49 protein-coding genes and 4 riboswitches (2 of these 53 cut by a window edge) are annotated in these 57,095 nt (G+C 71.8%); of the genes, 30 read left to right on the top strand and 19 right to left on the bottom strand.

From position 1 onward, the window contains the following. The 4 genes from AB0M92_RS20240 to AB0M92_RS20225 form a co-directional block, all read left to right on the top strand. Window positions 1-51, top strand: partial view of a glycoside hydrolase family 9 protein gene (locus tag AB0M92_RS20240; protein WP_366103607.1) — the 3' portion only. The gene continues 1,857 nt to the left of window position 1, outside the view; the window shows 51 of its 1,908 coding nt (coding positions 1,858-1,908); its start codon lies beyond the left edge, outside the window; the stop codon is at window positions 49-51. A gap of 62 nt (window positions 52-113) precedes the next feature. Continuing rightward, the gene (locus AB0M92_RS20235; RefSeq protein ID WP_366103606.1) at window positions 114-1,472 is read left to right on the top strand and encodes a DUF5009 domain-containing protein; all 1,359 of its coding nucleotides are present in this window, start codon (window positions 114-116) and stop codon (window positions 1,470-1,472) included. A 142-nt stretch (window positions 1,473-1,614) separates the two neighbouring features. Next, entirely contained in the window at window positions 1,615-1,827 is a 213-nt protein-coding gene (locus AB0M92_RS20230; RefSeq protein ID WP_366103605.1) for a hypothetical protein, read from the top strand. Continuing rightward, window positions 1,824-3,959 carry a bifunctional polysaccharide deacetylase/glycosyltransferase family 2 protein gene (locus tag AB0M92_RS20225; RefSeq protein WP_366103604.1) on the top strand — a complete coding sequence of 712 codons (2,136 nt, stop codon included), beginning with the start codon at window positions 1,824-1,826 and terminating at the stop codon, window positions 3,957-3,959. Before AB0M92_RS20230 ends, AB0M92_RS20225 begins: the two co-directional genes overlap by 4 nt. A gap of 163 nt (window positions 3,960-4,122) precedes the next feature. Here the strand turns inward: AB0M92_RS20225 and AB0M92_RS20220 are convergent, their stop codons facing one another. The 5 genes from AB0M92_RS20220 to AB0M92_RS20200 are packed head-to-tail and all read right to left on the bottom strand — an operon-like array spanning window position 4,123 to window position 9,545. Continuing rightward, window positions 4,123-4,899 (bottom strand): enoyl-CoA hydratase, encoded by a 777-nt coding sequence (locus AB0M92_RS20220; RefSeq protein WP_366103603.1) that lies wholly within the window; start codon window positions 4,897-4,899, stop codon window positions 4,123-4,125. After that, window positions 4,896-5,816, bottom strand: a complete 921-nt coding sequence (gene mmsB / locus AB0M92_RS20215; protein ID WP_366103602.1) for a 3-hydroxyisobutyrate dehydrogenase — start codon at window positions 5,814-5,816, stop codon at window positions 4,896-4,898. The genes AB0M92_RS20220 and mmsB overlap by 4 nt, the downstream gene beginning before the upstream one ends. Further along, window positions 5,813-6,898, bottom strand: a complete 1,086-nt coding sequence (locus tag AB0M92_RS20210; protein WP_366103601.1) for an enoyl-CoA hydratase/isomerase family protein — start codon at window positions 6,896-6,898, stop codon at window positions 5,813-5,815. The genes mmsB and AB0M92_RS20210 overlap by 4 nt, the downstream gene beginning before the upstream one ends. Next, the gene (locus AB0M92_RS20205; protein WP_366103600.1) at window positions 6,895-8,049 is read right to left on the bottom strand and encodes an acyl-CoA dehydrogenase family protein; all 1,155 of its coding nucleotides are present in this window, start codon (window positions 8,047-8,049) and stop codon (window positions 6,895-6,897) included. The genes AB0M92_RS20210 and AB0M92_RS20205 overlap by 4 nt, the downstream gene beginning before the upstream one ends. After that, window positions 8,046-9,545, bottom strand: a complete 1,500-nt coding sequence (locus AB0M92_RS20200; protein ID WP_366103599.1) for a CoA-acylating methylmalonate-semialdehyde dehydrogenase — start codon at window positions 9,543-9,545, stop codon at window positions 8,046-8,048. The genes AB0M92_RS20205 and AB0M92_RS20200 overlap by 4 nt, the downstream gene beginning before the upstream one ends. Before the next feature lie 191 nt (window positions 9,546-9,736). Beyond that, window positions 9,737-9,922: riboswitch (cobalamin riboswitch) on the bottom strand. Between the two features lie 46 nt (window positions 9,923-9,968). Between AB0M92_RS20200 and AB0M92_RS20195 the strand changes: the two genes are divergently transcribed. Next, window positions 9,969-10,883, top strand: a complete 915-nt coding sequence (locus tag AB0M92_RS20195; protein WP_366103598.1) for a cobalamin-binding protein — start codon at window positions 9,969-9,971, stop codon at window positions 10,881-10,883. A gap of 44 nt (window positions 10,884-10,927) precedes the next feature. Here AB0M92_RS20195 and AB0M92_RS20190 read toward each other — a convergent pair whose 3' ends face one another. Continuing rightward, a complete protein-coding gene (locus tag AB0M92_RS20190) occupies window positions 10,928-12,331 on the bottom strand; it encodes a short-chain fatty acyl-CoA regulator family protein (protein WP_366103597.1) in 1,404 nt (467 codons plus the stop codon). 371 nt (window positions 12,332-12,702) lie between these two features. Between AB0M92_RS20190 and aceA the strand changes: the two genes are divergently transcribed. Genes aceA through AB0M92_RS20175 form a run of 3 tightly spaced genes read left to right on the top strand, consistent with a single transcriptional unit; the run spans window position 12,703 to window position 16,486 of the window. Continuing rightward, a complete protein-coding gene (aceA, locus tag AB0M92_RS20185) occupies window positions 12,703-13,989 on the top strand; it encodes an isocitrate lyase (protein ID WP_366103596.1) in 1,287 nt (428 codons plus the stop codon). Window positions 13,990-14,024: 35 nt separating this feature from the next. Then, complete coding sequence (aceB, locus tag AB0M92_RS20180; RefSeq protein WP_366103595.1) at window positions 14,025-15,617, top strand: malate synthase A; 1,593 nt, start codon at window positions 14,025-14,027, stop codon at window positions 15,615-15,617. Further along, window positions 15,614-16,486, top strand: a complete 873-nt coding sequence (locus AB0M92_RS20175; RefSeq protein WP_366103594.1) for a 3-hydroxybutyryl-CoA dehydrogenase — start codon at window positions 15,614-15,616, stop codon at window positions 16,484-16,486. Before aceB ends, AB0M92_RS20175 begins: the two co-directional genes overlap by 4 nt. A 260-nt stretch (window positions 16,487-16,746) precedes the next feature. Here AB0M92_RS20175 and prpB read toward each other — a convergent pair whose 3' ends face one another. Both prpB and AB0M92_RS20165 read right to left on the bottom strand, forming a co-directional pair. Further along, entirely contained in the window at window positions 16,747-17,652 is a 906-nt protein-coding gene (gene prpB, locus AB0M92_RS20170) for a methylisocitrate lyase (RefSeq protein ID WP_366103593.1), read from the bottom strand. Beyond that, window positions 17,652-17,966, bottom strand: a complete 315-nt coding sequence (locus AB0M92_RS20165) for a hypothetical protein (RefSeq protein ID WP_366103592.1) — start codon at window positions 17,964-17,966, stop codon at window positions 17,652-17,654. Before AB0M92_RS20165 ends, prpB begins: the two co-directional genes overlap by 1 nt. A gap of 276 nt (window positions 17,967-18,242) precedes the next feature. After that, a riboswitch (cobalamin riboswitch) is annotated at window positions 18,243-18,349 on the top strand. A 153-nt stretch (window positions 18,350-18,502) separates the two neighbouring features. On the opposite strand from AB0M92_RS20165, the gene AB0M92_RS20160 reads away from it, so the two are divergent. After that, window positions 18,503-19,006, top strand: coding sequence for a DUF4430 domain-containing protein (locus tag AB0M92_RS20160; RefSeq protein WP_366103591.1), 504 nt, complete (start codon window positions 18,503-18,505; stop codon window positions 19,004-19,006). Between the two features lie 60 nt (window positions 19,007-19,066). Here AB0M92_RS20160 and AB0M92_RS20155 read toward each other — a convergent pair whose 3' ends face one another. After that, window positions 19,067-20,479, bottom strand: a complete 1,413-nt coding sequence (locus AB0M92_RS20155) for a hypothetical protein (protein ID WP_366103590.1) — start codon at window positions 20,477-20,479, stop codon at window positions 19,067-19,069. A 131-nt stretch (window positions 20,480-20,610) separates the two neighbouring features. Then, window positions 20,611-20,683, bottom strand: a riboswitch (cobalamin riboswitch). A 98-nt stretch (window positions 20,684-20,781) separates the two neighbouring features. Further along, window positions 20,782-20,929, top strand: a riboswitch (cobalamin riboswitch). Window positions 20,930-21,092: 163 nt separating this feature from the next. Here AB0M92_RS20155 and AB0M92_RS20150 point away from each other — a divergent pair. Genes AB0M92_RS20150 through AB0M92_RS20130 form a run of 5 tightly spaced genes read left to right on the top strand, consistent with a single transcriptional unit; the run spans window position 21,093 to window position 28,372 of the window. Continuing rightward, entirely contained in the window at window positions 21,093-23,798 is a 2,706-nt protein-coding gene (locus tag AB0M92_RS20150) for a prenyltransferase/squalene oxidase repeat-containing protein (protein WP_366103633.1), read from the top strand. Then, window positions 23,795-24,712 carry a hypothetical protein gene (locus AB0M92_RS20145; RefSeq protein ID WP_366103589.1) on the top strand — a complete coding sequence of 306 codons (918 nt, stop codon included), beginning with the start codon at window positions 23,795-23,797 and terminating at the stop codon, window positions 24,710-24,712. The genes AB0M92_RS20150 and AB0M92_RS20145 overlap by 4 nt, the downstream gene beginning before the upstream one ends. A gap of 5 nt (window positions 24,713-24,717) precedes the next feature. After that, a complete protein-coding gene (locus AB0M92_RS20140; RefSeq protein WP_366103588.1) occupies window positions 24,718-25,905 on the top strand; it encodes an energy-coupling factor transporter transmembrane component T in 1,188 nt (395 codons plus the stop codon). After that, window positions 25,902-27,557 carry an ATP-binding cassette domain-containing protein gene (locus AB0M92_RS20135; protein WP_366103587.1) on the top strand — a complete coding sequence of 552 codons (1,656 nt, stop codon included), beginning with the start codon at window positions 25,902-25,904 and terminating at the stop codon, window positions 27,555-27,557. Before AB0M92_RS20140 ends, AB0M92_RS20135 begins: the two co-directional genes overlap by 4 nt. After that, on the top strand, window positions 27,557-28,372 hold the full coding sequence (locus tag AB0M92_RS20130; RefSeq protein WP_366103586.1) for an ECF transporter S component: 816 nt from the start codon (window positions 27,557-27,559) through the stop codon (window positions 28,370-28,372). The genes AB0M92_RS20135 and AB0M92_RS20130 overlap by 1 nt, the downstream gene beginning before the upstream one ends. 34 nt (window positions 28,373-28,406) lie before the next feature. Here AB0M92_RS20130 and AB0M92_RS20125 read toward each other — a convergent pair whose 3' ends face one another. Together AB0M92_RS20125 and AB0M92_RS20120 are read right to left on the bottom strand one after the other, a co-directional pair. Then, window positions 28,407-29,348, bottom strand: a complete 942-nt coding sequence (locus AB0M92_RS20125; protein WP_366103585.1) for a M48 family metalloprotease — start codon at window positions 29,346-29,348, stop codon at window positions 28,407-28,409. Next, window positions 29,345-29,713 carry a BlaI/MecI/CopY family transcriptional regulator gene (locus tag AB0M92_RS20120; RefSeq protein ID WP_366103584.1) on the bottom strand — a complete coding sequence of 123 codons (369 nt, stop codon included), beginning with the start codon at window positions 29,711-29,713 and terminating at the stop codon, window positions 29,345-29,347. The genes AB0M92_RS20125 and AB0M92_RS20120 overlap by 4 nt, the downstream gene beginning before the upstream one ends. 159 nt (window positions 29,714-29,872) lie before the next feature. Here AB0M92_RS20120 and AB0M92_RS20115 point away from each other — a divergent pair, with 159 nt between their 5' ends. Continuing rightward, window positions 29,873-30,025: a hypothetical protein gene (locus AB0M92_RS20115; protein WP_366103583.1), complete on the top strand. Its 153-nt coding sequence runs from the start codon at window positions 29,873-29,875 to the stop codon at window positions 30,023-30,025. A gap of 103 nt (window positions 30,026-30,128) precedes the next feature. On the opposite strand, the gene AB0M92_RS20110 is transcribed toward AB0M92_RS20115, so the two are convergent. Both AB0M92_RS20110 and AB0M92_RS20105 read right to left on the bottom strand, forming a co-directional pair. Then, a complete protein-coding gene (locus tag AB0M92_RS20110; protein WP_366103582.1) occupies window positions 30,129-30,734 on the bottom strand; it encodes a phosphatase PAP2 family protein in 606 nt (201 codons plus the stop codon). Next, on the bottom strand, window positions 30,731-31,396 hold the full coding sequence (locus tag AB0M92_RS20105) for a DedA family protein (RefSeq protein WP_366103581.1): 666 nt from the start codon (window positions 31,394-31,396) through the stop codon (window positions 30,731-30,733). Before AB0M92_RS20105 ends, AB0M92_RS20110 begins: the two co-directional genes overlap by 4 nt. Window positions 31,397-31,750: 354 nt before the next feature. Between AB0M92_RS20105 and AB0M92_RS20100 the strand changes: the two genes are divergently transcribed. Further along, entirely contained in the window at window positions 31,751-32,083 is a 333-nt protein-coding gene (locus tag AB0M92_RS20100) for a hypothetical protein (protein WP_366103580.1), read from the top strand. 25 nt (window positions 32,084-32,108) lie between these two features. On the opposite strand, the gene AB0M92_RS20095 is transcribed toward AB0M92_RS20100, so the two are convergent. From AB0M92_RS20095 to AB0M92_RS20080, 4 genes are all read right to left on the bottom strand, one after another. After that, window positions 32,109-33,203 carry a heparin lyase I family protein gene (locus AB0M92_RS20095; RefSeq protein ID WP_366103579.1) on the bottom strand — a complete coding sequence of 365 codons (1,095 nt, stop codon included), beginning with the start codon at window positions 33,201-33,203 and terminating at the stop codon, window positions 32,109-32,111. A gap of 257 nt (window positions 33,204-33,460) precedes the next feature. Next, on the bottom strand, window positions 33,461-34,417 hold the full coding sequence (locus AB0M92_RS20090) for a DUF916 domain-containing protein (protein WP_366103578.1): 957 nt from the start codon (window positions 34,415-34,417) through the stop codon (window positions 33,461-33,463). Between the two features lie 59 nt (window positions 34,418-34,476). Further along, a complete protein-coding gene (locus tag AB0M92_RS20085) occupies window positions 34,477-36,423 on the bottom strand; it encodes an RICIN domain-containing protein (protein ID WP_366103577.1) in 1,947 nt (648 codons plus the stop codon). Window positions 36,424-36,672: 249 nt separating this feature from the next. After that, a complete protein-coding gene (locus tag AB0M92_RS20080; RefSeq protein ID WP_366103576.1) occupies window positions 36,673-38,694 on the bottom strand; it encodes a glycoside hydrolase in 2,022 nt (673 codons plus the stop codon). 236 nt (window positions 38,695-38,930) lie between these two features. On the opposite strand from AB0M92_RS20080, the gene AB0M92_RS20075 reads away from it, so the two are divergent. Beyond that, window positions 38,931-39,932: a LacI family DNA-binding transcriptional regulator gene (locus tag AB0M92_RS20075; RefSeq protein WP_366103575.1), complete on the top strand. Its 1,002-nt coding sequence runs from the start codon at window positions 38,931-38,933 to the stop codon at window positions 39,930-39,932. 22 nt (window positions 39,933-39,954) lie between these two features. Here the strand turns inward: AB0M92_RS20075 and AB0M92_RS20070 are convergent, their stop codons facing one another. Further along, a complete protein-coding gene (locus AB0M92_RS20070) occupies window positions 39,955-41,205 on the bottom strand; it encodes an ROK family protein (RefSeq protein ID WP_366103574.1) in 1,251 nt (416 codons plus the stop codon). A gap of 133 nt (window positions 41,206-41,338) precedes the next feature. Here AB0M92_RS20070 and AB0M92_RS20065 point away from each other — a divergent pair, with 133 nt between their 5' ends. From AB0M92_RS20065 to dgoD, 5 genes are all read left to right on the top strand, one after another. Continuing rightward, on the top strand, window positions 41,339-42,301 hold the full coding sequence (locus AB0M92_RS20065) for an SMP-30/gluconolactonase/LRE family protein (RefSeq protein ID WP_366103573.1): 963 nt from the start codon (window positions 41,339-41,341) through the stop codon (window positions 42,299-42,301). Beyond that, window positions 42,298-42,927 (top strand): bifunctional 4-hydroxy-2-oxoglutarate aldolase/2-dehydro-3-deoxy-phosphogluconate aldolase, encoded by a 630-nt coding sequence (locus AB0M92_RS20060; protein ID WP_366103572.1) that lies wholly within the window; start codon window positions 42,298-42,300, stop codon window positions 42,925-42,927. Before AB0M92_RS20065 ends, AB0M92_RS20060 begins: the two co-directional genes overlap by 4 nt. Then, entirely contained in the window at window positions 42,924-43,868 is a 945-nt protein-coding gene (locus tag AB0M92_RS20055) for a sugar kinase (protein ID WP_366103571.1), read from the top strand. The genes AB0M92_RS20060 and AB0M92_RS20055 overlap by 4 nt, the downstream gene beginning before the upstream one ends. Before the next feature lie 77 nt (window positions 43,869-43,945). Continuing rightward, window positions 43,946-44,698, top strand: coding sequence for an SDR family NAD(P)-dependent oxidoreductase (locus tag AB0M92_RS20050; protein WP_366103570.1), 753 nt, complete (start codon window positions 43,946-43,948; stop codon window positions 44,696-44,698). Continuing rightward, the gene (dgoD, locus tag AB0M92_RS20045; protein WP_366103569.1) at window positions 44,695-45,840 is read left to right on the top strand and encodes a galactonate dehydratase; all 1,146 of its coding nucleotides are present in this window, start codon (window positions 44,695-44,697) and stop codon (window positions 45,838-45,840) included. Before AB0M92_RS20050 ends, dgoD begins: the two co-directional genes overlap by 4 nt. 58 nt (window positions 45,841-45,898) lie before the next feature. Here dgoD and AB0M92_RS20040 read toward each other — a convergent pair whose 3' ends face one another. Continuing rightward, window positions 45,899-46,810, bottom strand: coding sequence for a peptidoglycan-binding protein (locus tag AB0M92_RS20040; protein WP_366103568.1), 912 nt, complete (start codon window positions 46,808-46,810; stop codon window positions 45,899-45,901). A gap of 721 nt (window positions 46,811-47,531) precedes the next feature. Between AB0M92_RS20040 and AB0M92_RS20035 the strand changes: the two genes are divergently transcribed. The 8 genes from AB0M92_RS20035 to galK all read left to right on the top strand — a co-directional run. Continuing rightward, a complete protein-coding gene (locus AB0M92_RS20035; protein ID WP_366103567.1) occupies window positions 47,532-49,109 on the top strand; it encodes an RICIN domain-containing protein in 1,578 nt (525 codons plus the stop codon). Window positions 49,110-49,564: 455 nt separating this feature from the next. Beyond that, entirely contained in the window at window positions 49,565-50,614 is a 1,050-nt protein-coding gene (locus AB0M92_RS20030) for a substrate-binding domain-containing protein (RefSeq protein ID WP_366103566.1), read from the top strand. Between the two features lie 133 nt (window positions 50,615-50,747). Next, window positions 50,748-52,337 (top strand): sugar ABC transporter ATP-binding protein, encoded by a 1,590-nt coding sequence (locus AB0M92_RS20025; protein ID WP_366103565.1) that lies wholly within the window; start codon window positions 50,748-50,750, stop codon window positions 52,335-52,337. After that, a complete protein-coding gene (locus AB0M92_RS20020; protein ID WP_366103564.1) occupies window positions 52,334-53,365 on the top strand; it encodes an ABC transporter permease in 1,032 nt (343 codons plus the stop codon). The genes AB0M92_RS20025 and AB0M92_RS20020 overlap by 4 nt, the downstream gene beginning before the upstream one ends. Window positions 53,366-53,672: 307 nt before the next feature. Then, window positions 53,673-54,482: a DeoR/GlpR family DNA-binding transcription regulator gene (locus AB0M92_RS20015; protein WP_366103562.1), complete on the top strand. Its 810-nt coding sequence runs from the start codon at window positions 53,673-53,675 to the stop codon at window positions 54,480-54,482. Between the two features lie 595 nt (window positions 54,483-55,077). Then, window positions 55,078-56,127, top strand: a complete 1,050-nt coding sequence (gene galT, locus AB0M92_RS20010; protein WP_366103561.1) for a galactose-1-phosphate uridylyltransferase — start codon at window positions 55,078-55,080, stop codon at window positions 56,125-56,127. Continuing rightward, on the top strand, window positions 56,124-57,083 hold the full coding sequence (gene galE / locus AB0M92_RS20005; RefSeq protein ID WP_366103560.1) for a UDP-glucose 4-epimerase GalE: 960 nt from the start codon (window positions 56,124-56,126) through the stop codon (window positions 57,081-57,083). Before galT ends, galE begins: the two co-directional genes overlap by 4 nt. After that, window positions 57,080-57,095, top strand: partial view of a galactokinase gene (gene galK / locus AB0M92_RS20000; RefSeq protein WP_366103559.1) — the 5' end (the start) only. The gene runs 1,118 nt beyond the window's last position; the window shows 16 of its 1,134 coding nt (coding positions 1-16); the start codon lies at window positions 57,080-57,082; its stop codon lies off the right edge, out of view. Before galE ends, galK begins: the two co-directional genes overlap by 4 nt.

Below are 57,095 nucleotides of genomic sequence, written 5' to 3'. Positions count from 1 at the left end.
ACCGCGCTGCTGGCCTTCGCCCTCTCCGGCACCGGAACGGGGCACCGGTGACTGCGGCGGGTCCGGGGCCGGCAGCCGCTGCGATCACCACAGGCGCCGTCGCCGATGTTCCGATGGCGCGCCCCGGCACGGAACGGTCCCCGGTTTCGCCCGGCCGCCGGCGCCTGGACGGGCTGGACGCGTTCCGCGGCTGCCTGGTCGTCCTGCGCATCCTCGTCGGCAGCCAACTGGTCGAGATCGCGGCCCCGGTCATGGTGCACGCGCAGACCTTCGGTCTCACCGCCGCCGATCTGGTCTTCCCCGGCTTCCTGTTCATCATGGGCATGGCCATCCCGGTCTCCATGTCGGCCTTCCTCCGCCCACCACCCGCGCACGGCCCGGGCGGAGCGGACCGGCGCACCGCCGTCCTGCGGATCGTGCGCCGATCCGTACTGCTCTACGCGATCGGCATGTTCCTGAACGCGTACCCCTTCCTGCCCGAGATCCTGGAACACCTCAGGTTCGTCGGCGTGCTGCAACGCCTCGCCTTCGTCTACCTGGTGGTGGCACTGCTCTACGTCGCGTGCGCCTGGTCGCTGCTGCCGGGCGGCGGGCCGGCGGCTGCGGCCGCCGGGTCCCCCGATCCGGTCGGCGTGCGACTGCGCGGTGTTGTTCGCCGTCCGGCCAGGGTGTTCCTCCTCGGTGGGTTCCCGCTCCTGTGCGCCGGCTGCTGGATCGTGGCGACGTACGCCTTCCACAACCCGTGGCCCGAATGCGCCCACGTGCGCGGACTCGTGCCGTCCTGCTCGCTGGAGGCCTACCTCGACACCAGCGCGTGGGGTGTCCGGCACAACTTCGAAGGCCGTACGTTCGATCCCGAAGGCCTCATGTCGACCCTGGTGGCGGTGGTCAACTGCTGGGCGGGGCTCGTCGTCGGCATGGACATCGTCCGGAACAAGCCGCGGTACGGCGAGCCCGGGGGCGTCCGGAGGAGGGTGGCCCTGCTGCTCGCCACCGGCGCGGGGTGTGCGGGGGCCGGCCTCGCCGTGAGCCTGGTCATCCCGATCGGCAAGCCGCTCTGGACCCCCTCGTACGCCCTCGTGACGGTGGGCATCATGACCGCCGGCTTCGGCCTGGTCCTCCTGGCGTTCGACGGCGGGCTGTGGCCCGGGCCGGACGGCACCGTCCGTACCGGTGTGGGGCGCGCCCTGCGGCGGGCATGCGCGCCCGCGGGGGACACGCTGGTGGCCCTCGGCCGGAACCCGCTCTTCTTCTACGTCCTGTCCGAGCTGGTCATCACCACGCTGAACTACCTCCCGGTCCCGTCGCACGGCGCCGACGCATCCGTGTGGAGCGTGGGCTCCGAGGTCCTGGTGGCCTCCTGGCTGCCCGGGCCGGTCGCGAGCATGGTGTGGGCGCTGCTGTGGCTGCTGCTGTTCTACGTGCCGATCGGGCGGCTGCTCGTCTCGCGCGGCTGGTACATCCGGGTGTAATCCCGGACCGCATACGCGGGGTGCGCCTCGTCCGCCTCGCCGCTCGGCGAGCCGTTGACCTGCGCGGATCCGGCTCGCTCGTACGAGGGACAGCCCGCGCGGCAGCCTCGTGGTGGGCTCGTGATCTTCCTAGCATCCGGGGGTGACCAACACGCTCCTCGCCCCATCGCAGCTCACGACCGGCCCACCGGTCTTCGACGATCCCCGCGGCCGCCGCCGCCGGATCCTGACCGCCGCGGGCACCTTGGTGTGCGCGGTCTGCCTGCTCGCCCTCGCCGCGGCAGTCGGCGTCCTGTACGCAGACCCGCACGCGCCCGCACCGGCGGGTGCCGCGACCACTCGCTCGACACGGTGAGGAAGGTCGCGCCCCGTGGGCACTGGTGGGTCCTGACGAGCGTCCTCGCCGCCCTGCTGGTGGCCCTGTTCGTCGCGACGTCGGTCCTGCGCGGAGGCGGCGACGGGGGAGGCGCGCACGACGGCGGACCGGATGACCTCGTGCCGCCCGTCGTCACCGCGGGCGGACCCGTCCTCGACGCACGCACCGGCACTCCCGTCAGCCTCGGCATCCCCCGGCGGACGGTCGCCCTCACCTTCGACGACGGCCCGGACCCCGCCTGGACCCCGCAGATCCTCCGGATCCTGGCCGCCGAGAAGGTCCCGGCCACGTTCTTCGTGACCGGCGAACACGTGGCCCAGCACCCCGGACTGGTCCGCGCCCAGACCACCGCCGGGCACGAGGTGGGTCTGCACACGTTCACCCACGCCGACCTCTCCACCACCCCCGACAGGCGGATGCGCCTCGAACTCGCAGCCAGCCGCGCCGTCCTGGCCGGGGCCACCGGCAAGAGCACCGCCCTCCTGCGCCCGCCGTACTCGTCCATGCCGGACGCCGTCACCAACCGCGACTGGCGGGCCGTGCTCCGCACCGGTGAACTCGGGTACCTGAACGTCCTGTCCACGCACGACGGGCTCGACTGGCAGGCCCGCGCGCCCGAGGAGATCGTGCGTGGTGCCCTGCCCGTCGAAGAGGAGGGGGCGGTCGTCCTGCTGCATGACGGGGGCGGCGACCGGTCCCGTACCGTCGCGGCCCTGCGCGGGATCATCGATGAGTTCAAGGCCCGCGGCTATCGCTTCACCACGGTCTCCCGGGCGGTCGGCCTGCCACCCCAGCATTCCTCGGCGACCACCTTCGACCGCTGGTACGGTTCGGCGCTGATCGCCCTCGTCCAGACGGCCGTCGCCCTGCCTCCCGTCATGGGCCGGCTGCTCGGCGGGGTGGCCCTGCTCACCGCCGCCCGCCTCCTCCTGCTCGCCGCGGCCTCGGTCGTGCACCGGCGGCGCGCCGCCGCCCGGGACTCCACGTTGCCGGCATCGCTACCGCGCGTTTCGGCTGTCGTACCCGCACACAACGAGGAGGCGACCATCGCGGCCTGCGTGCGCGCCCTGCTGAACGGCGGCTGCCCCGACATCGACGTGGTCGTCGTCGACGACGGCTCCACCGACGGCACCGCGGCGGCGGCCCGGGGCGTGGCGGACCCACGGGTGCGGGTCGTGACCCAGCCGAACCGGGGCAAGCCCGCCGCGCTGAACACCGGTGTCGCGCACGCCGGGCACGACGTGATCCTCATGGTCGACGCGGACACCCTCATCGCCCCGGGTGCGGCGGCCCACCTCGCGGCCGCGTTCGCCGACCCCTCGGTCGGTGCGGTGGCGGGCAACACCAAGGTCGCCAACCGCACCGGCCTGCTCCCGCTCTGGCAGCACCTTGAGTACGTCATGAGCTTCGGCCTGGAGCGCCGCCTGTTCGACCTGATCGGGGCCAGCCCGACCGTCCCCGGCGCCATCGGCGCCTTCCGGCGCGAAGCCCTGGCCTCCTGCGGCGGCATCAGCGCCGACACCCTGGCCGAGGACACCGACATCGCGATGGCCCTGTGCCGGGGCGGCTGGCGCGTCGAATACCGTGGCGACGCCCATGCCCTCACCCATGTCCCCACCACCGTCCGCGACCTGTGGCACCAACGCCACCGCTGGGCCTACGGCACCCTCCAGTCCCTCTGGAAGCACCGTCACGCGGTGAAGGAGAGCGGCATCGCCGGCCGCCTGGGCCGGCGCACCCTTCCGTACCTCGTGCTGTTCCAGCTCGTGCTGCCGCTGGCCGCCCCGCTCATGGACGCGGTCGCCCTCTACGGACTGGTGACGGGGACGGCCACGGCCCCGGCCGTCGTCTGGGCGGCGTTCTGCCTCGCGCAGCTCGCTCTCGCCGCCCACGCCCTCCGGCGCGACGGCGAGAGCCTGCGCCACTTGTGGCTGGTACCCCTCCAACAGACCGCCTACCGGACCGCCCTGTGCCTGGTCACCTTCCATGCCCTCGCCACCGCAGCGATGGGAGCCGGCCCCCAATGGCGCAACCATCCGCACGTCCTGGCGGCGTCCCGGGCTCCGCAACTCCCGCCGGGGCCGCTGAAGGCGCGTGAAAAGGTGCGCTGACCTGTCTTCTGGCGGCGGCCGTCGGCCCACACCGCCGTCCGGCCCTTGGTGTCGCGCACCATGACACGGCCAGGCGCATCGCTTGCGACCTCGGCACCCTCGGTCCCGCCGCCCCGGTGTGAAGGGGCGGCGGGACCGAGGCGATCGGGGGAGAGGGCGGTGCTCAGCCGTGGGTGAAGTTCGGCGGGCGCTTGTCGACGAACGCGGACATGCCCTCCTTCTGGTCGGCGGTGGCGAACACGGCGTGGAAGAGACGGCGTTCGAAGCGGACGCCTTCGGCGAGGGTGGTTTCGAAGGCGCGGTCGACGGCTTCCTTGGCCATCATCGCGACCGGCTTGGACATCTCGGCGACCGTCGTGGCGACGGCGAGGGCCTCGGCGAGCAGTTCGTCGGCCGGCACGATCCGGGAAACGAGTCCGGCGCGTTCGGCCTCGGTCGCGTCCATGGTGCGTCCGGTGAGGCACAGCTCCATGGCCTTGGCCTTGCCGACGGCGCGGGTCAGGCGCTGGGAGCCGCCGATGCCCGGGATGACGCCGAGCTTGATCTCGGGCTGGCCGAACTTCGCGGTGTCGGCGGCGAGCAGGATGTCGCAGAGCATGGCCAGTTCGCAGCCGCCGCCGAGGGCGTATCCGGAGACCGCGGCGAGGGTGGGGGTGCGGACCCCGCCGAGCCGGTCCCAGGCGGTGAACCAGTCGGAGAGGTACATGTCCATGTAGCTCTGCGGGCGCATCTCCTTGATGTCGGCGCCGGCGGCGAAGGCCTTCGCGGAGCCGGTGAGGACGATGCAGCCGACGTCCGGGTCCCGGTCGAGCTCCTCGGTCGCCGCCACGACCTCGGTCATGACCTGGAGGTTGAGGGCGTTGAGTGCTTCGGGCCGGTCGAGGGTGAGGAGGGCCACCCGGCCCTTGCGTTCGAGCAGGATGGTCTCGTAGGCGGTCATGAGGTGCTTCCGTTCCGGGTCGATTCGGCAGGAGAGGGGCGGAGGGTCCGGACGATCGCCGAGAAGTCCAGCCCCGCGCCGTCGCCTTCGGCGAACGCCGCGTACATCTCGGCGGCCTTGAGGCCCAGAGGTGCCTCGATTCCGCCGGCGCGCAGGGCGTTGGCGGCGAGGCCGAGGTCCTTGGCCATCAGCGGGGCCGCGAAGCCGGGCCGGTAGTCCCGGTTGGCGGGGCTGGTCGGGACCGGTCCGGGGACCGGGCAGTTGACCGTCAGGGCCCAGCACTGGCCGGAAGCGGTGGAGGCGACGTCGTGGAGGGCCTGGTGGTCGAGCCCCAGGCTCTCGGCGAGGACGAACGCCTCGCTGACGCCGATCATGGAGACGGCGAGGATCATGTTGTTGCAGATCTTCGCCGCCTGTCCGGCGCCCGCGGCGCCGCAGCGCACGGCCTTCTTGCCCATGGCGTCGAGCAGCGGTTCGGCGGCGGCGAACTCTTCGGATCCGCCACCGGCCATGAAGGTGAGCGTGGCCGCTTCGGCGCCCACCACCCCGCCGGACACCGGGGCGTCCAGCGCGCGGTGGCCGGCGGCGGCGACGGCCTCGTGGGCGGTACGGGCGTCGGCCACGTCGATGGTGGAGCAGTCGATGAACAGTGTGCCGGGGCGGGCGGCGGCCAGCAGGCCCTGTTCGCGGTAGAGGGAGAGGACGTGGTGGCCGGCCGGGAGCATGGTGATGACCACGTCGGCCTCCGCGGCGGCCGCGGCCGCGGAGGCGGCGGGCGCCACCCCGGCCGCGGCGGCGGTGGCCAGTAGCTCGGGCACGAGGTCGAAGCCGAGGACGTGGTGGCCGGACTTGACGAGGTTGGCGGCCATCGGGGCGCCCATGTGGCCGAGGCCGATGAATGCGACGGTGGTGCTCACCAGACGACCTCCTGGGAAGAAGCGGGCGCGTCGAGCCGGAGCTCGTTCGCGTCGAGCGGGGCGAAGAACCGGTCCACGTCCGCAGCGGTGACGTCTTCCAGCGCGGCCGGCGACCAGTGCGGATCGCGGTCCTTGTCGATGACCTGGGCACGGATGCCCTCGACCAGGTCGGGGGAGGCGAGCGCCGCGCAGGAGACCCGGTACTCCTGCTCCAGCACCCGCTCCAGCGGCCCGAGGCGACGGGCGCGCCGGAGCGCGGCCAGGGTGACCTTGACGGCGGTGGGGGACTTGGACAGCAGGGTTTCGGCCGCCTCCTTCGCCGCGGGCACGCCCGACGCGAGCAGCCGCGCCACGATCTCCTCGGCGGTGTCGGCGGCGTAGCAGTGGTTGATCCACTCGCGCGCGGAGCCGAGAGCGCCCGGCGGCGGCTGTTCCACGTACCGCTCCAGCACGCAGTGCACGGAGGCGGTGGCCAGGTCCCGGGCGAGGGCCGGCAGCGCCGGGGCGGGGACGTGGTGGTCGGCGAGCCCGCACAGCAGCGCGTCGGTGGCGCCGACGGGCGCGCCCGTGAGCGCCAGGTGGGTGCCCAACTCGCCGGGGGCCAGGGCGAGGAGGTACGTGCCGCCGACGTCGGGGACGAAACCGATGCCGGTCTCGGGCATGGCCACCTTCGACCGCTCGGTGACGATGCGGACGCTCCCGTGCGCGCAGACGCCGACCCCGCCGCCCATCACGATGCCGTCCATGAGGGCCACGTACGGCTTGGGGTAGCGGGCGATCAGCGCGTTGAGCCGGTACTCGTCGCGCCAGAAGTCCGCCGAGGCGGTGCCGCCGGTGCGGGCGTCCTCGTGGATCGCGCGGATGTCCCCGCCCGCGCACAGGCCCCGCTCGCCGGCGCCCTCGATGACGACCAGCTCGACCGAAGGGTCGACCGCCCAGGTGGACAGGGCTTGCTCGATGCGCAGGACCATGGGATGGCTGAGGGCGTTCAGCGCCTTGGGGCGGTTGAGGGTGATGTACGCGGCGTGGCCCTCGGTGTGCAGCAGGACGTGGTCCTCGGCGGTGGGGTTCTCGTTGGTCATCGCAGGGTCTCCGCAAGTCCGCGCGCGACGATGACGCGCATGACTTCGTTGGTGCCTTCCAGGATCTGGTGGACCCGCAGGTCGCGGACGATCTTCTCGATGCCGTACTCGCTGAGGTAGCCGTAGCCGCCGTGCAGCTGGAGGGCGGCGTCGGCCACGGCGTAGCCGGTGTCGGTGGCGAACCGCTTGGCCATCGCGCACAGGCGCGGGGCCAGCGGATCCCCTGTGTCGAGGGCCTCGGCGGCTTGGCGCACCAGCGCGCGGGCTGCTGCCAGCTCGGTGGCCATGTCGGCCAAGCGGAACTGCAGCGCCTGGGCGTCCAGCAGCCTGGAGCCGAAGGCCTCTCGGTCGGCCAGGTGGGACAGCGAGCGGTCCAGGGCGCTCTGGGCGCCGCCGAGGGAGCAGGCGGCGATGCCGAGGCGGCCGCCGTTGAGGCCGGTCATGGCGATGCGGAAGCCGTCGCCCTCGGCGCCGAGCCGCCGGTCGGCGGGGATGCGGACGCCGTCCAGGATCACCTGGCGGGTGGGCTGGGCGTTCCAGCCCATCTTCCGTTCGTTGGGCCCGAAGGAGACCCCCGGATCCGCACGCTCGACGACGAACGCGGAGATGCCACCGGGTCCCGGCTCACCCGTCCGCGCCATGACCACGTAGCGGTCCGAAGCGCCGGCGCCCGAGACGAACTGCTTCACCCCGGTCAGCACGTAGTGGTCACCTTGCCGCTCCGCGCGGGTGCGCAAGGCGGCGGCGTCCGAGCCCGCGCCGGGTTCGGTCAGGCAGTAGCTGCCCAGGGACGCGGCGGAACACAGGCCCGGCAGCCAGCGGTCGCGCTGGGACCGGTCGCCGTAGCGGTCGATCATCCAGCCGACCATGTTGTGGATGGAGAGGTAGCCGGCGATGGAGGGGCAGCCGGTGGCGAGGGTCTCGAAGACGAGGACGCCGTCGGTTCGTGACAGGCCCGAACCGCCGTGCTCCTCACGGACGTAGACGCCGGCGAGGCCGAGGGCGGCGGCCCGTCGGATGACGTCGACGGGAAAGTGCTTGTCCTGGTCCCAGGCCACGGCGTGCGGGGCGAGCTGCTCCTGGGCGAAGTCGAGGGTGACCTCGGCGAGCGCGAGCTGGTCCTCGGTGAGGGTGGAGGTCACGGCGTTCACCCCATCGTCGGGATGGTGAAGCTCGCGCCTTCCTTGACCCCGGAGGGCCAGCGCGAGGTGACGGTCTTCGTACGGGTGTAGAAGCGGATGGAGTCGGGACCGTGCTGGTTGAGGTCCCCGAAGCCGGACCGCTTCCAGCCGCCGAAGGTGTGGTAGGCGACGGGCACCGGGATGGGGACGTTGACGCCGACCATGCCGGCGCCCACCCGGCGCGTGAACTCGCGCGCGGTGTCCCCGTCCCGGGTGAAGATGGCCACGCCGTTGCCGAACGGGTGCTCGCTGGGCAGGCGCAGGGCCTCCTCGAAGTCGGCGGCCCGTACGACGGTCAGCACCGGGCCGAAGATCTCCTCGCGGTAGACGCGCATCTGCGGGGAGACGCGGTCGAAGAGGGTGGCTCCGGCGAAGTAGCCGTTCGCATGGCCGGGGAGGGTGAAGGGGCGGCCGTCGACGACGAGTTCGGCACCCTCGTTGACGCCGATGTCCACGTAGCGGTTCACCCGGTCCAGGGCGTCGCGGCTGACCAGCGGCCCGAAGTCGGCGTCGGGGTCGTCCGACCGGCCGATCTTCAAGGTCGAGATCCGGGTCCTGAGGGCGGCCACGAGCCGGTCCGCGGTCTCCTCGCCGACGGGTACGGCGACGGAGATGGCCATGCAACGCTCGCCGGCCGAGCCGTAGCCTGCGCCGATCAGGGCGTCGACGGCCTGGTCGAGGTCGGCGTCGGGCATCACGATCATGTGGTTCTTGGCACCGCCGAAGCACTGGGCGCGCTTGCCGTGCGCGGCGGCGGTGGCGTAGATGTGCGCGGCGACCGGGGTGGAGCCGACGAACCCGAGGGCCTGGACCCGCGGGTCCTCCAGGAGGGTGTCGACGGCCTCCTTGCCGCCGTTGACCACGTTCAGTACGCCCGGCGGCAGACCGGCCTCCAGGAACAGCTCCGCGAGCCGCAGCGGCACGGACGGATCGCGCTCGGACGGCTTCAGGATGAACGCGTTGCCGCAGGCGAGAGCGGGCGCGGCCTGCCAGAGCGGGATCATCGCGGGGAAGTTGAACGGGGTGATGCCCGCGACCACGCCCAGCGGGGAGCGCAGCGAGTGCACGTCGATGCCGGTACCGGCGTTGTCGGTGAACTCGCCCTTGAGCAGGTGCGGGATCCCGGCGGCGAACTCGACCACCTCCAAGCCGCGTTGCAGGTCGCCGTGGGCGTCGGCGACCGTCTTGCCGTGCTCGGCCGACAGCATCCGGGCCAGGTCCTCCCGCTCGCCCTCGACGAGCCGGAGGAAACGCAGCAGGACGCGGGCCCGGCGCTGCGGGTTCCACTGGCCCCAATCCACCTGCGCCTCTTCGGCGTTGGCGATCGCCGCCTCGGTATCGGCGCGCCCGGCCAGCGGCACGCGCGCCTGGACGGTACCGGTGTTCGGGTCGTACACGTCGGCGAAGAGACCGGAGGTTCCGGTGCTGTGCTTTCCGCCGATGAAATGGGTGAGTTCACGGACCATGGATGCCTGCTCTCGTCAGGTTGGATCCGGGGATGGCACGGCAGATCGGCGGACGGCACCCCGATGGGGGCGCACCGCTGCGCAAAGCCGTGGGAACTACGAGCGCACGGAAGTGGTGTGCGTGCGCTCCGCCGGATCACCAGGGTCGTGGGTACAAACCGGTGCCATGCGTGTCTGCTCCATCCTCGTGGACAACACGGAACATCCGCGGCCGGTATCCTGACTCCCGGATCCCCGCGCGCCGCCCGCCTTCCCGACCAACCTCGTCAGTGGCGTGTGGATGGCAGCACACTCCCCGGTCACAGTGGCGGGACCGTGCCGGTTTTGCACCGGCTTCCCTGCACCGCGGACCTTGTGCCACGAACATATAGTTGGACGTCCTAGTAAGTCCAGACCCGCCAACGGCGCGCCTAGAGTCGGAGCATGCGCATCGTCTCCCTGCTCCCGGCGGCCACGGACATCGTGGCGGACCTCGGACTCGCCGCCGACCTGGTTGGACGCACCCACGAATGCGACTGGCCTCCCGCCGCGGTGGCCTCCGTACCCGTCGTCACCCGCGCGGAATTCGACGCGGACTCACTCACCAGCCGGGAGATCTCCCGGGCCGTCGGCGGGTCGGCGCACTCCGGCTCCTCGCTCTACACCCTGGACACCGAAGCCCTCGCCGCGCTCGCACCGGAGGTCCTGCTCACCCAGGACCTCTGCCAGGTCTGCGCCGTCTCCTACGAGAGCGTCACCCGGGCGGTGCGCGTCATGGACGCCGGACCCCGGGTCCTGAGCCTGGAACCGAAGACCCTCGGCGACGTGCTGGACTGCCTGGTCACCGTGGGCGACCTGCTGGGGGTACGCGAGCGGGCCGAGCGGCGCCGCGCCGAGCTGCGGAGCCGGCTCGCCGAGGTGCGGCGGCGAACGGAGGGCCGGCCGCGGCCCGGGGTGGTGGCCATCGAGTGGCTCGACCCGCTGTGGCCCGCCGGCCACTGGGTGCCCGAACAGATCGCCGCGGCGGGCGGCGATCCGCTGCTGGCCGAGCCGGGTGAGCACACCAAACCGATGACGTGGGAGGCGGTGCGGGAGGCGCGCCCGGACGTGGTCCTCGTCCTGCCCTGCGGCTTCCCGCCCGAGCGGACCCTGACGGAGCTCGGCCTGCTCACATCGCTGCCCGGCTGGGACGAGCTGCCCGCCGTACGGGCAGGAGCGGTGTGGGTCCTGGACGGGCCCGCGTACTTCAACCGGCCGGGCCCCCGCGTGGTCCGCGGCGCCGAGGTGCTCGCGCACGTGCTCCACGGAGTGCGTGCGGGGGACCCGGTGACCGCGGCGGAGGCGCGCCGGCTGGTCTGAGCCTGATGGTCAGCTCAGCTCAACTCAGCTCAGCTCAGCTCAACTCAGCTCCGGTCACGGGCCACCGGGTAGGGGATGAAGGTGCTGCTGTTCTCGTCGACCGCGAGCGGGCGGCCGAGGGGCGGAACCGCGCGCTGCGGGCAGTCGAGGCGCTCGCAGAGTCGGCAGCCCATGCCGATGGGTGTGGCCGCGGCGGCGTTGTCGAGGTCGAGGCCGTCGGAGTAGACGAGCCGGGGCGCGTGGCGGATCTCGCAGCCGAGGCCGATGGCGAAGGTCTTGCCGGGTTCGCCCCAGCCGCCGCGGTGGCGGGTGACGGCGCGGGCGGTCCACAGGTGGCGCTGCCCGTCGGGCATGGCGGCGATCTGTACGTGGATCCGGCCCGGCGCGGCGAAGGCCTCGTACACGTTCCACAGCGGACAGGTGCCGCCGGCACGGGAGAAGTGGAATCCGGTCGCGGACTGTCGCTTGGACATGTTCCCGGCGCGGTCGACGCGGACGAAGGAGAAGGGAACGCCGCGCAGCCTGGGGCGTTGCAGGGTGCTGAGGCGGTGGCAGACGGTCTCGTAGCCGATGCCGAAGTGATCGGTGAGCCGCTCGATGTCGTAGCGGAACTCCTCGGCGGCCCGGTGGAAGGCGCCGTACGGGAGGATCAGCGCGGCCGCGAAGTAGTTGGCGATACCGATCCGGGCCAGGCCGTGTGCCGGGGACCCCTGCGGGAAGTCCTCGGCGGCCAGCCGGTCCAGCTCGGCCCCGTACTCCAGCAGGGCGAGCTGGGTGGCCATCCGGAACGCCTGTTGGCCCGGCCGCAGTCGGCCGGACAGGTGCAGGACCCGCGCGCCCGCGTCGAAGTGGTGGAGCCGGTCGGAGTCCGCGGCGAGGCGGAGTCCGTGGTGCTCGGTGAGGCGGCTCGACAGCACCCGGACGACTTCCCCGGGGCGGATGCCGATCTCCCGGGAGAGCGCCTCGGCGGCGAGGTCGGTGTCGTGGAGGTAGTTCTGGCGGCGGTAGAAGAACTCGCGGATCTCCTCGTGCGGTGAGCGCGGCGCCGCCGGGCCGCCGTCCCGTCCGTCCGCCGTGTCCGCGAGCCGCTCCGCCAGGAGCTGGCTGCGCCGTCCCAGGTCCAGCAGGACGGCGGCCACCGCCGGCATCCGGGTGGCCAGTTCGGCCAGGTCGGACGGGGAGACCCGGGCCTCGGCGACCTCGTTCGCGAGGGCTTCGCGCAGATCGGCCACGAGTCGGCTGGTGTCCCGTTCGGAGAAGAACCCGGGGTCGACGCCGAAGGCCTCGGTCAGCCGCAGCAGGACCGGCACGGTGAGGGGGCGGGAGTCGTGCTCCATCTGGTTCAGGTAGCTGGGGGAGATGCCCAGGACCCGGGCCAGCTCGGCCTGGCTCATGCGGCGCTCCTCGCGCAACCGCCGCAGCCGCGCACCCGCGTACGTCTTGCTCACCCGAACTCCTCCGGCCTCGACCGGCTCCAGGTTACGCACGATCCTGCCGTTTCCGACCTTCGCAACCTTGGCAAAACGGCCGCAGAAGATTCGCAGAAGTTGGCATGCGTACCGCATTGATGGCACTGCGTGCCGCTGTCAGAGTCTGTCCTGCGGCCGCCGGACCCGGCAGTCGAGAGGGACGCTCCCGGCACGACTCGTGCCCTGACGTCGGAGATCCCGGCAGTCCACGCTCGGCTGACCTGCAACATTGCTGAGTTCCACCCAGGGGCCGGCGGCTGTGACCCCGGTATGCGGCACAGAGTGCCAACGACTCGTCGTGATGAACGAGCGCGTTGGCAGACCAAGCGATTCATGGAGACGGTGACGACATGGCAGACACGAACACGACGGCGGCCGCCGAACAGCTCAAGCAGAAGTGGGCCACGGACCCGCGGTGGGCGGGCATCGAGCGGACCTACTCGGCCGAGGACGTGGTCCGGCTCGCCGGCAGCGTCCGCGAGGAGCACACCCTCGCCCGGCGCGGCGCCGAGCGGCTGTGGCGGCAGCTGCACGAACTGGACTACGTCCACGCCCTCGGCGCGCTCACCGGCGGCCAGGCGGTTCAGCAGGTCCGGGCGGGCCTCCAGGCGATCTACCTGTCGGGCTGGCAGGTCGCCGCCGACGCCAACCAGGCCGGTCACACCTACCCGGACCAGTCCCTCTACCCGGTCAACTCCGTGCCGCAGGTGGTCCGTCGGATCAACAACGCACTGCTGCGCGCCGACCAGATCGCCACCGCCGAGGGCGGCTCGGACACGACCGACTGGCTGGCGCCGATCGTCGCCGACGCCGAGGCCGGCTTCGGCGGACCCCTCAACGCCTTCGAACTGACCAAGGCGATGATCGCGGCGGGCGCGGCGGGCATCCACTACGAGGACCAGCTGGCCTCCGAGAAGAAGTGCGGCCACCTCGGCGGCAAGGTCCTCGTGCCCACCTCACAGCACATCCGCACCCTGAACGCGGCGCGCCTGGCCGCCGACATCGCGGACACCCCGACGCTGGTCATCGCCCGTACGGACGCCCTCGCCGCCAACCTGCTGACCAGCGACGTCGACGAGCGCGACGCGGAGTTCTGCACGGGGGAGCGCACCGCCGAGGGCTTCTACCGGGTCCGCAACGGAATGGCTCCGGTCATCGCCCGCGGCCTGGCCTACGCCCCGTACGCCGACCTCATCTGGGTGGAGACCGGCACGCCCGACCTCGCGCAGGCCCGCGAGTTCGCCGAGGCGATCCACGCGCGGCACCCGGACCGGATGCTGGCCTACAACTGCTCGCCGTCCTTCAACTGGAAGGCCGCCCTGGACGACGACCGGATCGCCAAGTTCCAGCGCGAGCTGGGCGCCATGGGCTACCGCTTCCAGTTCATCACACTGGCCGGGTTCCACTCCCTCAACCACGGCATGTTCGACCTGGCCCGCGGCTACGCCGAGCACGGCATGACCGCGTACGTCGACCTCCAGGAGCGCGAGTTCGCCGCCCAGGCCCAGGGATTCACCGCCGTCAGGCACCAGCGCGAGGTCGGCACCGGCTACTTCGACCTCGTCTCCACCGCCGTCAACCCGGCCTCCTCCACCACCGCCCTGGCCGGCTCCACCGAAGAAGAGCAGTTCCACTGAACACGCCGGCCCGGCCTCACCCGTCAGGAGAGCGCATGACCACCACCGCCACCACCCACCAGGTCCGGGTCCTCGCGGCGCCGGGCGCCCGCCACGACGACATCCTCACCCCGGAGGCTCTCGACTTCATCGGCCGCCTGACCCGGGCCTTCGGCGAGCGCCGCGAACAACTGCTCAAGGAGCGCCGCCGCCAGGCGATCCGGATCGCCGCCGGATCCCCGCTGGACTTCCCGATCGCGACCTCCGGCATCCGTGCCGACCGCACCTGGCGCGTGGCCCCGCCCGCCCCCGGCCTGGAGGACCGCCGGGTGGAGATCACCGGGCCGCCCGAGCGGCGGATGGCCGTCAACGCCCTCAACTCCGGCGCCAGGGTGTGGATGGCCGACTTCGAAGATGCCACCGCGCCGACCTGGGACAACGTCATCGGCGGCCAGCTGAGCCTCCTCGACGTCACCGAGCGCCGGATCGACTTCACCACGCCCGAGGGCAGGGAATACCGTCTCGGCGAGCACCTGCCCACCCTCGTGGTCCGGCCCCGGGGCTGGCATCTCCTCGAAGAGCACCTGGAGTTCGACGGCCGTTCCGTGCCCGCCCCCCTGGTCGATTTCGGCCTGTACTTCTTCCACTGCGCGCAGCGTCAGATCGATGCCGGGTACGGCCCGTACTTCTACCTCCCCAAGCTGGAGAACCGCTACGAGGCGCGGCTCTGGAACGACGTCTTCGTCTTCGCCCAGGACCTCCTCGGCATCCCCCAGGGCACGGTCCGGGCCACCGTCCTGATCGAGACGATCACGGCCGCGTTCGAGATGGAGGAGATCCTCTACGAGCTGCGCGAGCACAGCGCCGGCCTCAACGCGGGCCGCTGGGACTACCTCTTCAGCCTGATCAAGACCTTCGGCCACCGCACCGACTTCCAGCTCCCCGACCGCGCCCAGGTCACCATGACCGCACCGTTCATGCGCGCCTACACCGAACTCCTCGTCCGCACCTGCCACGAGCGCGGAGCCCACGCCATCGGCGGCATGTCCGCCCACGTCCCCGGCAAGGACCCCGAGGCGCACGAGGCGGCCCTCGCCGAGGTGCGCCTGGACAAGGAGCGCGAAGCCGAGGACGGTTTCGACGGCTCCTGGGTCGCACACCCCGGTCTGGTCCCCGTCTGCTGCGAGGTCTTCGACGGCGTCCTGGGCGAGCGTCCGAACCAGCTCGACCGCACCCGCCAGGACGTCCGGGTCGGGGCTTCGGACCTGCTCTCCGTACGGCGGATCAGCGGCCCGCCCACCGAACAGGGAGTGCGCACCAACGTCGCCGTCGCCCTGCGGTACTTCGACGCCTGGCTACGCGGCCAGGGTGCCGTGGCCCTCTACGGGCTGATGGAGGACGCCGCCACCGCGGAGGTCGCCCGTGTCCAGATCTGGCAATGGCTGCGCCACCGGGTCCTCGACCGCGACACGGTGCTCCGGATCCTGGACGAGGAGCTCGCCGACCTCGGCGGCGAACACCCCTGGGCGGCCGTCGACGAGGTGCGGGAGCTGTTCGAGCGCACCGCCCTGGCCGGCGAACTCCCCCTCTTCTTCACCCCCGAGGCCTACACCCGCCACCTCGTGCGCATCCCGCAGGCACGGTCATGAGCGGCGACCTCCGCAGGGTCGGGGTCGTCGGCGGCGGTCGGATGGGCGCGGGCATCGCCGAGGTCTGCGCCCGCGCCGGACTCGACACCGTCGTCTGCGAGGCCGGAGCCACCGCCGCCGGGGCGGCCCGTGAGCGGGTCGCCGCATCCCTCGAACGGGCCGTCCAGCGCGGCAAGCTGGACCGGCTCTCCGCCGAGGACGCACTCGCCCGGCTGGTCTTCACCGGCAGCCTCGACGACCTCGCCGACCGGCAGCTCGTCATCGAAGCGGTGACCGAGAGCGCGGACGTCAAGGCCGAGACCTTCGCGGCCCTGGACAAGATCGTCGAGGACCGCGGGGCGATCCTCGCGACGAACACCTCCTCCCTGCCCGTCATGCGCCTGGGCATGGCCACGGGCCGCGCCGACCGGGTCGTCGGGCTGCACTTCTTCAACCCGGTGCCCGTGCTGCCGCTGGTGGAGGTCGTCTCCTCGCTGCACACCTCCCGGGACACCCTGGAGACGGTGGAGGCCTTCGCCCGGGACACCCTGGGGAAGACGGCGATCCGGTCGCGGGACCGGGCCGGCTTCGTCGTCAACGCCCTCCTCGTCCCGTACCTGCTGTCGGCCGTCCGGATGGCCGAGTCCGGTTTCGCGACCGCGGCCGACGTCGACGCCGGAATGGAGCTCGGCTGCGCCCACCCGATGGGCCCGCTGAAGCTCGCCGACCTCATCGGCCTCGACACCGTCGCCGCCATCGCGGAGTCCCTCTACGACGAGTTCAAGGAACCCCTCTACGCCCCGCCCCCGCTGCTGATGCGGATGGTGCAGGCAGGGCTGCTGGGCCGCAAGAGCGGCCGCGGGTTCCACACCTACGACCGGGACCGCTGAGGGGCCCGGTTCCGCGGCCGGGCCGAGGGTCCCGGCAGCGTGGTGGAACGGGGTGCGGCGGAGTGGTGTCCGTCGCACCCCCGAACCGCGCCGAAGCACATGTGGAGGTGTTCGGAGCAGCGCAGGCCCGGGTCCGGTCGGACCGGCGCCAAGCTGTGGCGGCGGCGGTGGTCGTGTGGTCGCGTGGTCGGTGGCGACGACGCCGGCCACGCCGCGGTGGACCTCGGGGGCGGGGGCCGGCCATGCGGGACCTCGTCGGTTCAGGTGCCGGGTGGAAGGGTGAAGTCGAAGACGGCCGAGTCGTAGGCCGCGTACTGCTCGTAGCCGAGGACCTCGTAGAGCCGGGAGCGGGTCTGCATCCGGTCCAGGAGGCCCGCCTGGCTGCCCTCGGCGGCGATCGTGCGCAGGCCGTCCTCGACCGCGCCCATGGCGAGGCGGAAGAGGGTGACCGGGTAGAGGACGATGTTGTAGCCCAGTTCCTCCAGGGTGCCGGTGGTGAGGAGGGGCCCCTTGCCGAACTCCGTCATGTTGGCCAGCAGCGGCACGTCGACGGACTCGCGGAACGCCTCGAACTCGGCCTCGTCCGCGAGTGCTTCGGGGAAGACGGCGTCGGCCCCGGCGTCCACGTAGGCCTTCGCCCGGTCGATCGCCGAGGCCAGGCTCTCCACCGACCGGGCGTCGGTACGGGCCATCAGCAGGAAGTCGCGGTCGCGGCGGGCGTCGACGCCCGCGCGAAGGCGGCGGACCATGTCCTCGCGGGGCACCACCGCCTTGCCGCCGAGATGGCCGCAGCGCTTCGGGTTGACCTGGTCCTCCAGGTGCAGCCCTGCCAGTCCCGCGTCCTCCATGAGCTGGACGGTGCGGGCGGCGTTCATGGGCTCGCCGAAACCGGTGTCCGCGTCGATGAGGACCGGCAGGTCCGTCACCCGGGTGGTCTGCGCGGCGCGGGCCGCGATCTCGGTCGAGGTGGTGAGGCCGATGTCGGGCAGGCCGAGGTCCGCGGCCAGGACCGCCCCGGACAGGTAGGCCGCGTCGAACCCGGCGTCCTGGATCAGCCGGGCCGAGTACGGGTTGACGGCACCGGGCATCCTCAGCAGCCGCCCCGAGGCGAGAGCCTCGCGGAAGGTGCGCCGGCGGTCGGCCGCGGTGGTGTGCGTGTGCAGCATCAGAACAGGCCCTCCGCAAGCATGGCGTCGTACGCGGCGACCGCCTCGGTGTCCACGACAGGGAACGGTCGGGCTCCCGCCGGGCGGGAGTGGTCGGCGGCGGGGTACGTGTCGGGGCGGCGCGTGAGCGAGGCCACCGCCACCGTCACCGCAGTGTTGTCGACGACCCGGTCGAGGGCCGTCACGACGGCCGCCGGGTCGAGAGCAGGGTGCTTCCTGCGTGAGGGTCGCGACTCGGCCGGCTTCCGGGCGGGCCGCCGCTCACGCGGCAGCCGGCCGGCGCTGGGGTGGACGCGGACGTGGTGCTCGATCACGGGACTCCTCCAAGGAAGCGGTTCGTCGGTCGAGCCCAGCCTTCCCGCCGGGCCGGCCGCTTGCCTCGTCGGCACTCCGCGAAATCCCTCCGTGTTCGTCCAGCGAATCTGCGAATCTGCGCGAGGTGTCGGCCGAGAACGGAATGCACCATGCGAGGTCCCGCCACCACCAAGATCTGTGCACGACCCTCCCAGGCGCCCCCACCGCCGTTGATCCGGTGGCTACTTGGCCGCAGTGCGCGCTGCCCGTACGATGCCACTGCCCGGCCGCGGCCGGGTCACAACCGAATGGCTGTGCGATCGGGGGAAGCCGGTGGGAATCCGGCGCTGACCTGCAACCGTGTGCGGCGCGCTGACCTGCGCCGCGAGTCGGGATGCCCGCCGCGCGGCAGCATCCGCTTCCACTGTCACGGTCTGCAGCGCGAAGCCCGGTACCACCGGAACCGCCCCGGAGCGCGTACATGCGCCCCCTCCAGGTGGGGACGGGCGGTTGCGGGGGCGCGTCGGCGGACCCGACCGGTCAGAAAGGCCACCCCATGCGCCTGAGCCTCACCCGTCGTGCCCCCGTCACCACGGCCGCCCTGGGACTCGCCCTCACCGGCCTCGCCGGCCTCACCGCCGTGCCCGCCGTCGCCCACGCCCATCCCGTCAACACCAACGTCCCCGTGAGAGTCAGCCTCACCGTGCAAGGTCCCGACGGCTTGCTGTTCAAGGGCAGGATCACGACCAAGGGGCACGACGTGACCACCGCGACCGGCGGCACGCACACGTGCGACGGGACCAACGGCGGGGCGAACCCGAGCAAGGTCCCCACCCCGACCGCCGCCCTGGACGACGCCGCACGCCTCAACTACTTTGCCTGGGACGGTACCTGGTACGCCTCGTTCGACGACTTCTCCGTCGACACCATCAAGAACGTCAGCGGTGGCGGCTCGGCCTACTGGAACATATCCGTCAACGGCACGCCCACCCCGGTCGGCGGCTGCCAGTTCAAGCTGAACGCGGGCGACCGGGTGTCCTTCGTCTGGACGTCCTTCTGATCCGAGCAGTCCCACGGGGCGGGCGGGGTGCGCGGTCACGCGCCCCGCCCGCCCCGTGTCTCAGGCGCCCCAGCGCAGGGCGATGGTGTCGCCCACGTTGATCACCTTGTCGCGGGCGGCAGCGGCGAAGGCGGAGCCGTCCACGCTCACCTTCCAGGTGTCGGAGCCGCTTTCGGCCTTGCCGTTGACGGCGGTGATGGTGCCGGTCCCGGACGACGGCGTGACGCTCGTGACGCAGCCGGACGGGGCGGAGGAGCCGATCGCGGAGTTCAGGACGTCGCCGAGGGTGGTGGTCGTAGCGGTCGGGGTGAAGGAGACGGAGCAGACCTTCAGGCCGCCCGCGCCGTCGTCGACGGTGAGCGCCAGTTTGGTGGCCGTGCCCGAGGTGAAGGCCGACTGGGCGACCCACTGCGGGGCCCCGGGGGTGACCGGGACCGGCGGGGCGGACGTGAAGCCGCCGCCGGCCACCGCTCGGAGCGAGTCGATCGACGCGTAGGCCGTCGGTGCGGTGTCGCTCGGCTTGTACTTGAAACCGCCGCCCGGGTTGTACTGGTTGGCGATGAGGAAGTCGACCGGGGTCTTCCCGGCGGTGGTGAGGAAGTCCCCGGTCTGCGGGTTGATGCCGCAGGCGTTCAAGCCGGCCACCGCCCAGCCGTTGGAGCTGGTGTTGACGCCGTACATCGAGTTGAAGGCGCCCGAGGTGGTCACCAGCTTGCCCTTGAGGAAGTTCTTGGCTTGGACCACGTCGGTGTCGGTGTTCGGGACGCCCGAGACGCACAGGGCGGCCATGGCGGCGCCGGTCATGTCGACGTCACCGGCGGTGGCCAGGGCGGTCGGATTGCCTTCGGCTTTGCCGTACTGCCAGCCGCCGTCGTTGTGCTGGTTGGCGCGGATGCGGGCGACCAGCGAGTCGGTGAGGGACTGGGGTGTGCGGGCGCCGCCGGTCCGGGTCTTGGCGCCGCCGAGGGCGAGGGCTGCGAAGACGGTGCCGTTGAAGTTGCCGGACGGGCCGAAGTAGCCGGGTTCTGCCGCCTGCCAGTGGCCGTAGATGTTCGCGATCAGGTTGCGGGAGGCGGACACGCGGGCCGGGTCGATGCCGGCCGCGTACGCGTTCAGGGTGCCGCGCTCGTAGTCGGTGACCACGGGGGAGGCCGAGGGCCAGCCGGACGTGGAGAGCAGGTTGCGGTAGACGGTCCGGGCGTTCTTCGTCGTGTCGCCGCCGGGTGCGACGTCGACGACCGCGGTACCGGCTGCGGCGAACGCGCTGAACGCCCACTCGTTGGACAGCCCGGCTCCGGCGTAGGAACCATCGGCGGCCTGGAGGGACTTGAGGTACGCCACACCGTTCGTCTTGGACGTGGCGACCTGCGCCGGAGTCGAGGTCGCGAAGGCGGGCAGCACGGTGAGGGCGAAGGCGCCGAGCGCGGCGGGCGCCGCGAGCGCGAGGCGGCGGGAGGTGCGGGAACGGTTCATGGCCTGCTCCTGGAATCGGCGGACGCCGGCCGGTCCGGGCCCCGGACCATGCGCGTACCGCGGCAGGAGCGGGGGAGGAGGGCCGCCGTCCGGGACGCGTGGTACGGCTTCCTGTTGCTTCGTCGCCGTATGGGCATTCGGGCTCGGAACGGCTCCCCGTCCCACACCGCTGCGCGTCAGCTCCGGGTTCTCACCGGATTCCCCCATGTGGCAGCCCAGGACGCTACCCCAGTGATCAAGGGTGCGCCAGCATCCGGGAGTTCGGCGCAGGCCGGCGCCTCGGGATGAGACGCACCCCACCTTGACGGTGCAGGCGCGGCCGTGTTCCATGGCGGCTGATAAGTACTCAGCCCCAGGGGAAGCCGGTCGAATTCCGGCGCTGACCCGCAACCGTAGGCCCGGAACCGTCCCGGGCGAGCCGGATTGCCTGTGGCCGTGTCGTTGCACGAAGAACGCCGTCGCGGACTACGGTGTGGTCGTCTCCGCCCCTGCGGGATCGCGTACGGGGCGTATCGCCACGCACCCCGTTTGCCCGGCACGGACGAGGGGGCCGCGGGTGGACACCGAACAGCCGGCGCACGGTACGAGCACCAGACAGAGACTGCTGTCCATGATGGCGGCCGTGCTGCTCGCATCCGGCGTGACCGTCGGGTTCCTCACACCGGCCACGACGGCGAGCGCCGACCCGGTCAAGGACTGCACGGCCACCGTGGGCGCCATCGTGGCCGTCGACTTCGGCCCGTTCGGCGGCAAGGTGGAGCGCGGCTGCGACACGACGCCGACCTCCGGCTACGACCTGCTCCACGAGGCCGGTTTCACCACCACGGGCACGGTCCACGACGGACCGGCGTTCATCTGCCGGATCGGCAATGGGGCGTTCAACTCCGGTACGCAGTACCCCACTCCGGACAAGGAGGCCTGCGAGCTGACCCCGCAGGCCTCCGCCTACTGGTCGTACTGGGTCGCCTCCCCGGGCCAGAAGAACTGGACGTACAGCCCGCTGGGTGCGATGGCCCGTACCCCTGAGCCGGGCGACGTGGACGCCTGGGTCTTCGGCGGAACGGACGTCGGCGGCAGCACGGGCAAGCCGGCCTTCTCCCCGGACGACGTCCGCGCCGCCGGCGGTGAGGCTTCGCCCGGCCCGACCGATCCGACGGGCCCGGTGGTCCCGCCCGGCGCAGTCGACGTGCCCGCGGCCACCCGCTGGATCACCGGCCGGCTGAAGGACGGCGAGCGCATCGTCGACGAGGGCTCCGCCGCCCCCAACCACCTCCTGACCGCCGAGTCCGCTCTCGCCCTCGCCGCCGCGGACCCGAAGAGCCCGGTGGCCGCGAAGGCGGCCGCCTTCCTCGCCCGGCCCGAGCAGACCGACGCGTACGCCTACCCGTCCGGCAAGGACCAGGCGCCGGAGACGGCGGCTTCGGCCCGGCTCGCCCTCGTGGCCGAAGCGACCGGCGGCAACCCCCGCGCCTTCGGCGGGCACGACCTCCTCGGCGACCTCGTCAAGTACGTCTGCACCAGCGGCTCCGACGCGCCCGAACCGGTGCCCGGCTGCACGGCCAAGGGTGACTTCCGCACCACGTCCGGCCAGGCCGAGGGCCAGGCCCTCGCCCTGATCGCCCTGCTCGGCGCCGACGTGCGGCCCCCGGCCGACGCGGTGGCCCGGCTCACCGACATGCAGTGCGAGGACGGCGGCTTCACCAGCATGCTCATCCGCCGCGGCGACTGGTGCGACAGCGAGCCCGGAGCCACCGGCCTGGCCGCCCTCGCCCTCAAGCGGGCCGGCGGCCACGGCGAGGCGGTGGACAAGGCCCGCGCCCACCTGAAGAAGGTCCAGCTCGCGGACGGCGGCCTGCCCGCCGCCTCGTACGGCACGGCGGGCAGTGCGTACGCCACCGGCTTCGCCGCCCAGGCCCTGCGCCACCTCGGCGACACCGACCGGGCGGACGCGGCCGTCTCCTGGCTGTCCAAGCATCAACTGCCCGGCGGCGCCTTCGCCTTCGAGGACGGCGGTACGGACCCCCTGCTGTTCGCCACCGTCCCCGCCGTCGTCGCCGGAGCCAAGAGCGACCTGGTCACGCTGACCACCAGGAAGCCGGATCCTTCGCCCTCCCCGACCGCTCCCACCACCGGCCCGACCCCGACCACGGGCCCGACGGTCCGGCCCGACGACGGCCCGGACCCCGAGAAGGGCTCGGCCTACCTCACCGACCCCAAACGGCTCATCCAGGGCCATTACTACGAGAGCACCCCCGGCACCGGGTTCGCCGACTTCGGCCTGACCATCGACGGCGCGTACGCGCTGGCCGCCACCGGCGCCGACAACGCGTCCCTGCGCGGGATCGTCGACCACCTCGACCACGGAGGCAAGGACGGCACCGGCCGCACCCTCGACAAGTGGACGAACATCCACACCAAGTACGCGGGCGGCGGCTCGCTCGGCAAGGCGGCGGTCCTCGCCGAAGCCGTCGGCCGCAACCCCCGGAACTTCGGCGGCCAGGACCTGATCGCCGCACTCGCCAGGGCGGTGTGCCCGGCCAAGACCCCGGCGCCGGACCGCTCCTGCGCGGACAAGGGCGCCTACGCCAACGCCACTTCCGTCTTCTCCCAGTCGCTGGGCGTCATCGCCCAGGTCCGGGCGGGCGAGAGCGCCGCGGCGGCCGAACCGATCACCTACCTCAAGAGCCTCCAGCAGCCCTCCGGCGGGTGGGTCAGCCTGATCGGCGAGCCGAGTACGGAGGAAGTGGACTCCACCGCGATCGCCGCCATGGCCCTCGACCTCCTGCCCGACCAGCAGTCCCAGGCAGCCGTCGACAAGGCCCTGGCCTGGATCGCGACCCGGCAGAAGCCCGACGGCGGCTTCCCCGGCGCGTCCGGGAACTCGGTCAACTCCGCCGCACTCGCCGTCCAGGGCCTGTCCCTCGACGGCACCAAGTACAAGGCGCAGATCACCAAGGCCCTCGCCTTCCTCACTTCCCAGCAGAACGCCGACGGCGGCTTCAACATCGCCAAGGACGCCCAACCCGGCTCCGACCTGCGCGCCTCCACCCAGGCCGTCGGCGGCGCCACCGGGATCTCCTTCGGCACCCTCACCCGCAGCCTCGACGGCACCACCCCGCAGCCCACCACCCCGAAGATCGTCACCCCCGGCGAGGACGCTGGCGGATCCGGCGGCGACGGCGGAGGGGGCGGCGCTCTCGCCCACACCGGTACGCAGGTCATCGGCATCGTCGGGGCGGCCGTACTCCTCACCGCTCTCGGCTGCGGATTCGTGCGCGCCGCCCGTAACCGCCGCACGAGGCAGGGGGGCCACCAGTGACCAGCCGCTTCGTACGAGCCTTCGGCAACCTCACGGCGGCCGTCGGGCTGACCCTGGCCTCCCTGGCCGCCACCGCTTCGCCCGCCGCGGCCGCCCCACAGCCCGTGGGCCAGTGCACCACCTCGGCAGGCGTCGTCCTCGCCGTCGACTTCAGCCACTGGGGAGGGCCCGTCTACCGCTCCTGCGGCACGACACCCACCACCGGGTACGAGCTGCTGAACCAGGGCGGCTGGGCCACCACCGGCACCGGCCACGACGGCCCGGCCTTCATCTGCCGCATCGGCTACAGCGGTCACCAGGGCGGCAGGCAGTACCCGACCCCGGAGCAGGACGCCTGCGTGCTGACCCCGCCCGCCTCCGCGTACTGGTCGTACTGGCATGCCGACCCCGGCCAGAGCACCTGGACCTACAGCCAGCTGGGCGCCATGCTCCACAAGCCCGAGCCGGGCGGCGTCGACTTGTGGATCTTCGGCAGCACGAACATCGAGGGGACGGAGGGCAAGCCCACCGTCACCCCCGACCAGCTGCGCGCCCACAACGCCGAGCCGACCGGCGCCGGCCAGCCCGAGCCCAAGGACACCCGCACGGCGGCGCCGGTCCCGCCAGGCACCGACACCGGACCGAAGCCGGAGCGGCCGACGTCTGCGCCCCCCGAGCAGTCCCCGTCGTCGGCGCCCAGCCCCAGCGCCTCGGCCACCCCCTCGCCGAGCGTGTCCGTGACCTCGTCCCCGCCCAGTGCGGCCGCCGCAGCCGGCGTACCGAGCACCGGCCCCGAGGTCGTCGACGCGGCCCCCGCCGCGGACGCGGGCCACGACGTCGGTTCGTACCTGCCCGCCGTGGCGACCGGTGCGCTGGTCCTGCTGATCGGCGGAGCTGCCGCGTACGCGGCGAAGCGCCGCCGGCGCACCGAGTAGGCCGCATGGCACGCACGATCACGTCCGCAGCGGCCACGCCGCCCCTGTCCCGCCCCGCGCCGGACAGGGGCGGCCGCCGCCTGCCCCGCACCCTGCACCCGGTCGCCTGGTGGGTCTGGGCCCTGGCCCTGGCCACCGCCGTCAGCCGCACCAACAACCCGCTCCTGCTGTTCCTGGTCCTGGCCGTCCTCGGCTACGTGATCACGATGCGCCGCACCGAAGCACCCTGGGCCCGCGGCTTCACGTACTACCTGTACCTGGCGCTGACCGTCGTCACGATCCGGGTGGCCTTCCGGGCGGTCTTCGCCACCGGCATCACCCCGCACGACCACTTCCTCTTCTCCCTCCCGCACATTCCCACGCCAAACTGGTACGCAGGTATCCAACTCGGCGGCCCCGTCTCCCTGGAAGCCCTGCTCTCCGCAGCCACCGACGGCCTGCGCCTGGCCTGCATGCTGTGCTGCATCGGCGCCGCCAACACCCTGGCCAACCCGAAACGGGCCCTGCGGGTCCTGCCCGGCGCCCTGTACGAACTCGGCGTCGCGGTCACCGTCTCGATCAGCGTCGCCCCGCAGCTGGTCCAGAGCGTCCAGCGGGTGCACCGCGCCCGACTGCTGAGGGCCGGCCGCACCAAGGGGCTCCGGGCCCTGCGCGGGATCGTCGTCCCCGTACTTGAGGACGCTCTGGAGCGCTCGCTGCGGCTGGCCGCCGCCATGGACTCGCGCGGCTACGGCAGGGCCGGCACCGCCACCCGCCGCTCCCGCCGGATCACGGGCGTGCTCATGCTGCTGGGCATGTGCGGGCTGTGCGCCGGAGCCTACGGCTTGCTGGACGCCACCGCGCCGAAGCTGCTGGGGCTGCCCGCCATGGCGGCAGGGGCGCTGCTCTGCGTCGCCGGACTGCGTCTCGGAGGCCGACGCGTCACCCGCACCACCTACCGGCCGGACCCGTGGCTCCTCGCCGAATGGGCGGTGGCCGGCTGCGGAATCCTGTCGGCGGTCCTCCTCTTCAGCAACGCGGGCTTCAACGCCGCCGAACTGAACCCGTCCGTCCATCCGCTCAGCTGGCCCACCCTCCCCTTCGTCCCCGCCGCCGCGATCCTCCTCGCGGGCGCCGCCGGATTCCTCGCACCGCCCCCGGCACCCCGCCCCGCGACCCCCGTCCCCGCACCGCGCACCGAGGCAGCCAAGTGATCACCTTCGACCAGGTCACCGTCCAGTACGAGGCCACCGCGGAACCCGTTCTGAAGGACGTCGACCTGACCATCGAGGAAGGCGAACTCTGCCTCGTCGTCGGCCACACCGGCGTGGGCAAGTCCACCCTCCTCGGCGCCGTCAACGGCCTCGTCCCGCACTTCACCGGCGGCACCCTGTACGGCCGCGTCCTCGTCGACGGCCGCGACACCGCCTCGCACCCTCCGCGCGAGCTCGCCGACGTCGTCGGCGTCGTCGGCCAAGACCCTCTCGACGGATTCGTCACCGACACCGTCGAGGAGGAACTCGCCTACACCATGGAGCAGTTGGCGATACCACCCGCGACCATGCGCAAGCGGGTCGAGGAGACCTTGGACCTCCTGGGCCTGGCCGACCTGCGCCACCGCGCCCTGCACGAGCTCTCCGGCGGGCAGCAGCAGCGCGTGGCCATCGGCTCGGTGCTCACCGCCCACCCCCGGATCCTCGTCCTGGACGAACCCACCTCCGCGCTCGACCCGACCGCCGCCGAAGAGGTCCTCGCCGCAGTCACGCGCCTCGTCCACGACCTCGGCGTCACCGTACTGCTCGCCGAGCACCGGCTGGAGCGCGTGGTCCAGTACGCCGACCGGGTCATCCACCTCCCCGGCGACGGCCATGTCGTCTCGGGCCCTCCTGCCGAGGTCTTCCGTACGACCTCCATCGCGCCGCCCATCGTGGAACTCGGCCGAGCCGCCGGCTGGAACCCGCTGCCCCTGTCGATCCGTGACGCCCGACGGGCAGCGGCCCCGGCGCGCACCCGGCTGGCCGGCGCCACGCCCGGTCCTGCCCGGCCGCCCCTCCCGGCGAACCGCCCCGAACTCCTCGCCGCACGCGGGATCACCGTCACCCATCAGGGCGTGCCCGCGGTCCGGGAAGTGGACCTGGTCCTGCGCGGCGGAGCGGTCACGGCCCTGATGGGGCGCAACGGCTCGGGCAAGTCCTCACTGCTGTGGGCGCTCCAGGGCTCAGGGCCCCGCGCGGCCGGCTCCGTCCGCATCCCCCGCGACGAAGCGGCCGCCCCCGCCGACCCGCGGAGGCTGCCGGCAGCCGAGGCCAGGCGGCTCGTCGGCCTCGTCCCGCAAACCCCCACCGACCTGCTGTACCTCGAAACCGTCAAGCAGGAACTCGAACAGGCCGATACCGAGTCGGAGGTGAGCACGACCGGGACCACGGCCCGAACGATCCTGGACCGCCTGACACCCGGAATTCCTGACGCCACCCACCCGCGCGACCTGTCCGAGGGACAGAAACTCGCCCTGGTCCTCGCCATCCAGCTGGCTGCCGCCCCGCGCGTCCTCCTCCTCGACGAACCCACCCGAGGCCTCGACTACCGTGCCAAGGAACAGCTCATCCGGATCGTCGACGACCTCGCCTCCGACGGCCGAGCCGTTGTCATCGCCACCCACGACGTCGAGTTCGTCGCCCGTGCCGCTGACCGCGTCGTGGTCATGGCCGAGGGGGACGTCGTGTCCGACGGCCCCACCACCGAGGTGATCGTCGCCTCGCCGGTCTTCGCCCCGCAGACGGCCAAGATCCTCGCGCCCCTGCCCTACCTCACGGTCGCCCAGGCCGCCGAAGCCCTCGACAGCGCAGCAGGAACGGACCGCGCCTGATGACCGCGCTCAGCCCTGCCATCCGGATCCGCCCGCGTGCGGCCGCCGTCATCTCCATGGCAGCCTTCCTCGGGATCGTGGCCTTCTTCTGGCCCTTCCTCGTCGCACCGGGGAAGTTCGGCTCGAACTACGCCCCGCCGCTGATCTTCGGCGTGCTGCTGGTGATCGTCCTCTCCGTGGTCGTCTCGGAGATCGCCGAGGGCGGCATCAACTCCAAGGCCCTGGCGATGCTGGGCGTCCTGTCAGCCGTGAACGCCGCCATCCGCCCCCTGGGAGCCGGGACGGCCGGCATCGAGACGGTGTTCTTCATCCTGGTCCTGGCCGGCCGGGTCTTCGGCCCCGGCTTCGGCTTCACCCTCGGCTGCACCTCGCTCTTCGCCTCCGCGCTGATCACCGGCGGGGTCGGGCCGTGGATGCCGTACCAGATGTTCGGCTGCGCCTTCGTCGGCATGCTCGCCGGCTTCCTCCCCAGGGCCACCGGCCGCCGAGAGGTCGCCCTCCTCGCCGCCTACGGCTCCGTCTCGGGGTACCTCTTCGGCTTCCTGCTCAACCTGTCCTTCTGGCCGTTCTCCCTGGATCCGAACAGCTCCATCGCCTACCTGCCCGGACTGCCCTTCACCGAGCAGTTCCAGCGCTACCTGGCCTTCGACCTCGCCACCTCCCTCGGCTGGGACACCGGCCGCGCCGTCACCAACTTCGTCTGCGTCTGCCTGGCGGGACCGGCGGTCCTCACCGTCTTGCGCCGCGCCTCCCGCAAGGCCCGCTTCCAGGCCCCGGTCCGCTTCGACCGCACGGGCGCGGACCTCAGCGCCTGAGAGGGACCGATGCATGCCGACTGCTGCCGCCGGGCTACTCCGAGGGGTGCTCGCCCTGTGCCACTTCCACGCCTTGGTGCAGCCAGACGGCTCCGCCGAGGGACGAGGCACCCGCCGCCCCGCAGAGAAGGGCCATGGCGAGCAGGGCGGGTGCGACACGCCGCGCCGGAGCCTGCGCGAACAGGGCTTTGACCCGCGCCGGTACCGGGCCGGTGGTTCCTCGGGCCGCAATCGCCGGCGCCTGCAGGCGGCTGCGGCAGGCCGTCGAGGCCAGGGCGGCCCGTCCGATGGCGCGCGCCGTCAGCCGCCGGTCCCCGCAGGCACGCGCGGCGGCTTCGTCCGCCGCGCGTTCGGCGGCGAGGGAGACGAGGGGAAGGACGGACGCCAACGCCGGATGACACCATCCGGCGAGCTGTGCGACGCCCAAGAACAGATGGTGGTGGCCGGCCAAGTGGGCGCGCTCGTGCCCCAGGAGTGCTTCGCGCTCGCACGGATCGAGAGCCCGGAGCATGCCGGCGGTCACCACGATCCGGCCCCTTCGCCGCGTACCTCCCGGCAGGGCGAACGCGTCGGGCCGGTCGTCGTCGAGTACGCAGAGGCCTCCTGCCGCGGGGATCCCGGCCACGAGGTCCCGGGCCGCGCGCAGGCGCACCACCTCTGCCTTGACGCCACGGGCCGTGACGGTCGCGGTGACGGCCAGCGCGCCACCCGCCAGCATCGAGATGCAGGCCACGAGCGCCGCCGGGCCTGCCTGGAGGGGGTGCAGCAGGTGGGCGAGTCCGGCGAGTACGGGCAGGCTGAGGGCGAGCGGAAGGAGCAGGGCGCCCAGGCAGGTGACGACGCCGAGTGCCAGTGCGGCCGCGCCGACGGTAACCGCCCACAGGGCGACGTCCGGTCGCACCCTCTCGACGGTCCGCCGTGCGAGCGGCGCCAGGAGCCAGGGCAGCAGGAGCGGGGCCACCAAGAGCGTGATCACGGGCGGTCCTCCTGCAGGAGCCGCCGCAGTTCGGCTTCGTCGTGGGGGTCGAGCCCTTCGACGAAGCGTGCCAGCACCATGCTCCGGTCGCTGCCTCCGTCGAGCTCACGGTGCATGCGACGGGCAGCCAGTCCGTGGGTGTCCTGCACGGCGAAGTAGACGAACCCGCGGCCGCCGGGACGACGCCCCACCAGACCCTTGTCGCACAGGCGCCCGAGGAGGGTGGCCACGGTGGTGCGCGCCAGATCCTGGGGTATCGCCGTTCTGACCTGGGCAGCGGATTGTGCTGTCCCGGCGGACCACAGCGCGGCGAGCACGCTGGATTCCAGCTCTCCGGCGGGCCGTCGATCGCCCTCGTCTGTCATGGATCCCCCTTTGACGGGTACGTCGTGCACTGCGACGCAAGTCGACTACTTCGCTGTAGACAGAGTAAGGGTTTCCCGTTCCGTCGGGCGCGTCGGCGCCGAGGGCCGTGGAGTCCGGAGCCGGGTCGCGGCTACTTCGTCCCGGCCACGCGCAAGCACGTGGACCGGATCGCTCTCGCCGTGCTGCCGGCCGCCGTCGCCATCACGCTGATCGCCGCGGTTGCGACCACCGCCCCGGCCGATGCCGGCCTCTCCCTCGTCCTCTGTCTCGCCCGACCGCACCACGGGCCTCCCGACGCGTTCGTGGCCTGACGCGGTCGAAGGAGGGGCAGCCTCCGGGCAGGGGAAGGCGGCCAAGAGACCCGGACGGCGTGGGCATCGGCCGGGCCGCCGGGGCCGGATGCGTACGGGTCGCTCACGCGGTGGTCAGCAGCGGGCGCAGGCGACCGCCGACGAGACGGTCGGCCAATGCGCGCTGCCTGCTGCGGACGGATCGGGCGCAGACGGCGGCCACCAGCGCGCCCAGCGCGCATCCGGCGAGGACGTCGTGGGGGTAGTGCACGCCGACCCACACCCGGGAGGCCGCCATGAGCACCGCCGCGATCAGTGCGACGGCGCCGAGGCGGCGCGAGACGAACAGCAGGGCCACCGCGGCGGCAGCCGCGATGGCGGCATGGTTGCTGGGGAACGACCAGTCCCCGGGGGCGGGGCAGCCCTCCAGCACGGCCACGTGCAGGCTCTGGCAGGGCCGGTCCTCACGGACCACGAGCTTGAGCAGCAGGTCGACGCCGAAGCCCGCGAGCGTGATCAGAGGTACGGCGAGCGCGGTGACGGCCGCCGGCGCTCCGGCGCGGCGGGCCCGCCACCACGCCACGACCATCAGTACGGCGAACAGCGCCAGGCCGTAGAGGGACCAGGCGGAAATGACGTCGTTGAGCCAGTCCGGGGTCCGGTGGGCGACGTCGGTGACGTGGATGTAGGCGCCGCCGTCGATGTCTGATCCGTTGTACGCGGGGGTCATTGCGCTGTTCCGTTCTGGTGCTTGCGGCTCCGGCGGGAGCGCAGGAGTTCGATCGCCACGGGCAGCAGTGAGACCGCGACGATCAGGGCCACGATCGGCAGGAGGTACGTGTCGACGCTGGGGATCGACGAACCGAGGGCGTAGCCGGCCAGGACCAGCCCCACCGTCCACAGCAGGCCGCCCGCGACCTGCCAGAAGGTGAATGCACGGGCCGGAATGTGCAGGGCCCCCGCGAGGGGGTTGAGGACGGTGCGGACCACCGGTACGAACCGGGCCAGCACGATCGCCTTGGCGTGCCCGTACTTCGCCAGGAGATCCTCGGCCCGTGCGGCGCCCTCATGGAGTTTCTCGGAGCGGCTGCGCGCCAGGAGGGCGGGACCGGCCCTGCGACCGATGAGGTATCCGCACTGGGCGCCGGCCAGCGCGCCGACCGCGGAGGCGGCCAGCACCGCCGGCAGTGACAGGGCCGTCCCCTTGTCAGTCGTGCCGGCGCACAGCAGGCCCGCGGTGAACAGGAGCGAGTCGCCGGGCAGGAAGAAGCCGACCAGGAGCCCGGTCTCGGCGAACATCACCACCGCGATGCCGATCACGCCGAACGTCGCGAGCAGCGAATGGGCGTCGAGGAGGTTCACCGCGAGCGCGGCTGAGGCAGACGTGGCCATGGACGGGATCGGCCCCTCTCACTGGTTCGGGCACAGGGGACGGCCCGGAGCGCCCCTCTGCGACTACAGTCAAGTAGACGGTCTACTGCACTGTAGACGATCGAGTGGGTGAAAGCGGCCGAGCCCGGCCCGCGGCCACACGGGGATTCCCTGGCGGGTCCGCCTCGGCCGCAACCGACGGCCGGCTTTGGATCCCGTGCCAAGCATGTGAAAGCCGCAGGCCGGGCGGCGGGGCGCGCTGTCGCTGGTTCAGGTGAGGTTTCGGCTCCGGCCGGCGCAACCGCGAGATTCCGAGCCGAGATCGGGCAATCCGATGGGTGGTCACTCAGTCCCGAACCAACCGAAGGATGTCCCGTGAAACGCTGGTCCCAGGTTCATCGTGCAGCTTTTGCGCTGTCCGTCGCCGCCCTTGCCGTCGCGACCGGCGGCACAGTGGCCCTTGCCGCTCCGTTCCACAAGGTCAACGGACCGGAGTCGTACGTCACCGCGGGGCAGGAGATGACCGTCACGGCGACGTGCCCGAGCGGTGAGGTGCCCACTGGCGGAGGCGGCTACAGCACCTCTGTCCTGTTCACCGTTTCCCGGTCCTTCGCCATCGACACGACGTGGTACTGGAGCGGCAGGTACAGCCCCGGCGCCACCGAATCGGCGAAGGTCAGCGCGTTCGTCATCTGCACCACCCCCTGACCCACGGGTTGGATCCGCGCCCGGATCAGCCCTCGTGACTGCCCGCCCGGCGCTTCGTCGCCCGAGCGCGCTTACGGAGTACGAGGGCAAGGCCGGCGGCGAGCAGTGCGCTCCCGAGGGCGAGGATGATCGGGATTCGGCTGAAGAAACCCGTCTGGGCGAGGGGCCCACCGTCGTTGTCGGTGTCCGTGTCGGCGCCGGTGTCCATGGGGACGCCGTCCGCGGCGTCGGGCGTCGAGCCCGGCGCGGCCGGTCCGGTGGCCCGGGCCGACGCGGAAGCCGAAGCATCGGGCTGCGGGGGTGACGCCGTGCCGGCCGGGGACGCCTGGGGGGAGGGTGCGGATGAAGGCACGGAGGCTCCCGGAGAGATGGCGGTGATGGTGACGTCGTCGTAGTAGTCCACGACGGCCGGCGTCCCGCCCTTCACATGGCCCTTCGCCGCCTGCCAGTTGGGGCGGTACAGGCCTATTTTGTGGTACGGGGCGGTGTCCTGGTGGTAATTGTTGGGGCCGCGGTGCGATCCCACCTGGGCCCCGTCGAGACTGGCGGTGATGGAGCCGGGGGTGGTGGTCGTGGACCAAGTGATGTCGAAGGACCACTGGTTCCAGTGTCCGAGCTGAACCGGGCCCAGGTCGTATTTCACCTCCTCCGCCTGCTCCGAGGGCGTCTTCGAGTTGACGACCAGCATCCAGCGGTCGCCCCTGACGGCGAGGACGACCGCGGGGAACGTACCCGTTCCGCCGTGCCACTGGGAGACGATGGTCTGGTTGTCGTAGCGGAGCCAGTCCTTGGGGAGGTAGTTGGCGAAGGTGTACCGGTAACTCCCGTACGGCACACGATCGGTGGCGATCTCGGTTCGGTAGGAGTTCCCGTCGTCGGGCATGGCGAACCGGACGGCCTTGCCGCCACGCCCGCCGGGCGCCGCAGTCACGTCCACGGAACCGGTGCCGTCGATGCCCTTCCGGTGGAACGCGGCCGTAGTACCGGACTCGAAACCGTCCTTGAACGGGACGGACGTGAGCGCACGGTCGGCGGCGGCTTCGGTTGCCCCGAGACCCACCACCGACAGCGCCGCCAGTGCCGCACCGATCTGACGTCTGCGACTGAAACGCTGGAACATGAACCGTCCTTGAAAGAGGGGGAGTCGGTGCGGTGGTGAGCCGAGGTGGGTGGATGGCCGCAAGCGCATGGTGGGGGACGGCCACTCACACCAAGCCACACGACCCATCAGAAGCCAACAGGTTCGCACGTGATGGCACATCACATCGCAGCGGTCGTCGCGAGTCAAGGGGACACGGAAGGGCGAGATCCGCTCGTGATGTTCACAGGCGACACCGGTCGGCCTTCAGATCCGGGCCGTCACGGCCGACCCGGGGGTCACTCCGACGTCCGTGCCGGCCGGGCGGCCCGGCTCGTCGCGCGCCTGCGGCGACGGAGCAGCAGCCATGCGGCCGACAGGAGCGCCGGGCACCCCGCGACCAGCCACGGCACCTTCAGGAAGCCGTCGGAGCCGGAACCGCGGACGTCGTTCGCGCTCGCCGTGACGGTGATCTTGCCCCAGCCGGCGAACGGGGCACCCGCCCACGACTCGGTGAGGCGTACCTTCTGTCCCGGGAGCAGCTCACCCGGAACGTTCCCGAGCTGCCGTTCGCCGGGACCTCCCCAGACCAAGCCGCCGGTGCGAAAGGAAACCCGGGGGACGAGCTTCACGTTTCCCGTGTTGTGCAGGGTGTAGGAAAGGGCCGATCCGCTGCTTCCCGTCCACGGTATCTGCGGGCTCCGCGCCGTGAACCGTACGTCCTCCACGGTGAGGCCGGGTTGCTCCGGCCCCTCGACGCGCAGGTAGATCCTGGCCCCGACCCCGCGCTGGATGCCCACGTGGGAACCGTCTGCGGGCCGCACCCGGGTGTCGACTGCCACCAGGGCACCCACGTGGTCGCCCGGCGAGGCGTCACGGGGGACGCTGAGGCTGAGGCCGACCGTCACCGCGGAACGGGCCGGCACCGTGACGGTGTCCCGCTCGGGCTTCCCCCAGGCGCCGACGTCCCGCTGGGCATCCTCGATGCCGCGTACGGCCAGCCCGCCATCGCGTTCCGTGTTGTGGGCGTCGGCGACGTACAGCCGGAACGTCAGCTCCGAGCCCGTGGTGTTGGTGACGACCGCGCGGTCGGTGAGCGTCGTGCCGGGCCGTGCCGGGAGTTCGAAGGCGGCCCGGGGAGTGATCGTGGAGTCTGCGGGCCTGACGGACCATTCGCCGTTGTCCGCCGCGCCGGCGGGTGCGGGGCAGAGGGCCGTCAGGAGGAGAAGGAAGAGGGCAACGAACGCTGTGCGCATGGCTCGTCAGCTTTCCGGGCGTCGCGTGCCGGACGCATGCGTCCGGCACGCGAGCGGTGTCAGAGGAGGGTGAGGGTGAGGGTGCCGGTGTAGCTGCCGACCGGTGTGTACTTCGGGATGTCGAGGCTCACGGTGGCGTCGGCCTCGAACTCTCCGCCCGTCACCTCACCGTTCGAGGCCGAGGCCAGGGTGGCGCCGTCCTTCCCGACGACTCCGGGGCTCCCCGCCACGCACGTGCTCGGGCTGTCGCTCTTGGTGGAGCAGCTGGGTGCCCAGGTGAGCCTGCTCGCGTCCATCTTGCCGCGCGGTCCGGTGAAGTCGGTGATCTTTCCGGTGAGAGACCAGCCGGCCGCGCCCCCGCGGAAGTCCTTGACGGTGACGGTGCCCAGCTGCCCGGCCGAGACTCCGCCGGTACCGAAGTCGACCGGGGGGAGGCGGACGGGGTCGGCCGTGGTGGCCATGGTCAGGACGCCGGCGCCGACGGAGGCGTTGAGCTGCCGCTCGGCCGTCCCGGGGGCAGGCGGGTCGGTCGGGTCGGTGGGCCCGGCCGGATCGGCGGCGGAGACCTTCCACGCCTGGCCCGGCGCGTCGTCACATGCGGACTGGACGATCTTGGCGCCGGCCGCCGTGGATCCGCCCTGGACGGCGAGGCACTTGTTGCTGTGCTTGGCGACGATGCGTACGTACCCGTCGGGGAGGGTCTCGAAGCGCCAGCGCTGGTTGTCCCCCGTGCCGCAGTCGTACTGTTTGACCTCGGCCCCGTCGGCCGTCGAGTTGTCCGCGACATCCAGGCACTTGCCGCTGTGCTGGGCGAGGACGCGCACGTAGCCGCTGCTGTTGTCGGTGAAGCGCCACTGGCTGTTCAGGGTGCCCGCGCAGGCCTCCTGCGTCACCGGTACCTGGTTGTCGGAGGAGCTGCCGGGCACGGTGGCGCAGGCGCCGCTCGCCTTGCCGGTGATGGTGTTGAGGGGGTCGCCTCCGGAGCCCGCCACCCGGCCGGTGGCGGTGTCGATCGAGACCTGGGGGTACCAGGGAAGGACCATGGTCGTGGCGCTGGGGAACACCAGCGGAAGCCACACGTACGTGGAGTCGTTGACGTGCTTGGGGTCGGACCAGACGCCTGCCCAGCGGTCTCCCATGTAGAGGTACGAGGTGGTGTCGCTGCCCTCCACGGGCAGGACGAAGGCCGTCTGCGAGTGGTGGCCGTCGTGGTTTCCCACGTCCCTCATCGGCGACCACGGTCCGGCGAGGCTGGTGGCAGTGGCGTACTTCTGCTGGTTGGGGTCCCAGTAGCTGGTCCCGGAGGTCAGCATGAAGTAGACGTCGCCCCGCTTGAACAGGGCCGGCGACTCGCGGTGCTGGCCGGGCCAGGGGTTCGCCACCAGGTCCTTCACCTGCGTGTAGTCGTCGGTGAGTTCGTAGATGTGCAGATCCGCGTTGTTGTTGGCCGCGGAGACCATGTAGGCCTTGCCGGAGGCCTTGTCCTCGTACACGGTGATGTCGCGGGACATGTGCTCGGCGCCGGCGGCGTCCTTCGGGCGGAAGGAGCCCTTCCATGTGTAGGGGCCGTCCACGGTGGAGGAGACCGCCACGGCGGCGCGCGCCTCGGCGTAGGAGTCGTCCGCCTCCTTGTGCATCCACATGACGAACTGTTCGGTCTTCTCGTTGTAGAGGACCTTGGGCCGCTCGATCACGGCGGAGCGGATCTCGGGGTCCGCCTCCTGGGCCAGTACGTGGCCGCGGGGCTCCCAGTTCTTCAGGTCCTTGGAGCGGTATGCCGAGACGTAGCGGAACTTGTTGTCGTCGCCGCGGTCCTCGCCGAACCAGTAGTAGTAGTCGCCCACTTTGAGTACGCCGCCGCCGTGGGCCTGCACCCGTTCCCCCGTGGTGTCGGGGAATGGGGTGCCGGGCCGGGCGTCGACGGGCGCCGCCATGGCCGACGGCGCTCCGCCGAGTACCGGGAGCAGCAGGCTCAGGCCGACGAGGACGGATCTCACTCTTCGCATGCAGATCCTTGAAGTGACCGCACACCACGTTGTTTCCGGTGCGGGGAGTCCCGCTCCCCACGCCCACAGGAATCAACATTTCTGCGCGTGAACCAACAATTTAGAGCAGAGGTTGGCTCACGAGTCACCTGAATGTCAACAGCTCGTAAACAAATTCGACATTCCGTGCATGACCCCCGAGCGCAGCGTCACGTCCGGATGGGGTGATCCGTCGTCAGATCGCGGCCGGCGGAGGGGCGGAGGACTGCATCAGTCACGCCCTGGCGGGTCCGAGGAGAAGGTCCAGGACTGGTTGCGTCCCGTCGTGGGCCGGTACGTGTCGACCGGGGCGCCGTCGGCGGTGGATTCACCGGTGACGTCCAAGAGGGTGCCGGTCGCGCTGTTGATCAGAGTGTGGTGACCGTTTCCGGTGGTGGACAGCATCCACCGCTGTTGTGCGGACGGTCCCGGAGGAACGAGGGTCAGCTTTCCGTCGGAGACGGCGAGGGCCCGGCCGCTGCCGGCGTTCGTCACCTGGTACGAGGCCGTGCTGCTCCAGTCGTCGGGCGCCGACCTGGTGAGCATCCACTGCTGGGCGGTGTCTGACCGGCCGGGCGGGTGCTGGACGAGCGTGCTTCCGGGCCCGTTCGCGGCGGCGGTGAGGGCGAGACCGCTGTGGTCGTTGACGAGGAGCCGGGGCCCGGCGGCGGGGCCCGCCTTCGCGGGCTCGACGCCGGTCGCACCGGGGAGGACGAGGGTGGTGACCGAGTGCGGTGCGAGGGTCACGGTCAGCCGTTTGCCGGTGGTGGAGACATCGGATTCCCGGTGGACGTTGCGGGTCGCGTCCGTGGTGTAGCGCTGAACCGCCGCGGGGGAGACGTCCCGGAAGCCGGTGAGGTCCAGATCGATGGTCCGGTCCGAAGCCGTGGTGTTGGTGTGGACCACGACCGCACCCTGCCCGCCGGGCCGCACCGCGGCCAGGGTGTGCTCGTCGTCGGTGTTGACGACTCGGGAACCGGGCCGGATGAACCGGCTGAACTGGGCCATCGCCCAGTACTTCTTGTTCTTGCGCAGCGGTTCCTTGGCGGGCTGGGCCGGGGTGAAGTCCGTTTGGATCAGACCCCAGTTGGAGTCCTCGTGGGCCGGGGTCATGTTCTCGTAGTCCTCCACGGCCTGCCACATGACCCAGGCCCGGGGTTCGAGCTGCGTGAGGTCGTCGGTGATGCGCTCGGCGAGGTCGAGGGCCGGGCTCATGTCGGTGAAGCTCTGCGGGACCGTGCCGCCGACGTCCACCTCCGACATCCACAGGGGCGTGTGCGCGCCTTTGGCTATGTCCCGTGGCCCGGTGCGCCCGTGCGTTCCGTACGTGTGGGTGTTGAGCCGCCCGATGGCCGAGCGGACCGTGCTGTCGTAACTCTCCCAGTCGGCGCGGAACAGATCGGGGTCCGTCTCGTCCATCGCCGCGACCGGGGTGCGCAGCCCGCTGCGGTCCAGCTCGGCGCGCAGTGCCGTGATCATGCGGGCCTGGGAGGCGGGGGACCAGTGCGAGCCTTCTTGCAGTCCGCCCGCGTGCCAGTAGGCGGTGCCCGGTTCGTTGACCGGTGACACGGAGCCGAAGGTGACGTTCGTACTGTTCTGTACGCGCTGCAAGGCTCCGGCCAGATAGGCGGCGAAGCGCCCGTACTGATCGGGTCGGAGGTTGTCGTGCATGGGGTTGACCGCGCCGGAGACGAGTCCGCTGTCGGTCATGAAGTACGGCGGGGAGTTCGAGAACGCCTCGAAGGTGTCGGCGCCCCGGGCCTTGGCCGCCCGGAGCCACCAGCGCTGGTTGCCGTCGGCGTACGGGTCCCAGTGATCGGGGTTCTCCGGGTCCCACCAGTCGGGCGCTTCGGGGCCGGGCCGGTTCCAGTGGCCGGGGACGGCCGCGCCGGGCCGCATGTAGGGCTCGGTCTCCGGGCTGTCCCCGCCGCCGATGTCGTAACGGGCGATGGTGAAGCCGAGCCCCTCGCTGCCGTAGAGGGCGTCGGCGAGGCGGTTGCGCTGCGCCTCGGGCCAGCCGCCCGTCACGTTGGCGAACCAGGCCAGTGCCGTGCCCCAACCCTCGAACGGCGCCTGCTGGTAGCCGGGATCGAGGCGGACGGGGATCGCTGCGGGCTGGTCCGGGCCTGTCGGGGCGGTGGGTAACGCCCAACCGCCGCCGAGGAGTGAGGCGGCGGCCGCGAGCGAGGTGGCGAGGGCGGTGCGCCGGCGGCGCCGGGTGGCGCCTGGTGTCCTTCTTCTGCTGCCGAGCACGGTCGATCTCCCATGTTTGCGTTAACATCTGCGGGTGGGGCGAGTGTCAAAGCGGTAGGGAGTCCTGTCAAGAGAACCGGCGAGTAGCGTGCGCGAGACTGCCGCGGCGGGCAGCGCTAACATCCGTACGGAGTGCAGCACGCACTCGGCGGAGCAGGGTTCGGAGGTCCGGTTACATGCCGCGCGAGGTCGGAGCAAGATCGCCGAGGTCCCGTCCACGGGGCCAGTCGCCCTCGATGGCCGATGTCGCCGCGATGGCGGGCGTCTCGGCGCAGACGGTCTCACGCGTGGCCAACAACCGGGAGAACGTGGACGCGTCCACCCGCGAGCGGGTGCTGGCCGCGATGAAGATGCTCGGGTACAGGCCCAATACGGCTGCGCGTGCGCTGGTCACCGGACGGTTCGGCACGCTGGGCGTCATCAGCTTCGACATCAGTGCCTACGGCAACGCAAGGACCTTCGCCGCCATCGCCGACGCCGCCCGCGAAGCCGACCTGCTGGTGAACTTCATGGGCGCGCGGGCCCAGACCGGCGCGGCCGTGCGCCAGGCGTTCCAGCAGCTGATGGTGCAGTCGGTGGACGGCATCATCGTCATCGAGTCGCAGGTCTTGGACACCCCCGAGCTCCGGCTGCCGTCCGGCGTCCCCGTGGTCTTCGCCGACGGGGACACCGGACACCGCTACGCGAACGTCGACATCGACCAGGCCGAAGGGACCCGCAGCGTCGTGACGCACTTGCTGGGCCTGGGTCACCGTACGGTCTGGCACGTCGCGGGGCCCCGGGACTCCTACGCGGCGCGCCGCCGGGCCGAGGCGTGGCACCGCTCGCTCAAGGAAGCGGGCACGGTCGTACCGCCGATCCTCTACGGCGACTGGTCCGCGGCCTCGGGGTACCGCGCCGGACGGGAACTGGCCGGCCGCCCGGAAGTGACCGCGATCTTCGCGGCCAACGACCAGATGGCGCTCGGCGTCATGCGCGCCCTGCAAGAGGCGGGGCGGCGCGTCCCGCAGGACGTGAGCGTGACCGGCTTCGACGACGTTCCCGAAGCCGCCTTCTTCAGCGCTCCTCTCACCACGGTCCGGCAGGACTTCGACTCCGTGGGCCGGCACTGCGTGACGCTGCTCCTTGAGCAGATGGACGGCGAGGCGGGCACCCCGCGGCAGGCATCAGTGGCGCCGGTCCTGGTGGTGCGCGAGAGTACGGCCGCCCCGGCCGCCCCGGCCGCCCCGGCCGGCTGAACGGCCGCCACCGGTCCCGCCCTCAGGGAGTCCGGGTCTTCGCCGCCCTGGCGGCACGGCGCCCCGCCGCCACGGTGGCGAAGGTCTCGCGGTCGTCGAGGAACCCTTCGAGGGCGAAGGTGGCCGCGCCGAGGGTCACGGGATTGTCCGGCACGGTGCTCCGCTGGAAGGTGAGCGCCTGGAGCGTCGCCGCAAGCGCGTGCTCCGCGATGACGTCGCGGGTCTGCCGCAGCAGCGGTTCGCCGAGCCGGTCGGCCACCCAGCCGCCCAGTACCAGGGTCTGCGGATTGAACAGGTTGAGCAGATCGGCCGCGGCCTCGCCCAGGTAGTGGGCGGTCCGCGTCACGGCCTCGGTGGCCACGGCGTCGCCCTCCGCCGCGGCGCGGGCGACGTTGGCGACGACCGCGTCCTCATCGGGGTCCAGAAGGGCGCTGCCCGCGTCCAGTTCCCGTACGGTACGGGCGATGCCCCGGGTGCTGACGTAGGCCTCGACGCAGCCCTGCCTGCCGCACCTGCACTCGCGGCCGCCGCGGACGAGGCAGGTGTGCCCCCACTCCCCGGCGCTGTTGGTCGCGCCCCGGTAGAGCGCGCCGTCGACCGCGATGCCCGCGCCGACGCCCGCCCGCAAGGTCAGTACGACGAGGTCGTCGGCCTCGCGTCCGGCGCCGAACCACATCTCCGCGACCGTGCCGGCCTTGAGCGGATTGTCCAGGTACAGGGGCATCGGGAGCCGTTCGGCGAGGAGTGAGCGCAAGGGCACGTCGTGCCAGGACCAGTAGGGCGAGAAGACGGACACGCCGCCCTCCCGCTCCACGAGGCCGGGCACGCTGACCCCCGCGCCCAGGATGCGCACGGGCGCACCCTCGGACTCCGAGAGGCCCTCCACCCCCGCCACGATGGTGTCGATCACGTCCTCCGGCCGGACACCGGTCTGCGGCAGCGGCAGTCGCACGCTGCGCAACACCGTCAGTGCCAGGTCGAACAGCTCGACCTGGACGGAGGTTTCCGCCACGTCGATCCCGATGAGCGCGCCGCGCTCGGCGTTGACCGCGAGGCGGGCCCGCGGGCGTCCGCCCCTGGAGTCGTCGTGGCCGGCCTCCCGCAGGACTCCCGCATCCAGCAGCTCCACCACCAGATTGGCCGCGGTCGCGAAGGACAGTCCGGTCGCCGTGGCGATCTCCTGCCGGCTCACCGGTCCGGGCGCCGCGAAGACGCATCGCAGTGCGTCGAAGCGGTTGCGGCGGCGGATGTCCTGGGCGGTGCGTTTCGCCATGGAGTGCGTCCTTTCCCTGTCGTGGCCAGCTCTCGTACGTGCTGGCCGAGCTTATTCCATGCGTTGGACGATGAGTATTTACATGAGTTAGAAGAACTCCTAGAGTTTCCTCGACCAAGAGAGGAGCGACACCATGCACCTGACGGCACTGCCCTGCGCCCCCGTGCCCGGGCGCTTGACCGAGGGACCCGTCTGGCACGCCGGAAGCGGTGACCTGCTGTGGGTGGACATCACCGCCGGCCTCGTCCACCGCGCTCGGCTGGTCGCCCGCGAGGACGACAGCGGTCTGCCGGACCTGGGTCCCAGGACGACCGTCGGCTTCGACCGGCCGGTCGGAGCGGTCGCGCCCTGCGCGTCCGGCGGGCTCATCGCGGCCGCCGGCACGTCCTTCCTGCGGGTCGACGAAGCCGGGGTGGCCACGGAGTTCGCCGGCCCCGCGATTCCCGACGACGGCACGCCGCGGCGGATGAACGACGCGAAGTGCGATCCGGCCGGCAGGCTGCTGGCCGGCACCATGGCCTACGACGCGACCCCGGGCGCGGGCAGCCTCTACCGCCTCGACCCCGACGGCACCGTGACCACCGTGCTGAGCCCGGTCACCATCTCCAACGGCCTCGGCTGGAGCCCGGACGGCCGTCTCCTCTACTACGCGGACAGCCCGACACGCCGGGTCGACGTCTTCGACCACGACCCGGACACCGGCGCGATCTCGGCCCGCCGCCCCTTCGCCGACACCGGGCCCGCCGGCCTGCCGGACGGCCTGGCCGTCGACACCGAGGGTCGGGTCTGGGTGGCGGTGTGGGGAGCCGGGCAGGTCAGGGCCTACACCCCCGACGGAGCGCTCCACGCCGTCGTGACGGTCCCCGCCTCACAGGTGTCCAGCTGCGCCTTCGCGGGCCCGGACCTGGACCTTCTGATGATCACTACCGCGGCCGACGGGCTGACGGCCGAGCAGCTCGCGGCGCAACCGCACGCGGGCCGGATCTTCATCTGCCGGCCCGGTGCCACCGGCCTGCCCGTACCGCCCTTCGCCGACGATCCGGAGCGCTTTCCCGGCGGCTCCACCGCCTCTCACGACCCCCGAGGTTCCGCATGACGACCGACCTGGTCCACGCACTCGCCGTCGCCCCCGTGATAGCGATCCTGCGGTCCGATTCGCCCCGCCATTTCGCCGCCACCGCCGACGCCCTCCACGAAGCGGGCATCCGGGCCGTGGAGTTCACACTCACCACACCGGGAGTCCTGCACGCGCTGCACGAGTACGCCGAATCCAAGCCGGCCGGTACCGCCCTCGGCGCGGGCACCGTCATGACGCCGTCCGACGCGATGCGTGCGGTGGAAGCCGGGGCCACCTACCTCATCACCCCGGCCACGTGCCTGGACGTCATCAGAGAGGGCCGCCGCCTCGGCGTTCCGGTTCTTCCCGGCGCCCTGACGCCGAGCGAGATCGTGGCGGCGTGGCGGGAGGGCGCCACCATGGTCAAGCTCTTCCCCGCCTCGACCGGCGGCCCGCAATACCTGAAGGCCGTACGGGCGCCCCTGCCCCACGTCCCGCTCGTCCCGACGGGAGGCATCGGCCTCGACCAGGCCCCCGCCTACTTCGCGGCCGGCGCGAGCGCCCTCGGTATGGGTGGCCCGCTGATCGGCGACGCCTGTGAGGGCGGCGACCTGGACGCGCTCCGGGAACGGGCCACCACGCTGCTGGACGGCATCCGCTCATGAGCGCGCTCGTCACCCTGGGCGAGGCCATGGCCGTCCTGGCTGCCGACCGGCCCGGCCCGCTCGCCTCGGGCAGCTCGCTCCGCCTGGGGTTCGCAGGCGCGGAAGCCACGGTGGCCATCGGCGTCAGCCGCCTCGGTCATCCGGCGTCCTGGACCGGGCGGGTCGGCGCCGACGGCGCCGGGGCGATGATCATCGCCACACTGCGTGGTGAGAACGTCGACGTCACCCGCGCGCGCGTGGACGACACCGCGCCGACGGGACTGATGCTGCGCGAACGCCGCACACCCGATCACACCCGCGTCTCCTATTACCGCCGCGGATTCGCCGGCTCCCGCCTGACCCCGGAAGACGTCGACCCGGAACTCGTCGCCCGGGCCCGGGTCCTCCACGTCACCGGCATCACCCCCGCCCTCGGCGACGGGCCCCGGGCCGCCGTACGGCACGCCGTCGACCTCGCCCGCGCCGCCGGAGTCACCGTCAGCCTGGACCTCAACTACCGCGCCCGGCTGTGGAGCCGGGAGGAGGCCGCGGCCGAACTGACCCACCTCGTCACCCGCGCGGACGTCGTTTTCGCCGGCCCCGAGGAGGCCTCTCTGGTCGTCCCCGAAGCCGACCCCGCCACCATGGCGCGCGCCCTGCTCGACCTCGGCCCGCGCGAAGCGGTCCTGAAACTCGGCTCCCGCGGGGCCGTCGCGGCCACGCGCGGCGGCGGTGCGGCCGTCCAGGACATCGTGCCCGTCACCCCGGTGGATCCGATCGGTGCAGGTGACGCCTTCGTCGCCGGGTACCTCGCAGGACTCCTCGACGGCGCGGACCTCCCGGGCCGGCTCCTGCTCGCCGCGACGTGCGGTGCCTTCGCGGTGGCCGCGCCCGGCGACTGGGAGGGTCTGCCCCGCCGCGGCGAACTGGACCTCCTCCAGGGCGAGGACGTCACCCGCTGACCGGTGTGCACCGACGGCCCCCACCGCCCTCCGCCCGACCCCGCCCCCACTCCACGACACCACAGGAAAGACCAGCCATGAACCGATTCACAGGACGAACCGCCGTCGTCACCGGCGCCTCGTCCGGCATCGGCGCCGCCAGCGCCGAACGCCTGGCCGCCGAAGGGGCCGCCGTCGTCCTCGCCGACATCGACGAGAGGGCGGGCACGGCGCTCGCGCGGAAGATCCGCGACGACGGCGGTCTGGCGGAGTTCGTGCCGTGCGACGTCTCTTCCGAACAGGACTGGCGGACCCTCAAGGTCCGCACCCACATGGCGTTCGGCCCGGTGGCCATCGTGCACAGCAACGCGTTCACCCACACGCCGGCGCCCGCCCACGAACTGACCGGCGGCGACTGGGACCGTGACATGGCCGTCAACCTCAAGGCGCCCTACCTGGCGGTACGGACGTTCCTCGACGACCTGCGCGCCGCCCGCGGCTCCTTCGTCGCCACGTCGAGCGTGCACGCCCTGTGCAGCCTGCCGGGCTACCCGGCCTACGCCGCGGCCAAGGGCGGCCTCTGCGCGCTCGTCCGCCAGCTCGCCGTCGAATACGGACCGGAGGTGCGGTTCAACTCCGTGCTGCCCGGCCCCATCCTCACCGAGAACTGGCAGGACGTGGACGAGGAGGGCCGACTGCTCTCCGCCCGCGCCACGGCCCTGGGACGGCTCGGCCGCCCGGAGGAGGTGGCGGCCGCCGTCGCGTTCCTCGCGTCCGACGACGCCTCGTACATCACCGGAACGAACCTGACCGTGGACGGCGGCTGGTCCGTGAAGAAGGAGTCCAAGTGAAGATCACATCCCTGCGGACCTACCTGGTCGCCCCTCGCTGGTGCTTCCTGCGCGTGGACACCGACGAGGGCATCACCGGCTGGGGCGAGCCGGTCGTCGAGGGCCGGGCGCACACCGTCGCGGCCGCCGTGGAGGAACTGTCCGACTACCTCGTCGGCCAGGACCCGATGCGCATCGAGGACCACTGGCAGGTCCTCACCAAGGGCGGCTTCTACCGCGGCGGCCCCGTCCTCTCCAGCGCCGTCGCGGGCATCGACCAGGCGCTGTGGGACATCGCGGGCAAGGCGCTGGGCGTGCCCGTGTGGCAGCTGCTCGGCGGCAGGGTCCGGGACCGGGCACGCGTGTACAGCTGGATCGGCGGCGACCGTCCGACCGACGTCGCGCAGCAGGCCGCGGCCCGCAAGGCCGAGGGCTTCACCGCCGTCAAGATGAACGCCTCCCCCCAGTTGGAACTGATCGACACCCCCCGGGCCGTGCGCGACATCGTCGAACGGGTCGAGAGCGTCCGCGCGGAGGTCGGGGACGGCTTCGACATCGCCGTGGACTTCCACGGCCGCCTCACCCTCCCCATGGCACGGCGGGTGCTGCCCCTGCTGGAGCCCAGCCTGCCGTTCTTCGTCGAGGAACCGGTGGTGCCCGAGATGAGCGCCCACATCGCAGAGGTCGTACGCTCCACGAGCATCCCCATCGCCACCGGCGAACGGCTTTACTCCCGCTGGGACTTCAAGTCCGTACTGGAGCAGGGGATCGCCGTCGCCCAGCCCGACCTCTCGCACGCCGGCGGCATCTCCGAGGTACGGCGGATCGCGGCGATGGCGGAGGCGCACGACGTCTCCCTGGCACCGCACTGCCCGCTCGGCCCGATCGCCCTGGCCGCCTGCCTCCAGGTCGGCTTCGCCACTCCCAACCTGCTGATCCAGGAGCAGAGCCTCGGCATCCACTACAACGCCGGGTCGGACCTGTTGGACTACCTCACCGACCGGTCCGTCTTCCGCTACGAGGACGGCCACGTCGCCCTGCTCACCGCACCCGGACTGGGCATCGACGTCGACGAGAAGGCGGTCGAACGCGCCGCCGAGACCGGACACCGCTGGCGCAACCCGCTGTGGCGGCGGGCCGACGGCTCCCTCGCCGAGTGGTGACGGGGGAAGGGTGCCGGCCGCGCCGTGACCGCCCCGGCCCGGCTCCGCCCATCGGCCCTCAGGCCGTGAGGGATTCCAGCAGCCGTCGGGTGGCCGGGCCGTAGATCCCGGGCGGGTCACCGCGCACGCCGTGCTCGGCCTGGAACCGCGCGACCGCGTCCTGCAGGTGACGGTCGTAGACACCTCGCTGCGGCACGGTCCACGCCCCGATCCGCGCGAGGCGGCGCTGTAGTTCCCGGACCTGGGGCCCCGTGTCGTGCCGGCGGAGTGTCGGCGCATCGGGCGAGGCCGACGGCGCGCCGGGGGACGGATCCGTGCCGGGACGGTCCTGCCGCGGACCGCCGGACGGGACGGAAGGCGCCGCCGGGGCGCCGGATGCGGCCGCGGCGGTGGCGGAGGGGACACCCGATGACGCGGTGCCCGGCGGGTTCTGCCCGGCTGCCGGCGCAGTCCGTCGTGCACCACCCGGCGCAGTCGCGCGGGGCGGTGTCTGCCCAGGTGCCGCGTGGGGGGTCTCGTCCACGTCGAGTACGTCCAGCCGGCCGGCGGGGGCGGGAGACGCCGCGTCCCGGGTGTCCTGGTCCCGGGTGAGGGCGTACGCGCCCGCGAGGGCCGCGGAGCCGATCAGGGTGGCGAGGGCTGCGGTCAGGCGGAGCGGCCGACGCCGCCTCGGGGGCTCGGGCCTGCGGTGACCGGCCGCCCGGGTCAGGACCACGGGCGGGTCCAGGGCGTGCCCACCGGTCGACGGGCTGCTGTCGTGCACCGCGTGCGGTACGGCCCACGCCGCCGTGCCGGTGGTGACGGCGGCCGGCGGGTCATCGGGCGCGGGTTCGCGCAGCGAGACGTACGGCCGCACCCACTCCCGGTCGAACCGCGCCGGGACGGCGGTCCGGCCTGCGGCGTTGTGGTCGGGGAGGGGGCAACCACAGCGCAGGGAGTCACCGCATCGTGGACAGAAAGGGGTGCTCACCGAACTCCAGTCGACGGTGTTCCGAAATGCAGAATGAGCCCTCGGCGCGCCGCGCCGTACGGCTCCTTAATTATCCGAGTGTCTAATAGCGGGTCATCGGGCGGCGGATCCGCTGCGCGGGAGCCGTGTGATGAAGGAGGGGGTGATCGGTGAACCTACTGTGTAGAGCGCACCTGGATCCAGCCCGGCCGGGGCTTAGTTGATAACGATCGGCTAAACGTGCGTCCGGCGCCGTCCGTGGATCCTCCTCTGGATGCCGATTGCCTTGTCGAGTGGTGCTCGCGCGGCGCGCGGCGGGGGAGCAGTGTCGTGAAATGCTCGATCGTCCAGGCCCTGACGGGTTCGCACGGGCCACCAACACCGCGCTGTACGGGCCGTCCTGACGCTCGTGATGCAAGATCTGCCGTGTTGACTTCCTTGCGTGCGTGTCTGATTCTGTTCGGTGTGAGGGTGTCCGCTTCGGCACCTCCTTGCTGCCCGCATGCGCGCCCACTGCGGCCCGCGCGGCGGTCGCGGCAACACCGGACCCCGTTGTGCGAGGGGAATTCCGGCGGTTCTCCCTGCCCTCGATAAACCTCCCCGTATTAGGCGAGAGAAGGCAGGTGAATTCTCGTCGGAAAAAACTATCGGCGGAGGTGTCGTGTCCTGAACAATAGGGCGACTTTCACTCCCCACCCAGGATGTTCCAGTGTCGATGAATCATCCCCCTGCTGTGAGTCGAATGACCGAGCAGCAACTGTGCGATGCCATCCGTACCGCAGACCCGATCGCCTCCTCCGCCGAGACGGAGCTGCGGCGGCGCCACGGTCCGCGGATCGCCGCCTTCGGCAGAGCCGTCGGCAACGACCCGCTGCACGCCCGGGACGCCGCGGACCGCGCGATGGACCGGTACTTCGCCATGCTGGCCTCGGCGGCCGATGCCCCTGACCGGCCTCCTCGTCTGGAGCTGCTGACGCTGGTGTCCTCGTCCGCCGCCGACGGAACACGGGCCCCGGTCCCGCAGGGCCCGGTCCTCCAGGACCAGGCCCTCCGGTCCTTCGTCCGCAGGGGGTTCAACACCCTGCCCTTTCGGACGCAGGTCATCCTGTGGCATTCCGTGGTCGAGCAGGAGTCGGACCATCAGGTTGCGACGATCACCGGGGACCGACCCGACGGAATGCCGGACCAGTCCCTCCGCGCGTTGTCCGCGTGCCGCGACGCCTTTCTCCGCGTCCACCTCCAGGCGCGCCCCACGCCGCACTGTCCGGCGTACGCACGCATGCTGGACGCCGCCGCGGGGCGTGCGGACGTGCGGGAGAACCCGGACCTGACGCGCCACGTCGACGGATGTCCCGGCTGCGCGGCCGCCCTGCGGGGACTGGTCGCCCTCTGCGACACCCCCGGTCCGTGGCTGGCCGAATCGCTGCTCGGCCCCGCGGGTCCGCTCCACCTCTTCTCGGGGGCGCGTACGAACGGGGACGGCGAGGACACGTTGCCGCTTCCGGCTGCGCACGCGGCCCGAGCCCGGCCGAAGCGGGCCGCGGCCGGCCGGAGGGCGGCCGGCCTCCTGCGGAAGCCGGCCGGGCGGGTCTCCCTCGGCGTCGCGACGATCCTGATCATGACGACGGCGCTCGCGGTCGTCGTCCATCCGGCAGGAAGGCCGCAGATGCCCGACACGGCGGCCGGGGATCCACCCCCGCCGCCCGTGGTGGCGGGCGGGGGTACGGTTTCGCCGGCGCCGTCGGGGAGCCGGGCGCGGCCCTCCGCATCCGCCTCGCCCCCGTCGTCCCGCAGCCCGTCGCCCTCCGCGACGGGGGCCTCGCCCGGCGCGACGTCAAGCCCCACGCCGACGACGGAGGCCGCGACGGTCGACCCGCTGCGTCCCTTCCAGGCCTCTGCGTACGTTCCGGCCGTCAACGCCGCCACGGGTCTGTGCCTGGACATCCGCGGCGGTGCCTTCTCCAACGGCGTCGACGTGATCACCGCACGCTGTCGTGACGGGGCGGCGGCGCAGCAGTGGCGCCTCGACGACAAGGGGCTCCTGCACAACGCCGCCAATCCCGGCTACTGCATGGATGCGCGCGGCAGCACCAGGGACGGCGTGGGCATCTGGTCCTGCTCGGCCTCCGGGAGGACCGACGGGGACAACCTCATGTTCTCCACCGATGCGACGGGGCGGATCAGACCTCGCGTCGCACCGGGATACGCCGTGACATCAGGGAGCGGAAACCCCGGGGTGCCGGTCACGCTCGGCCGCGCGGGCGCGGCGGCCGAGCAGCGCTGGAACGAGGCCGTCGGGCAGTCGACCTCGCCGCATTGATCAAACATAGTCAGACATATTCAAAGGCAAATCGACACCACTTCGTGGGTGTCGACGGCAGGCAAAGGGTGCCGTCGGGGCGCTTCGTGTCGTCCCAACGGCCTGTCGCCGCCACCCTGGTGGGGGCCTTGGGCTTGGCATTCGTCGCCCCCGGGGGCGCCTCCGGAGGTCACGGGGGTGCATCAATCCGAAACCTCCGCTTCACCCTGTTGACTTATGGCGGAAACAGCGCTTTTCTCTGTTGCATCAAGTTTGAAAGCGGCCGACTGTGACGGTTTCCCGCAACGGGAGGTCGCCCCCGGGGGCTCGTCGATCGAGATCGGAGACACCTCTCCCTCGAACAGCCCCCGGGCCCCGCAGCCCCGGCCGGCGATCACGACGACGGCCCACCCCGAACCCCATCGCACGTGCCCCACTGGTCGCCCGGTGCGACCCGTCCAAGCAAAGGGATCGACATGCTCACTCACCACCACCGCCGTCCCGCAGCCGCCGCGGCTCTGGGCCTGGCCACGATGCTCGTCCTGTCCGCCTGCTCCAGCGGCCAGGAGGCGGTCGGCGGGGCTGCGGACGTGGGGAAGGTCGACGGAAAGATCTCCCTGACCTATCTGCAGAAGCAGGGCGACCAGGAGTACTTCATCGGCGAGGCCGCCGGCGCCAAGGCGAAGGCGAGCGAGCTGGGCATCGACCTGAAGGTGGTGAACCTGGGCAACGACGCCAACAAGACGGTGAGCGAGGCCCAGGCGGCGATCTCCCAGAAGAGCAACGGGCTGATCGTGGTCGTTCCCGACCCGGCCGTCGGACCCCAGGTCGTCCAGCTGGCCAAGAGCAGCAAGGTGGCGCTCCTGACGTCGGACGACCAGATCTGCAGCACCGGCCCCGACCCCGCCGCCTGCGGCGGCGACGACCTGGTGCCCCGCATCGGCTTCAGCGGCGAGCAGATGGGTGGGGAGGTCGGCAAGCGGGCCGCCGAGGAGTTCAAGAAGGCCGGCTGGAACCCGGCCGAGACGCGCACGATATCCGCCTGGAAGCAGGACGTCACCGTCTGCACCGACCGTGTCAACGCCTCGAAGAAGGCGTTCGCCGAGGCCGCCGGTACGCCGGTGCAGAACATCGACGTGCCGACGGACAACTCCCCGACGGGAGCGCAGGACAAGATCGCCGCCACGATCACCGCCAACGCCTCCGTGAAGCACTGGGTGGTCTGGGGCTGCAACGACGAGAACGTACAGGGCGGCGTCACCGCCTTGGAAAACGCCGGCTTCAAGGCCGACAACGTGATCGGCGTGGGCCTCGGCGCCTATCTCGCCTGCAAGAACTGGAGCTCCGGCAAGCCGTCCGGCATGAAGGCGGCGCTCTTCATCAACGGCAAGGACGTCGGCGCCCTGGCCGTGCAGACCATGTTCGACAAGCTCAAGAACGGCAAGGACTTCCCCAAGGAAGCCTTCGCCCCGACCAAGATGGTCGACGCCTCCAACTGGAAGGACGCGGGCGTCACCTGCGGCTGATGCCGAGCCCCGGCCCGGGGGCGGGTGCGGCACCAGCCGCAGCGGCAGCCGTACCCGCCCCGGTCCCCACCACCGCCGACCGGCAGCGTCGCCGGCACGAACGCACCACGTAACCCCAGCTTGCGAGGCCCCTATGACCACAGCCGGTACAGAGCCACCCGCCTCCGCCCAGGACCCCGGTGAAGAAGTCTCCGTCGAGAACATCACCAAGCGCTTCGGTGCGGTGCAGGCGCTCAGCGGCGTCACGCTCACCTTCCCCCGGGGCCGGGTGACGGCCCTCATGGGAGAGAACGGCGCGGGCAAGTCGACCCTTCTGAAGATCCTCACCGGTGACCACCAGCCCACCGAGGGGAACATCCTCTGGGGCGGACGTCCGCGGAACCTGGCGTCACCGCACGACGCCCACAAGGCCGGGATCCGCATCATCCCCCAGGAACCCGAGATCATCCCGCACGTCTCGGTCGCCGAGAACGTGTACGCGGGGGCCCTGCCGCGCCGCGCGGGGCGCCGTCTCGACCGCGCCGAACTGCGCCGACGCATCACGGCGGACCTGGTCCGGCTCGGTTTCGAGAAGGTGATCCACCCCGATCAGCTGGGGTCCGAACTCACCCCCGCACAACGCCAGTTGGTGGAGATCCTGCGGGCCCTGACGGGTGATGCCAAGGTCATAGCCTTTGACGAGCCCACCTCCTCCCTCTCCGAGAACGAGGTCGAGGCACTCTTCGGCCTGATCGACCGGCTCCGGGACCAGGGCATCGCCGTCATCTACGTCTCCCACCGCATGAAGGAGATCTTCCGCCTCGCCGACCGCATCGCGGTGCTGCGGGACGGCGCGGTCGCCGGCGTGCTGGAAGCCCGCAACACCAACGAGGGCGAGGTCGTCCGCCTGATGGTCGGGCGTGACTTGTCCTCCCTGTTCGTGCGACAGGACGTCGCACGCGACGAGGTGGTCCTGCAACTGGAAGGCGTCACCACGGACGACGTCCGTGACATCGACCTCCAGGTCCGGGCCGGTGAGGTGGTCGCCCTGGCCGGACTGATGGGCGCCGGACGGTCCGAGCTCGCCCTCGCCCTCGCCGGCGACCGGCCCGTCCGATCGGGGAGCATCCGCGTGAACGGCGTGCCGCTGCGTCTGCGCAGCCCCCGGGACGCGATCCGCGCGAGCATCGGTCTCGCCCCCGAGGAACGCAAGGCCCAGGCGCTCTTCCTGCACCGCTCCATCCGGGACAACACCTCCCTGGTGAGCCTGGACCGGCTGCGCCGCTGGCGCTTCGTCCAGAGCCGCCAGGAGAAGGCGGTGGCTCAGGACTTCTCCGACCGCCTCCGGGTGCGCACCCCCTCGATCGAACACGAGGTGCGCAAACTGTCGGGCGGCAACCAGCAGAAGGTCGTGCTCGCCCGGTGGCTGCTGCGCAAGCCCAAGGTACTGATCCTGGACGAGCCGACGCGCGGGATCGACATCGGAGCCAAGGCCGAGATCTACCGCATCATCGCCGACCTCGCCCGGGAGGGGGTCGCCCTGCTGGTGATCTCCTCCGAACTCCCCGAGGTCCTGGGGCTCGCCGACCGGATCGTCGTGATGCAGAACGGTCGCATCACCGGCGAGCTCGACCGGTCGTCGGCCACGGAGGAAGCCATCCTCAACCTCGCCATGGCCGACGACCTCGCTCCCGTCGCATCCGACCGACCGCTCACCGACTCCGCCGATGGAGACGCTCGATGACCACCACCCAGACGCCGGCCACCACCGAGAACCTCCCCGCCCCGGCGCGGAAGACCGGCGGAGCACTGCTCTCCTCGCTCGGCGGGCAGAACCTCAGCCTGATCGGCGCCCTCGTCCTCGTCCTGGCCCTGTTCGGGGTCCTGAACGACAACTACCTCAGCCTCGCCAACATCCAGGTCATCGGCGAGGCGGCGACGATCACGGGCCTGCTCGCCATCGTGCAGACCGTCGTGATCATCTGCGGAGGGCTCGACATCTCCGTCGGCTCCCAGGCCGGCCTGGCCTCCGTCGTGAGCGCCATGGTCTTCACGTCCGGCGGATCCAACCCCTACCTGGGGATGGCCGCCGCGATCGGCATCGGCATCCTCGTCGGCGTGGTCAACGGCATGGCCATCGTCTACGGCCGGGTCAACCCCACCATCGCCACGCTCGCGGGCCTGGCCGCCTACAAGGGCGTGGCCCAGCTCATCTCCGGCGGTCGCGCGCAGGGTTACGTCCTCAACGACCCCTTCTTCGTGTTCCTCGGCCGGGGAAAGATCGCCGGGGTACCGGTCATGATCTGGATCCTGGCGGTCGTGGCCCTCGCGGTGCACGTGATGCTGAAGTACACGGACATAGGCCGCAACATCTACGCGATCGGCGGCAACGACACCGCGGCGCGCCTGGCGGGCATCAACATCAACAAGTACCTGGTCGCCGTCTACGCGCTCATCGGCGTGGTCGCGGCGGTCGCCGGCATCCTGCTCACCGCGCGGACCGGTTCGGGGCAGCCCGTCTCGGGCAGTGAGGGCCTCGAACTCAAGGCCATCACGGCGGCAGCGCTCGGCGGCTGTGCCCTCAAGGGAGGCAAGGGAGGCATCGGCGGCACGCTCCTGGCCGTGGCACTGCTCGGCGCCCTGGAGAACGGGCTGACCGTCCAGGGCATCAACACCTTCTGGCAGAACGTCGCCCAGGGTGCACTCCTCGTCGGCGCCGTCGTCATCCAGCAGCGCCGCAGCGGCGAACGGGCCGTGGGACTGCCCCACTGACCGGGCGCGCACGACGGTGGTGCGCGCTCCGTGGGATGAGGCCCGCCCGAACGGGCGGGCCTTGCCGGGCCAGAGGCGTCTGCAGTGTGAAACCGGAGCAATCGCACGGGGCGGGGAGATCGAATGAAGCCTTTCGGTACGCGCTGCCCCCGATTTCCCGCTGAGCCGAGGAGGCACATCCCGGCAAATCCGTACTTGGGTACGCCGGTTCGGCGACCGGGCCCCGTGAACCCCCTGCCCACCCTTATTGGATGCGGTGTACAATTGATCTCTGTCGGGAATTCGCGTGAGATCAACGGGTGGGACTGTGACGGAGTCGGCGCCGCTGGCGGCCCAGCGGCGAGAAGTGATCCTCGATACCGTGCGCCGCAAGGGGGCGGTGCGCGTGGCCGCACTCGTCGAGCAGCTCGGCGTGTCCGACATGACCATCCGCCGAGACCTGGACGTGCTCGCCAAGGCCGGGTCGGTCGAGAAGGTGCACGGCGGGGCGGTCAGCACCTCGGGCACCACGTCCGACGAGCCCGGGTTCGAGACCAAGTCCACCCTGCAATCCGCGGCCAAGGCCGCGGTCGCCGAAGCGGCTGCCCGGCTGGTGCAGCCCGGCAGCGTCGTGGCGATCTCCGGCGGGACGACGACGTACGCCGTCGCACACCGTCTGCGCGACATCGCGGGGCTGACCGTGGTGACCAATTCCCTGCCCGTCGCGGAGCTGTTGCGCTCCACCGGACCGGAGGACGGTTCCGCCGGCCCGACCCTGCTGGTCACGGGCGGGGCCCCCACCAAATCCGCCTCCCTGGTCGGGCCATTGGCGGACCAGGCGATCCGTTCCCTCCAGGTCGATCTCCTCATCGTCGGCGCACACGGCGTTTCCGAGCGCGCCGGCGTGACCACTCCGAACCTCGCGGAGGCGGAGACCAACCGCACCTTGATCTCCGCCGCTACGAGGCTGGCCGTCGTGGCCGATCACAGCAAGTGGGGCGTCGTCGGCCTGAGCCGGTTCGCCGTCCTGTCGGACATCGACTACTTCGTGTCCGACGACGGTCTGGCCGAGGAGGCGCGCACCGCCCTCGGAGAGCAGGTCGGCCGCCTGATCCTGGCGGACACGCAGGGGGCGTGAGCCTGCCCTCGGCAGGCCGGAGCCGACCGATTCCGCCACCGGCTTCGCGGCAGCGCCGATCCGTTCGTGCCACCGGATTCGGGATGTCCGACGGCTTCGCGACGTAGTCGTCGGGCGTGCTTCGTATCGGGCGCCGTGCCCGCTTCCACCTCGCGATGATTTCAGGGCCAAAGCGGCATTTCCGTGTGCCTGCGCGGGGTGACGGATTTGGCCAGGGGCCGTGCCCGTTTCGGGCAATTGCGCAGGGAAGGTCCCACCCGAAAGGGCGTGTGGAATCCATCTCTTGACGCATTCACCGGCGTGACGCGAGGCATTCGCCGACATCTTGGTCGCACATGAGAAATGGCGCCGTGTTCCGGCCGCGGCAGTCGAGCGACACGACGTGGGGCACGGCGAGGGTGTCCGGGCGTGCCGATGACGAGGTGCTCCTCCCGGGCGCGGCCGGCACCGGAAGAACCGCCGGCTCGCGTGCGGGTCGATCCGCAACCGGCCCGGCGAACGCATGCGTTGACTTTAGTTGCTTTCTGTTTATTGTTGTCGGTGTATGGCTTGCCGCTGGCTGCCGTACCGTACTCCGAGAGACGGGCGCGTTTCCGTGAAGAGAACCACGACGAAGCTCGCGGACGGTCGCGAGCTGATCTACTACGACCTCGACGAGAGCGCCGAGCGCGACACGGTCGACCGGCGTGCTCCGGAGCCCGTCGACAGTCAACCCGAGCTTCGCCTGGACCTGGCCACCGGCGACTGGGTCACGATCGCCTCCCACCGGCAGGGACGTGTCCACCATCCGCCGACCGACGCGTGCCCCCTGTGCCCCTCCGGGGGCGGGCACCACAGCGAGATACCGGCGGCGCAGTACGAGGTGGCCGTGTTCGAGAACCGCTTCCCCTCCTTGGCGGGGCGCTTCGGACGCTGCGAAGTCGTGTGCTTCACGCCCGAACACGGAGCCAGCTTCGCCGACCTGACCGAGGACCGGGCACGGCTCGTGCTCGACGCCTGGACGGACCGCACCGAGCGCCTGTCATCCGTGCCCGGCGTGGAGCAGGTGTACTGCTTCGAGAACCGCGGCGCGGAGATCGGCGTCACCCTCGCGCACCCGCACGGTCAGATCTACGCCTTTCCCTTCGTCCCGCCGCGGACCGCCAAGATGATCGCCGTCGCCGGCACGCACCGGTCCGTCACCGGCGGAAACCTCTTCGAGGACCTGCTGGCCGAGGCCCGCGCCGCCACCGCGCGCGTGGTCCTGACGGGGGAGCACTGGACGGCCTTCGTCCCCTACGCCGCCCGCTGGCCGTACGAGGTGCACCTCTATCCCCATCGCCGCGTCCCCGACCTCACCCACCTCACCGAGGCCGAGCGCGCCGAGTTCCCCGCGATGTACCTGGACCTGCTGCGCCGGTTCGACCGGCTGTTCCGTCAGGAGGGGGAGGCCGCACAGGCGGCTCCCACCCCGTACATCTCCGCATGGCACCAGGCGCCCAAGACCGGCGGCCAGGAACTGGCCCTGCACCTTGAGCTGTTCACGGTCCGCCGGTCGGCGGACAAGCTCAAGTTCCTCGCGGGGGTGGAGTCCGGAATGGATTCCTTCGTGAACGACATCGCCCCGGAGGACGCGGCCCGGCGGCTTCGGGAGGCCGCGTCATGAGCAGGTACCTCGTCACCGGCGGCGCGGGCTACATCGGCAGCGTGGTCGCGGCCCGGCTCCTGGCGGCCGGCCACGACGTAACGGTGCTCGACGACCTGACGACCGGCGTGCTCGCAGCGGTCCCGGAGAAGGCCGACCTCGTCGTCGGCGGGGTGGCGCAGGCCGCCGCGGTCCTGGACGCCGGATACGCCGGGGTGCTGCACTTCGCCGCCTCCTCACAGGTGGCGGAATCCGTGCGTGACCCGGAGAAGTACTGGCGCAACAACGTGGCGGGCTCGCTGGAACTGATCGCCGCCATGCGCCGGGCCGGCGTGGGCACCCTGGTGTTCTCCTCCACCGCGGCCGTGTACGGGGAACCCGAGCAGGTGCCGATCACGGAGCACGCCAGGACCTCGCCGACCAGTCCCTACGGCGCGACCAAGCTCGCCGTCGACCACTTGATCACCGGAGAGGCCGCAGCCCACGGGCTGGCCGCCGTGTCCCTGCGGTACTTCAACGTCGCCGGCGCCCACGCGGGCCGGGGCGAGCGCCACCACCCCGAGTCGCACCTCATTCCGCTCCTCCTCCAGGTGGCCCTCGGACGGCGCTCGCACATCGACGTCCACGGCGATGACCACCCCACGCGCGACGGCACCTGTGTACGCGACTACATCCACGTCGCCGACCTCGCCGAGGCCCACCTCCTTGCCCTGGAGGCAGCTCGTCCCGGTGAACACCTGATCTGCAACCTGGGCAACGGCCAAGGCTTCACCGTCCGAGAAGTGATCGAATCCGTCCGACGGGTCACGGGGCATGCGATCCCGGAGGTCGTCGGCCCGCGCCGCCCCGGTGATCCGGCGGTCCTCATCGCGTCGGCGGACCGTGCGCGCGAGCGCCTCGGCTGGCGGCCCCTCCGCACCGGCCTGGATTCCGTCGTGGCGGACGCCTATGCCTTCGCACAGGAGGTGACCCCGTGAGGGAGGCGTTCC

Origin of the sequence: Streptomyces sp. NPDC051582, assembly GCF_040681715.1 — a bacterium.
Classification (GTDB): domain Bacteria; phylum Actinomycetota; class Actinomycetes; order Streptomycetales; family Streptomycetaceae; genus Streptomyces.
This window is presented reverse-complemented; position numbering and strand designations above follow the sequence as displayed.

Coding starts and splice junctions, on each gene's coding strand:
- AB0M92_RS20155 (WP_366103590.1), bottom strand. CDS start 20,479: ATGAACCGTTCCCGCACCTCCCGCCGCCTCGCGCTCGCGGCGCCCGCC.
- AB0M92_RS20220 (WP_366103603.1), bottom strand. CDS start 4,899: ATGACCGCCTACGAGACCATCCTGCTCGAACGCAAGGGCCGGGTGGCC.
- AB0M92_RS20140 (WP_366103588.1), top strand. CDS start 24,718: ATGGCACGCACGATCACGTCCGCAGCGGCCACGCCGCCCCTGTCCCGC.
- AB0M92_RS20150 (WP_366103633.1), top strand. CDS start 21,093: ATGGCGGCCGTGCTGCTCGCATCCGGCGTGACCGTCGGGTTCCTCACA.
- AB0M92_RS20020 (WP_366103564.1), top strand. CDS start 52,334: ATGACCACCACCCAGACGCCGGCCACCACCGAGAACCTCCCCGCCCCG.
- AB0M92_RS20235 (WP_366103606.1), top strand. CDS start 114: ATGGCGCGCCCCGGCACGGAACGGTCCCCGGTTTCGCCCGGCCGCCGG.
- prpB (WP_366103593.1), bottom strand. CDS start 17,652: ATGCTGCACACGCACACCACCGCGGCCGACCGCCGGCGCACCTTCCGC.
- AB0M92_RS20075 (WP_366103575.1), top strand. CDS start 38,931: ATGGCCGATGTCGCCGCGATGGCGGGCGTCTCGGCGCAGACGGTCTCA.
- AB0M92_RS20175 (WP_366103594.1), top strand. CDS start 15,614: ATGAGCGGCGACCTCCGCAGGGTCGGGGTCGTCGGCGGCGGTCGGATG.
- AB0M92_RS20105 (WP_366103581.1), bottom strand. CDS start 31,396: ATGGCCACGTCTGCCTCAGCCGCGCTCGCGGTGAACCTCCTCGACGCC.
- AB0M92_RS20110 (WP_366103582.1), bottom strand. CDS start 30,734: ATGACCCCCGCGTACAACGGATCAGACATCGACGGCGGCGCCTACATC.
- aceA (WP_366103596.1), top strand. CDS start 12,703: ATGGCAGACACGAACACGACGGCGGCCGCCGAACAGCTCAAGCAGAAG.
- AB0M92_RS20160 (WP_366103591.1), top strand. CDS start 18,503: ATGCGCCTGAGCCTCACCCGTCGTGCCCCCGTCACCACGGCCGCCCTG.
- AB0M92_RS20085 (WP_366103577.1), bottom strand. CDS start 36,423: ATGCGAAGAGTGAGATCCGTCCTCGTCGGCCTGAGCCTGCTGCTCCCG.
- AB0M92_RS20035 (WP_366103567.1), top strand. CDS start 47,532: ATGACCGAGCAGCAACTGTGCGATGCCATCCGTACCGCAGACCCGATC.
- AB0M92_RS20050 (WP_366103570.1), top strand. CDS start 43,946: ATGAACCGATTCACAGGACGAACCGCCGTCGTCACCGGCGCCTCGTCC.
- AB0M92_RS20030 (WP_366103566.1), top strand. CDS start 49,565: ATGCTCACTCACCACCACCGCCGTCCCGCAGCCGCCGCGGCTCTGGGC.
- AB0M92_RS20120 (WP_366103584.1), bottom strand. CDS start 29,713: ATGACAGACGAGGGCGATCGACGGCCCGCCGGAGAGCTGGAATCCAGC.
- AB0M92_RS20090 (WP_366103578.1), bottom strand. CDS start 34,417: ATGCGCACAGCGTTCGTTGCCCTCTTCCTTCTCCTCCTGACGGCCCTC.
- galE (WP_366103560.1), top strand. CDS start 56,124: ATGAGCAGGTACCTCGTCACCGGCGGCGCGGGCTACATCGGCAGCGTG.
- AB0M92_RS20070 (WP_366103574.1), bottom strand. CDS start 41,205: ATGGCGAAACGCACCGCCCAGGACATCCGCCGCCGCAACCGCTTCGAC.
- AB0M92_RS20065 (WP_366103573.1), top strand. CDS start 41,339: ATGCACCTGACGGCACTGCCCTGCGCCCCCGTGCCCGGGCGCTTGACC.
- AB0M92_RS20095 (WP_366103579.1), bottom strand. CDS start 33,203: ATGTTCCAGCGTTTCAGTCGCAGACGTCAGATCGGTGCGGCACTGGCG.
- AB0M92_RS20200 (WP_366103599.1), bottom strand. CDS start 9,545: ATGGTCCGTGAACTCACCCATTTCATCGGCGGAAAGCACAGCACCGGA.
- AB0M92_RS20210 (WP_366103601.1), bottom strand. CDS start 6,898: ATGACCAACGAGAACCCCACCGCCGAGGACCACGTCCTGCTGCACACC.
- AB0M92_RS20060 (WP_366103572.1), top strand. CDS start 42,298: ATGACGACCGACCTGGTCCACGCACTCGCCGTCGCCCCCGTGATAGCG.
- aceB (WP_366103595.1), top strand. CDS start 14,025: ATGACCACCACCGCCACCACCCACCAGGTCCGGGTCCTCGCGGCGCCG.
- AB0M92_RS20025 (WP_366103565.1), top strand. CDS start 50,748: ATGACCACAGCCGGTACAGAGCCACCCGCCTCCGCCCAGGACCCCGGT.
- AB0M92_RS20055 (WP_366103571.1), top strand. CDS start 42,924: ATGAGCGCGCTCGTCACCCTGGGCGAGGCCATGGCCGTCCTGGCTGCC.
- AB0M92_RS20130 (WP_366103586.1), top strand. CDS start 27,557: ATGACCGCGCTCAGCCCTGCCATCCGGATCCGCCCGCGTGCGGCCGCC.
- AB0M92_RS20195 (WP_366103598.1), top strand. CDS start 9,969: ATGCGCATCGTCTCCCTGCTCCCGGCGGCCACGGACATCGTGGCGGAC.